53 protein-coding genes and 3 pseudogenes (2 of these 56 only partly in view) are annotated in these 57,671 nt (G+C 59.3%); 32 read left to right on the top strand and 24 right to left on the bottom strand.

Going from position 1 to position 57,671, the window contains the following annotated elements:
* The 7 genes from FFM81_RS28480 to glpK all read left to right on the top strand — a co-directional run.
* On the top strand, positions 1-1,043 hold the 3' portion of the coding sequence (locus FFM81_RS28480) for an ABC transporter ATP-binding protein (protein WP_003571818.1). Its footprint begins 37 nt before the window's first position; 1,043 of the gene's 1,080 nt are visible here — the last part of the coding sequence; the start codon falls outside the window, past its left edge; its stop codon occupies positions 1,041-1,043.
* 9 nt (positions 1,044-1,052) lie between these two features.
* Complete coding sequence (locus FFM81_RS28475) at positions 1,053-2,123, top strand: ABC transporter ATP-binding protein (RefSeq protein ID WP_003571816.1); 1,071 nt, start codon at positions 1,053-1,055, stop codon at positions 2,121-2,123.
* A 2-nt stretch (positions 2,124-2,125) separates the two neighbouring features.
* Positions 2,126-2,992, top strand: coding sequence for a carbohydrate ABC transporter permease (locus tag FFM81_RS28470; protein ID WP_003571814.1), 867 nt, complete (start codon positions 2,126-2,128; stop codon positions 2,990-2,992).
* Between the two features lies 1 nt (position 2,993).
* A complete protein-coding gene (locus FFM81_RS28465; RefSeq protein ID WP_003571813.1) occupies positions 2,994-3,905 on the top strand; it encodes a carbohydrate ABC transporter permease in 912 nt (303 codons plus the stop codon).
* Positions 3,905-4,201 carry a DUF2160 domain-containing protein gene (locus FFM81_RS28460; RefSeq protein ID WP_025418085.1) on the top strand — a complete coding sequence of 99 codons (297 nt, stop codon included), beginning with the start codon at positions 3,905-3,907 and terminating at the stop codon, positions 4,199-4,201. The genes FFM81_RS28465 and FFM81_RS28460 overlap by 1 nt, the downstream gene beginning before the upstream one ends.
* Positions 4,202-4,281: 80 nt before the next feature.
* Positions 4,282-6,006: an ABC transporter substrate-binding protein gene (locus tag FFM81_RS28455; RefSeq protein WP_003571810.1), complete on the top strand. Its 1,725-nt coding sequence runs from the start codon at positions 4,282-4,284 to the stop codon at positions 6,004-6,006.
* A gap of 152 nt (positions 6,007-6,158) precedes the next feature.
* Positions 6,159-7,661, top strand: a complete 1,503-nt coding sequence (gene glpK, locus FFM81_RS28450; RefSeq protein ID WP_138384665.1) for a glycerol kinase GlpK — start codon at positions 6,159-6,161, stop codon at positions 7,659-7,661.
* Positions 7,662-7,688: 27 nt separating this feature from the next.
* On the opposite strand, the gene FFM81_RS28445 is transcribed toward glpK, so the two are convergent.
* The 4 genes from FFM81_RS28445 to FFM81_RS28430 all read right to left on the bottom strand — a co-directional run bounded on the left by FFM81_RS28445 (position 7,689) and on the right by FFM81_RS28430 (position 12,327).
* Complete coding sequence (locus FFM81_RS28445; RefSeq protein ID WP_128397800.1) at positions 7,689-8,690, bottom strand: ABC transporter permease; 1,002 nt, start codon at positions 8,688-8,690, stop codon at positions 7,689-7,691.
* Positions 8,691-8,692: 2 nt separating this feature from the next.
* Positions 8,693-9,712, bottom strand: coding sequence for an ABC transporter permease (locus FFM81_RS28440; protein WP_138384666.1), 1,020 nt, complete (start codon positions 9,710-9,712; stop codon positions 8,693-8,695).
* Positions 9,702-11,252: a sugar ABC transporter ATP-binding protein gene (locus FFM81_RS28435; RefSeq protein WP_138384667.1), complete on the bottom strand. Its 1,551-nt coding sequence runs from the start codon at positions 11,250-11,252 to the stop codon at positions 9,702-9,704. The genes FFM81_RS28440 and FFM81_RS28435 overlap by 11 nt, the downstream gene beginning before the upstream one ends.
* Positions 11,253-11,313: 61 nt before the next feature.
* Positions 11,314-12,327, bottom strand: a complete 1,014-nt coding sequence (locus tag FFM81_RS28430) for a sugar ABC transporter substrate-binding protein (RefSeq protein ID WP_138384668.1) — start codon at positions 12,325-12,327, stop codon at positions 11,314-11,316.
* 411 nt (positions 12,328-12,738) lie between these two features.
* Here FFM81_RS28430 and FFM81_RS28425 point away from each other — a divergent pair, with 411 nt between their 5' ends.
* From FFM81_RS28425 to FFM81_RS28405, 5 genes are all read left to right on the top strand, one after another.
* On the top strand, positions 12,739-13,602 hold the full coding sequence (locus FFM81_RS28425) for a helix-turn-helix domain-containing protein (RefSeq protein ID WP_097537023.1): 864 nt from the start codon (positions 12,739-12,741) through the stop codon (positions 13,600-13,602).
* Positions 13,603-13,709: 107 nt separating this feature from the next.
* Entirely contained in the window at positions 13,710-14,156 is a 447-nt protein-coding gene (locus FFM81_RS28420; protein WP_097537024.1) for a VOC family protein, read from the top strand.
* A gap of 47 nt (positions 14,157-14,203) precedes the next feature.
* Positions 14,204-15,247, top strand: coding sequence for an ABC transporter substrate-binding protein (locus FFM81_RS28415; protein ID WP_138384669.1), 1,044 nt, complete (start codon positions 14,204-14,206; stop codon positions 15,245-15,247).
* A gap of 9 nt (positions 15,248-15,256) precedes the next feature.
* Positions 15,257-16,045: an ABC transporter ATP-binding protein gene (locus FFM81_RS28410; RefSeq protein ID WP_138384670.1), complete on the top strand. Its 789-nt coding sequence runs from the start codon at positions 15,257-15,259 to the stop codon at positions 16,043-16,045.
* Positions 16,042-16,812 carry an ABC transporter permease gene (locus FFM81_RS28405; protein ID WP_097537027.1) on the top strand — a complete coding sequence of 257 codons (771 nt, stop codon included), beginning with the start codon at positions 16,042-16,044 and terminating at the stop codon, positions 16,810-16,812. The genes FFM81_RS28410 and FFM81_RS28405 overlap by 4 nt, the downstream gene beginning before the upstream one ends.
* A gap of 128 nt (positions 16,813-16,940) precedes the next feature.
* Here the strand turns inward: FFM81_RS28405 and FFM81_RS28400 are convergent.
* Positions 16,941-17,783, bottom strand: a pseudogene (locus tag FFM81_RS28400) (alanine--tRNA ligase-related protein).
* A 74-nt stretch (positions 17,784-17,857) separates the two neighbouring features.
* Between FFM81_RS28400 and FFM81_RS28395 the strand changes: the two are divergent.
* From FFM81_RS28395 to FFM81_RS28375, 5 genes are all read left to right on the top strand, one after another.
* Entirely contained in the window at positions 17,858-18,289 is a 432-nt protein-coding gene (locus FFM81_RS28395) for an antitoxin Xre-like helix-turn-helix domain-containing protein (protein WP_003571789.1), read from the top strand.
* Positions 18,286-18,768 carry an RES family NAD+ phosphorylase gene (locus FFM81_RS28390; protein WP_138384671.1) on the top strand — a complete coding sequence of 161 codons (483 nt, stop codon included), beginning with the start codon at positions 18,286-18,288 and terminating at the stop codon, positions 18,766-18,768. Before FFM81_RS28395 ends, FFM81_RS28390 begins: the two co-directional genes overlap by 4 nt.
* Before the next feature lie 252 nt (positions 18,769-19,020).
* Positions 19,021-20,106 (top strand): polysaccharide pyruvyl transferase family protein, encoded by a 1,086-nt coding sequence (locus tag FFM81_RS28385; RefSeq protein WP_138384672.1) that lies wholly within the window; start codon positions 19,021-19,023, stop codon positions 20,104-20,106.
* Between the two features lie 20 nt (positions 20,107-20,126).
* Positions 20,127-21,653 carry a lipopolysaccharide biosynthesis protein gene (locus FFM81_RS28380; protein ID WP_128397810.1) on the top strand — a complete coding sequence of 509 codons (1,527 nt, stop codon included), beginning with the start codon at positions 20,127-20,129 and terminating at the stop codon, positions 21,651-21,653.
* A gap of 135 nt (positions 21,654-21,788) precedes the next feature.
* Entirely contained in the window at positions 21,789-22,880 is a 1,092-nt protein-coding gene (locus FFM81_RS28375) for an acyltransferase family protein (protein ID WP_138384673.1), read from the top strand.
* A 22-nt stretch (positions 22,881-22,902) separates the two neighbouring features.
* Here FFM81_RS28375 and FFM81_RS28370 read toward each other — a convergent pair whose 3' ends face one another.
* The 3 genes from FFM81_RS28370 to choX all read right to left on the bottom strand — a co-directional run bounded on the left by FFM81_RS28370 (position 22,903) and on the right by choX (position 24,908).
* Entirely contained in the window at positions 22,903-23,091 is a 189-nt protein-coding gene (locus FFM81_RS28370) for a hypothetical protein (RefSeq protein ID WP_138384674.1), read from the bottom strand.
* A 61-nt stretch (positions 23,092-23,152) separates the two neighbouring features.
* Positions 23,153-24,019, bottom strand: coding sequence for an alpha/beta fold hydrolase (locus FFM81_RS28365; protein ID WP_343073724.1), 867 nt, complete (start codon positions 24,017-24,019; stop codon positions 23,153-23,155).
* Positions 23,967-24,908: a choline ABC transporter substrate-binding protein gene (choX, locus tag FFM81_RS28360; protein ID WP_138384675.1), complete on the bottom strand. Its 942-nt coding sequence runs from the start codon at positions 24,906-24,908 to the stop codon at positions 23,967-23,969. Before choX ends, FFM81_RS28365 begins: the two co-directional genes overlap by 53 nt.
* A gap of 112 nt (positions 24,909-25,020) precedes the next feature.
* Here choX and betI point away from each other — a divergent pair, with 112 nt between their 5' ends.
* Positions 25,021-25,629 (top strand): choline-binding transcriptional repressor BetI, encoded by a 609-nt coding sequence (gene betI / locus FFM81_RS28355; RefSeq protein WP_138384676.1) that lies wholly within the window; start codon positions 25,021-25,023, stop codon positions 25,627-25,629.
* 265 nt (positions 25,630-25,894) lie between these two features.
* Here betI and pdxA read toward each other — a convergent pair whose 3' ends face one another.
* From pdxA to FFM81_RS28335, 4 genes are all read right to left on the bottom strand, one after another.
* Complete coding sequence (gene pdxA / locus FFM81_RS28350; RefSeq protein ID WP_138384710.1) at positions 25,895-26,881, bottom strand: 4-hydroxythreonine-4-phosphate dehydrogenase PdxA; 987 nt, start codon at positions 26,879-26,881, stop codon at positions 25,895-25,897.
* Positions 26,882-26,895: 14 nt separating this feature from the next.
* A complete protein-coding gene (locus FFM81_RS28345) occupies positions 26,896-28,029 on the bottom strand; it encodes an iron-containing alcohol dehydrogenase (protein ID WP_138384677.1) in 1,134 nt (377 codons plus the stop codon).
* A 358-nt stretch (positions 28,030-28,387) separates the two neighbouring features.
* Positions 28,388-29,572 (bottom strand): sialidase family protein, encoded by a 1,185-nt coding sequence (locus FFM81_RS28340; protein ID WP_138384678.1) that lies wholly within the window; start codon positions 29,570-29,572, stop codon positions 28,388-28,390.
* A 12-nt stretch (positions 29,573-29,584) separates the two neighbouring features.
* Entirely contained in the window at positions 29,585-30,490 is a 906-nt protein-coding gene (locus FFM81_RS28335) for a dihydrodipicolinate synthase family protein (protein WP_138384679.1), read from the bottom strand.
* A 328-nt stretch (positions 30,491-30,818) separates the two neighbouring features.
* On the opposite strand from FFM81_RS28335, the gene FFM81_RS28330 reads away from it, so the two are divergent.
* The 7 genes from FFM81_RS28330 (at position 30,819) to FFM81_RS28300 (ending at position 38,344) form a co-directional block, all read left to right on the top strand.
* On the top strand, positions 30,819-32,456 hold the full coding sequence (locus FFM81_RS28330; RefSeq protein WP_138384680.1) for an ABC transporter substrate-binding protein: 1,638 nt from the start codon (positions 30,819-30,821) through the stop codon (positions 32,454-32,456).
* Between the two features lie 129 nt (positions 32,457-32,585).
* The gene (locus FFM81_RS28325; RefSeq protein ID WP_128397816.1) at positions 32,586-33,542 is read left to right on the top strand and encodes an ABC transporter permease; all 957 of its coding nucleotides are present in this window, start codon (positions 32,586-32,588) and stop codon (positions 33,540-33,542) included.
* A gap of 2 nt (positions 33,543-33,544) precedes the next feature.
* Entirely contained in the window at positions 33,545-34,504 is a 960-nt protein-coding gene (locus FFM81_RS28320) for an ABC transporter permease (protein WP_138384681.1), read from the top strand.
* The gene (locus FFM81_RS28315) at positions 34,501-35,508 is read left to right on the top strand and encodes an ABC transporter ATP-binding protein (protein WP_097537039.1); all 1,008 of its coding nucleotides are present in this window, start codon (positions 34,501-34,503) and stop codon (positions 35,506-35,508) included. Before FFM81_RS28320 ends, FFM81_RS28315 begins: the two co-directional genes overlap by 4 nt.
* Complete coding sequence (locus FFM81_RS28310; protein ID WP_097537040.1) at positions 35,508-36,500, top strand: ABC transporter ATP-binding protein; 993 nt, start codon at positions 35,508-35,510, stop codon at positions 36,498-36,500. The genes FFM81_RS28315 and FFM81_RS28310 overlap by 1 nt, the downstream gene beginning before the upstream one ends.
* On the top strand, positions 36,497-37,558 hold the full coding sequence (locus FFM81_RS28305; RefSeq protein WP_138384682.1) for a four-carbon acid sugar kinase family protein: 1,062 nt from the start codon (positions 36,497-36,499) through the stop codon (positions 37,556-37,558). The genes FFM81_RS28310 and FFM81_RS28305 overlap by 4 nt, the downstream gene beginning before the upstream one ends.
* Positions 37,559-37,579: 21 nt before the next feature.
* Positions 37,580-38,344: a FadR/GntR family transcriptional regulator gene (locus FFM81_RS28300; protein ID WP_128397819.1), complete on the top strand. Its 765-nt coding sequence runs from the start codon at positions 37,580-37,582 to the stop codon at positions 38,342-38,344.
* A 64-nt stretch (positions 38,345-38,408) separates the two neighbouring features.
* On the opposite strand, the pseudogene FFM81_RS28295 reads toward FFM81_RS28300, so the two are convergent.
* The 3 genes and pseudogenes from FFM81_RS28295 to FFM81_RS28285 all read right to left on the bottom strand — a co-directional run bounded on the left by FFM81_RS28295 (position 38,409) and on the right by FFM81_RS28285 (position 40,604).
* Positions 38,409-38,873: pseudogene (locus FFM81_RS28295) on the bottom strand (DUF4142 domain-containing protein).
* Between the two features lie 38 nt (positions 38,874-38,911).
* Positions 38,912-39,364 (bottom strand): DUF421 domain-containing protein, encoded by a 453-nt coding sequence (locus FFM81_RS28290; RefSeq protein WP_003571761.1) that lies wholly within the window; start codon positions 39,362-39,364, stop codon positions 38,912-38,914.
* A gap of 10 nt (positions 39,365-39,374) precedes the next feature.
* Complete coding sequence (locus FFM81_RS28285) at positions 39,375-40,604, bottom strand: protein-L-isoaspartate(D-aspartate) O-methyltransferase (RefSeq protein ID WP_138384683.1); 1,230 nt, start codon at positions 40,602-40,604, stop codon at positions 39,375-39,377.
* 179 nt (positions 40,605-40,783) lie between these two features.
* Here FFM81_RS28285 and FFM81_RS28280 point away from each other — a divergent pair, with 179 nt between their 5' ends.
* Complete coding sequence (locus tag FFM81_RS28280; protein ID WP_138384684.1) at positions 40,784-41,029, top strand: hypothetical protein; 246 nt, start codon at positions 40,784-40,786, stop codon at positions 41,027-41,029.
* A gap of 53 nt (positions 41,030-41,082) precedes the next feature.
* The gene (locus FFM81_RS28275) at positions 41,083-41,349 is read left to right on the top strand and encodes a hypothetical protein (RefSeq protein ID WP_138384685.1); all 267 of its coding nucleotides are present in this window, start codon (positions 41,083-41,085) and stop codon (positions 41,347-41,349) included.
* Between the two features lie 220 nt (positions 41,350-41,569).
* Here FFM81_RS28275 and FFM81_RS28270 read toward each other — a convergent pair whose 3' ends face one another.
* Complete coding sequence (locus tag FFM81_RS28270) at positions 41,570-41,809, bottom strand: hypothetical protein (protein ID WP_138384686.1); 240 nt, start codon at positions 41,807-41,809, stop codon at positions 41,570-41,572.
* A gap of 242 nt (positions 41,810-42,051) precedes the next feature.
* Between FFM81_RS28270 and FFM81_RS28265 the strand changes: the two genes are divergently transcribed.
* On the top strand, positions 42,052-42,318 hold the full coding sequence (locus FFM81_RS28265) for a DUF2277 domain-containing protein (protein ID WP_097537046.1): 267 nt from the start codon (positions 42,052-42,054) through the stop codon (positions 42,316-42,318).
* A gap of 122 nt (positions 42,319-42,440) precedes the next feature.
* Here the strand turns inward: FFM81_RS28265 and FFM81_RS33000 are convergent.
* The 8 genes and pseudogenes from FFM81_RS33000 to FFM81_RS28230 form a co-directional block, all read right to left on the bottom strand.
* Positions 42,441-42,660, bottom strand: a pseudogene (locus tag FFM81_RS33000) (hypothetical protein); the annotation flags it as partial.
* Positions 42,661-42,773: 113 nt separating this feature from the next.
* On the bottom strand, positions 42,774-43,274 hold the full coding sequence (locus FFM81_RS28260; RefSeq protein WP_097537057.1) for a cupin: 501 nt from the start codon (positions 43,272-43,274) through the stop codon (positions 42,774-42,776).
* 329 nt (positions 43,275-43,603) lie between these two features.
* Entirely contained in the window at positions 43,604-44,695 is a 1,092-nt protein-coding gene (fcl, locus tag FFM81_RS28255) for a GDP-L-fucose synthase (RefSeq protein WP_138384687.1), read from the bottom strand.
* Positions 44,688-45,791, bottom strand: a complete 1,104-nt coding sequence (gmd, locus tag FFM81_RS28250) for a GDP-mannose 4,6-dehydratase (RefSeq protein WP_025418108.1) — start codon at positions 45,789-45,791, stop codon at positions 44,688-44,690. Before gmd ends, fcl begins: the two co-directional genes overlap by 8 nt.
* Before the next feature lie 9 nt (positions 45,792-45,800).
* Entirely contained in the window at positions 45,801-48,089 is a 2,289-nt protein-coding gene (locus FFM81_RS28245) for a GumC family protein (protein ID WP_138384688.1), read from the bottom strand.
* Positions 48,086-49,228 (bottom strand): glycosyltransferase family 4 protein, encoded by a 1,143-nt coding sequence (locus FFM81_RS28240; protein ID WP_138384689.1) that lies wholly within the window; start codon positions 49,226-49,228, stop codon positions 48,086-48,088. Before FFM81_RS28240 ends, FFM81_RS28245 begins: the two co-directional genes overlap by 4 nt.
* Complete coding sequence (locus tag FFM81_RS28235) at positions 49,222-50,322, bottom strand: glycosyltransferase family 4 protein (protein WP_138384690.1); 1,101 nt, start codon at positions 50,320-50,322, stop codon at positions 49,222-49,224. The genes FFM81_RS28240 and FFM81_RS28235 overlap by 7 nt, the downstream gene beginning before the upstream one ends.
* Positions 50,319-51,269, bottom strand: a complete 951-nt coding sequence (locus FFM81_RS28230; RefSeq protein ID WP_097537052.1) for a glycosyltransferase family 2 protein — start codon at positions 51,267-51,269, stop codon at positions 50,319-50,321. Before FFM81_RS28230 ends, FFM81_RS28235 begins: the two co-directional genes overlap by 4 nt.
* Before the next feature lie 621 nt (positions 51,270-51,890).
* Between FFM81_RS28230 and FFM81_RS28225 the strand changes: the two genes are divergently transcribed.
* The 4 genes from FFM81_RS28225 to FFM81_RS28210 all read left to right on the top strand — a co-directional run.
* Complete coding sequence (locus FFM81_RS28225) at positions 51,891-53,210, top strand: O-antigen ligase family protein (RefSeq protein ID WP_138384691.1); 1,320 nt, start codon at positions 51,891-51,893, stop codon at positions 53,208-53,210.
* Entirely contained in the window at positions 53,207-55,333 is a 2,127-nt protein-coding gene (locus tag FFM81_RS28220; protein WP_097537054.1) for a right-handed parallel beta-helix repeat-containing protein, read from the top strand. Before FFM81_RS28225 ends, FFM81_RS28220 begins: the two co-directional genes overlap by 4 nt.
* A gap of 692 nt (positions 55,334-56,025) precedes the next feature.
* Complete coding sequence (locus FFM81_RS28215; RefSeq protein WP_138384711.1) at positions 56,026-56,883, top strand: WecB/TagA/CpsF family glycosyltransferase; 858 nt, start codon at positions 56,026-56,028, stop codon at positions 56,881-56,883.
* A 14-nt stretch (positions 56,884-56,897) separates the two neighbouring features.
* Positions 56,898-57,671, top strand: the 5' portion of a protein-coding gene (locus FFM81_RS28210) for a sugar transferase (RefSeq protein WP_138384692.1). It continues 720 nt past the right edge of the window; 774 of the gene's 1,494 nt are visible here — the first part of the coding sequence; it begins with the start codon at positions 56,898-56,900; the stop codon falls past the right edge of the window.

Below are 57,671 nucleotides of genomic sequence, written 5' to 3'. Positions count from 1 at the left end.
CGGACTATCATATCTATCCGACCGATCTGGTTCTCGAGCGCGGCACGCTGAACGTCCTGCTCGGGCCGACGCTGTCGGGCAAGACGTCGCTGATGCGGCTGATGGCCGGGCTCGACCGTCCGACTGCCGGCTCCGTTCATTTCGACGGCGCCGATGTCACCGGCATGCCGGTGCAGAAGCGCAACGTCGCCATGGTCTACCAGCAGTTCATCAACTATCCGGCGCTGACCGTTTATGAGAACATCGCCTCGCCGATGCGCATCTCGGGCAAGGATGCCGCGACGATCGACCGCGATGTGCGCAAGGCGGCCGAGCTTTTGAAGCTCACGCCCTATCTCGACCGCACGCCGCTCAATCTGTCCGGCGGCCAGCAGCAGCGCACCGCGCTGGCGCGCGCCCTCGTCAAGAATGCCAGCCTGGTGCTAATGGACGAGCCGCTCGCCAATCTCGATTACAAGCTGCGTGAAGAATTGCGGCAGGAATTGCCGAAGATCTTTGCCCAGTCCGGCGCGATCTTCGTCTATGCCACGACGGAACCCTCCGAAGCTTTGCTGCTGGGCGGCAATACGGCTGCGCTCAACGAGGGTCGGATCACGCAGTTCGGCCCGACGATCGAGGTCTACCGCAATCCAATCGATCTGACGACGGCGAAAACCTTTGCCGATCCGCCGCTGAACTTTATTGATCTGGTCAAATCGGCAGGCAATTTCCTGCGCGACGGCGAGTTGATTTTTGCCGTGCCGCCGCATCTTCAGAGCGTGCCGGACGGGCCGGCAACGATCGCGTTTCATCCGCATCATCTTGCACCCACCGCTCAGACGGCTAGCTCGGCGCGGCTGACGGCACGGACACAGATTTCGGAGATCACGGGGTCGGAAAGTTTCGTTCATCTGCAATTTGCCGACACCCGCTGGGTGATGCTCGCCCACGGCATCCACAATATCGACCCGGACACGGACATCTCCGTTTTCATCGACACGCGCCACCTGATGGCGTTCGGCGCAGACGGCCTGGCGATCACCACTGCCAGGCAGAGGGGCTAGGAGAAGATCATGGCACGTATCACCCTCGATCATATTCGCCATGCCTATGGGCCGAACCCGAAGAGCGAGAAGGACTACGCTCTCAAGGAAGTGCACCACGAGTGGAACGATGGCGGCGCCTATGCGCTGCTCGGACCTTCAGGCTGCGGAAAGACCTCACTGCTCAATATCATTTCCGGCCTTATTCAGCCGTCCGAAGGGCGCATTCTCTTCGACGGGCAGGATGTTACGAACCTGCCGACGCAGCAGCGAAATATTGCCCAGGTATTCCAGTTTCCGGTCATCTACGACACGATGACCGTCTACGACAATCTGGCTTTCCCCTTGCGCAACCGGGGCGTCGCGGAGCCTGATGTTGATCGTCGCGTCCGCGAAATATTGGAGATGATTGATCTTGCAGACTGGGCCAAGCGTCGCGCCCGCGGTTTGACGGCGGACCAAAAGCAGAAGATTTCGCTCGGCCGCGGCCTGGTGCGCTCGGATGTGAACGCGATTCTCTTCGACGAGCCGCTCACTGTCATCGATCCGCATATGAAATGGGTGCTGCGATCGCAGCTGAAGCGGCTGCACAAGCAGTTCGGCTTTACGATGGTCTATGTCACACATGACCAGACGGAGGCGCTGACCTTCGCCGACAAGGTGGTGGTGATGTACGATGGCGAGATCGTGCAGATCGGCACGCCGGCCGAACTCTTCGAGCGTCCGAGCCATACCTTCGTCGGCTACTTCATCGGTTCGCCGGGCATGAACTTCATGCCGGCCAAGGTGGAGGGCAGTACGGTTCGGGTCGGTGAGCACGCGCTGACGCTCGACTATGCGCCAAAGACTTCGCAAGCGGCCAAGGTAGAGCTTGGAATCCGGCCCGAGTTTATCAGGGTCGGCCGCGAGGGCATGCCTGTGACGGTGAGCAAGGTGGAAGATATCGGCCGGCAGAGGATCGTCCGCGCCCAGTTTGCCGGCCAGCCGATCGCAATCGTCGTCCCTGAAGACGGGGAGATTCCGGCTGATCCCCGGGTGACCTTCGAGCCATCGGCGATCAGCATTTATGCCGACTCTTGGCGCGCCGGACGGGAGGCTTGATCATGGAAAAAACCTGGAACAACAAAGCCTGGTTTCTGGTTCTGCCGGTCCTCGTGCTGGTGGCGTTCTCGGCTGTCATTCCCTTGATGACGGTCGTGAATTATTCCGTTCAGGACACTTTCGGAAACAACCAGTTCTTCTGGAACGGAACGGATTGGTTTACCGAAATCCTGCATTCCGACCGGTTCTGGGCCGCCCTGCAGCGAAACCTGATTTTTTCGTTGATCATTCTCGCTCTTGAGATTCCGCTCGGTATTTTCATTGCGCTCAACATGCCGAAATCAGGCATCGGCGTGCCGGTGTGCCTGGTTCTGATGGCACTACCATTGCTGATCCCGTGGAACGTTGTCGGCACGATCTGGCAGGTGTTCGGCCGCAACGACATTGGTTTGTTCGGCTATTACATCAATGCCATCGGCTTCGATTACAACTACGTGCAGGATCCGCTCGACGCCTGGGTAACCATCATCATCATGGATGTCTGGCACTGGACGAGCCTGGTCGTCTTGCTCTGCTATGCCGGCCTCGTTTCCATTCCGGATGCTTTTTATCAGGCAGCCAAGATCGACGGTGCGTCCCGTTGGGCGGTGTTCCGCTATATCCAGCTGCCCAAGATGAAGCGTGTTCTTCTGATCGCCGTGCTGCTGCGTTTCATGGATAGTTTCATGATCTACACCGAACCGTTTGTCGTCACGGGTGGCGGTCCGGGCAACTCGACCACGTTCCTGTCAATCGATCTGGTCAAGACCGCGCTCGGACAGTTCGACCTCGGTCCGGCCGCTGCCATGTCGCTGATCTATTTCCTGATCATCCTGCTGCTTTCGTGGGTGTTCTACACCGTCATGACAAGCCACGACGCGGAGAATTGAAATGAGCGCCTCCAACGAAACGACAGCGAGCCGAAAGATCTCAGGCGTTACCAGTGTCGCAAGCGGTCTCTCCTCCGATGAAGTCAGCCGTATGATGCGCCGGCGCGGCGAGGAATCGCGCTGGTGGTGGCTGGTTCCGACGATCTATATCATCGTGCTCCTGCTGCCGATCTATTGGCTCGTCAACATGAGCTTCAAGACCAACGCGGAAATCGTCAATTCTCTGACGCTTTATCCTCATAACCCGACGATCGCCAATTACGTGACGATCTTCACGGAGAAGGCGTGGTATTCCGGCTACATCAATTCGATCACCTATGTGGTCATGAACATGGTGATCTCGGTGGCGGCCGCGTTGCCGGCGGCCTATGCCTTCTCCCGGTATCGCTTCCTCGGCGACAAGCATCTCTTCTTCTGGCTGCTGACGAACCGGATGGCGCCGCCGGCAGTTTTTGCCCTTCCGTTCTTCCAGCTCTATTCAGCCTTTGGGCTGATCGACACGCATATCGCAGTGGCACTTGCCCACTGCTTGTTCAACGTGCCGCTGGCGGTCTGGATCCTTGAAGGCTTCATGTCCGGCGTGCCGAAGGAAATCGACGAGACGGCCTATATCGATGGCTACTCGTTCCCGCGGTTTTTCCTGAAGATCTTCACGCCGCTGATTGCGAGCGGCATAGGTGTCGCCTGCTTCTTCTGCTTCATGTTCTCTTGGGTCGAGTTGCTGATCGCCCGAACGCTGACGACAACCGACGCGAAGCCGATTGCTGCCACCATGACCCGTACCGTCTCTGCATCCGGCATGGACTGGGGTCTGCTGGCTGCCGCAGGTGTTCTGACCTTGATCCCGGGGGCGCTGGTGATCTGGTTTGTACGCAATTACATTGCCAAGGGCTTCGCCCTGGGGAGGGTTTGATGAGCTTTTCGCTTCCCGATTTTTCATGGATGGCGTGGACCTGGCCGACGGCCGCTTTCTTCATCGTCATCGTATTGCTGCTGATTGGCATGGGAGCATGGGAATATGCCGTGCCGGGCGGCAATCCGCGGATCGGAATCCTGCGCTTCGAGACGACGCGCGGTGACCGGCTTTTCCTTTCGCTGCTCGGCAGCGCCTTTATCCATCTTGCCTGGCTTGGTCTCGTTGGATCAAGCCTCTGGTGGGCTCTCGCTCTCTCCGTTGCCTACGCCATCGGCGTATTCCGCTACGTGTGAGGCAAGTTGATGCAGATGGCCGGGGGTATTTCTGGCCGCCTGATACGTGAAGACTGCAATCGCAAACCTGGGAGGATCTCATGCGAAGGCATTTATTGACGACGACAGCAGCGGTACTGCTGGCCATGACCGGGTCGGCTTATGCCGGCATGGACGAGGCAAAGACTTTTCTGGATAAAGAGATCGGCGACGTGTCGACGCTCTCTCGCGCCGACCAGGAAAAGGAAATGCAGTGGTTCATCGATGCTGCGAAGCCCCTGCAGGGGATGGACATCAAGGTTGTTTCTGAAACCTTGACCACTCACCAGTACGAGTCCCAGGTGCTGGCTCCGGCCTTTACGGCGATCACCGGGATCAAGGTCACGCACGACGTCATCCAGGAAGGTGACGTAGTCGAGAAGATCCAGACCCAGATGCAGACCGGTCAGAACCTTTATGACGGCTGGGTCAATGACTCCGACTTGATCGGTACGCATTGGCGCTATCAGCAGGTGCGCAACCTGACCGACTGGATGGCCGGCGAAGGCAAGGACGTTACCAACCCCGGCCTCGATATCGACGACTTCATTGGCACCAAGTTTACCACTGCACCGGACAAGAAGCTCTACCAGCTTCCAGACCAGCAATTCGCCAACCTCTACTGGTTCCGCTACGACTGGTTCAACGACGAGAAGAACAAGGCCGATTTCAAGGCGAAATACGGCTACGATCTCGGCGTTCCGGTCAACTGGTCGGCCTACGAAGACATTGCCGAATTCTTTACCGGCCGTGACGTGAACGGCAAGAAGGTCTTCGGCCATATGGACTACGGCAAGAAGGACCCGTCGCTCGGCTGGCGCTTCACCGACGCCTGGCTGTCGATGGCCGGCAACGGCGATAAGGGCCTGCCGAACGGTCTTCCGGTCGATGAATGGGGCATCAAGGTCGACGAGAAGTCGCGCCCCGTCGGCTCATGCGTTGCCCGCGGCGGTGACACCAATGGCCCGGCGTCTGTCTACTCTATCCAGAAGTATCTCGATTGGTTGAAGGCCTATGCACCGCCGGAAGCTCAGGGCATGACCTTCTCGGAATCGGGTCCGGTTCCGGCACAGGGTAACGTCGCGCAGCAGATCTTCTGGTACACCGCATTTACCGCAGACATGGTCAAGCCTGGCCTGCCTGTCATGAATGAAGACGGGACGCCGAAATGGCGCATGGCACCGAGCCCGCATGGCGTTTACTGGAAAGACGGCATGAAGCTCGGGTACCAGGACGTCGGTTCCTGGACGCTGATGAAATCGACCCCGACGGATCGCGCAAAAGCTGCCTGGCTCTATGCACAGTTCGTGACCTCCAAGACGGTTGACGTGAAGAAGAGCCAGCTCGGTCTCACCTTCATCCGCGAATCCACCATTCGCGACAAGAGCTTTACGGAGCGCGCTCCGAAGCTCGGCGGTCTGATCGAGTTCTATCGCTCGCCGGCCCGTGTTCAGTGGTCGCCAACCGGCACCAACGTTCCCGATTATCCGAAGCTGGCTCAGCTTTGGTGGCAGGCCATCGGTGACGCCGCGGCCGGCGCCAAGACGCCGCAGGAAGCCATGGATTCTCTTTGCGGCGAGCAGGAGAAGGTCATGGGCCGTATCGAGAAATCGGGCGTCCAGGGCGATATCGGACCGAAACTGGCCGAAGAGCACGATCTCGACTACTGGAACAAGGATGCCGTCGCAAAGGGCAACCTTGCGCCGCAGCTGAAGATCGAGAACGAGAAGGAAAAGCCGGTCACGGTCAACTACGACGAACTCGTCAAGAGCTGGCAGTCGAAGTAAGGCGAACCTTGGCCGGGGGCGACGAGGCTTCCGGCCACCACTTCTTGCCACCGGCATCCAGCCGGTGGCACTCACAATCTTTCTCTCATGAAACGTCCGCGTCCTGCCGACCAACAGCAGGCTGAGCGTCTTCGTGCGAGCTGGAGACGGATATGAGCGGCTATATTCTTGCAATCGACCAGGGCACCACGTCTTCACGCACGATCATCTTCGATGGCGAAATGAAGATGGCCGGCTCGGCCCAGGCGGAGATCACCCAATATTATCCGCAGCCTGGATGGGTGGAGCATGATGCCGGCGAAATCTGGCAATCTGTCGTCGACACGGCGCGCAAGGCGATCACTGACGCCGGTCTTGATGCCGCCGCCATTGCCGCGATCGGCATCACCAATCAGCGCGAAACGGCTGTCGTCTGGGACCGCAGGTCGGGCGCGCCGCTTCACCGGGCGATCGTCTGGCAGGACAGGCGCACGGCCGAAATGTGCGAGAGCCTGAAGGCCGACGGATATGAGAAGCTGTTCAGCGCCAAGACCGGCCTGCTGCTCGACCCCTATTTCTCCGGAACCAAGCTGCGCTGGCTGCTCGACAATGTCGATGGCCTGCGGGAGAAGGCGGAGGCAGGCGAGGTCTGCTTCGGCACGATCGACAGCTGGCTGATCTACAAGCTGACGGACGGCCGCGTGCACGCCACCGACGCGACCAATGCATCGCGAACGTTGCTTTATAATATCGACGACGGTGTTTGGGACGAGGAGCTTCTGGGCATTCTGGGCATTCCCTCTGCCATGCTTCCCGAGGTCAAGGAATGCGCCGATGATTTCGGCCGCGCCGACAAGGCGCTGTTCGGTGCCGAGCTTCCGATCCTCGGCGTTGCCGGCGACCAGCAGGCAGCGGCCGTGGGCAATGCCTGCTTCGAGCCCGGCATGATGAAATCCACCTATGGCACCGGCTGCTTTGCCCTGCTGAACACCGGCCGGGATCGTGTTTCCTCCTCCAACCGGATGCTGACCACGATCGCCTGCCGCCTCGACGGCGAGACGACCTACGCGCTCGAAGGCTCGATCTTTATCGCCGGTGCCGCCGTGCAATGGCTGCGTGACGGTCTCGGCATCATCGATCAGGCGTCGGAGGCGGGCGTGCTTGCGGCCAAGGCCGATCCCGGGCAGCAGGTCTATATCGTTCCGGCATTCACCGGCCTTGGCGCGCCCTATTGGGATCCGAACGCGCGCGGCGCGATCTTCGGCCTGACGCGAAACAGCGGCCCGGCGGAATTTGCCCGCGCCGTGCTCGAATCCGTCGCCTACCAGACACTCGACTTGCTGGTGGCGATGAAGAAGGACTGGGGCGTCAACCAGCTGGAAACCGTGCTGCGCGTCGATGGCGGCATGGCGGCTTCGGATTGGACGATGCAGTGCCTGGCCGACATGACCGGAAATCCCGTCGACCGCTCGGCGATCCGCGAGACGACGGCGCTGGGAGCCGCCTGGCTTGCCGGCTCGAAAGCCGGCATCTGGCCGAGCAAGAAGGATTTCGCCAAGGCCTGGGCTTGCGACCGCCGCTTCAACCCCTCGATGGAGGAGACCGAGCGCCAGGCCAAAATTATCGGCTGGAAGAATGCGGTGTCGCGGATGATTTCGGACGCCTCGGCGGGCTGACACCTATCCCGGATACGGCTTCATCTCTTATGCGCTGCCGGCGGCTTTCCTGTTGACGAAGCTGAGCGCGAGTACTGCGAAGATCAGTGTTCCCGTGCCGACCTGCTGCCAATAGAAGTTCAGATCGGTCAGCAGCAGCCCGTTGGCGACGATGCTGAGCAGCAGTGCGCCGAGAACGGTGCCGCCGACATTCGGCCGCCCGAGGGGGCTGAGCGTCGTGCCAATGAAGGTCGCGCCGATGGCGTTCAACAGGAAGGCATTGCCCGAGGAGGGGATGTAGGTGGTGACCGTCGCGGTCAGGATTAAGCCGGCGATTGCCGCGATCGACCCGACCAGGAGAAAGGTCACCGCGACATGCGCCGGCGCGGCAATGCCGGAATAGCGCACGACACCCTGCTGGATGCCGATCGACAGGATGACGCGGCCGAAACGCGTGCGGGCAAAGACCACCGCAGCCGCAGCTATGACAGCGACGGCAACTGCTAGCGGCACCGGAAAGCCGGCGATCGTGCCGTGGCCGAGGAAACGGAAGGCTTCCGGCACGCCGTTCGGCGGCAGATAGACCGGATTGCCGCCATTGGTCAGCAGTTGCTGGATGCTGCGGCCGATGAACAGCGTGCCGAGCGTGGCGAGAAACGGCGACACGCCAATCCCGGAAATCAGCAGCGCATTGAAGGCGCCGACAAGCGCTCCGGCCGCAAGCCCGGCAAATGCGGCGATCGCCACCGGCTGCCCGGCGAGCACGAGCGAGACGAAGGCAAAGCTGGCGAAATCCATCGCCGTTCCCGCGGACAGATCGATGCCGCCCGACGCCACAGCGAAAGTCATGGCTATTGAGACGATGGCCAGCAGCGTGAAATTGTTGACCAGGATGCTCTGCAGGTTGGCAAGCGTCAGGAATGTCGGCGTTATCAAGGAAAAGGCAGCAAATACCGCAATCAGGGCGAGGATCAGCCCATAACGCACCAGGCCGCCGGCGATGAGGCGCGGCAAGCCGACGGCGGGGGAAGGGGAGGTTTGCAGCGACATGATCAATGCTCCTGCCGGCGCAGCAGCGTGGTGGCGGAAACGACGATGAGAATGAGCACGCCCTGAATGCCGCTGACCAGCGTGCTTGAAATGTTCAGCAGCTGGAAACCGTTAGTGAGGAAGCCGACCAGCAGGGCTGAGAGCAGCGTCCCGGTGGCCGTGGGAACCAGCCGGCGCGAAAAGACCGAGCCGAGCAGGGCTGTCACGACAATGGGCAACAGCATCTCGCCCGAGCCGGTCGTGCTGCCGCTCAGATAGGAAACCGACAGGATACCGGCGATGCCGCCGGTGAGGCCGCTGGCGACGAAGGCGCCGGCGAGCAGACGGCGAAGCGGGAGACCGACGGCACGTGCCGCATCCGGAAACTCACCGACCGCGTAGAGGCGCAGGCCGAGTGGGGTATATTGCACGATCGCCGCGGTGATCGCTGTGAAGCCGAGGAGCACATAGGCAAGAACAGGAATGCCGAAAACGTCCGAGGCCGAAAGCGCCGACAAGAAAGGCGTCGAAGCCGGAAGGACGGTATTGCCGGTCAGCACCAATTCCAGGCCGGCGACGACGTTCATCACGGCAAGCGTGGCCAGCAGCGGCACGATGCCGGCATAGACCACGGCGATGGCATTGACTGTGCCGATCAGTGCACCAGTCGAGATCGCTGCCGCAATCGCCGCCGTGTCGCCGTAGCCGAGTTGCGTCAGGCTCGCATAGACGGCGCCGCTGAGGCCCATATTGGCAGCGAGCGACAGGTCGATGCCGCCGGTGACGACATTGGAGCCGCCGGCGATCAGCACGACCGTCAGGCCGATGGCAAGCACCCCTGAGATCGCCGATTGGCCAAGCACATTGCCGATATTGCCGATGCTGAAGAAATAGGGAGCGGTGAGCGAAAAGACGATCAGGATGGCGGCGAATGCGATCAACGATCCGAAGCGCAATGCCGTAGCCGCAAAGTTGCCGGCCCGCCGGTGAGGGGGTTCCGAAACGGAAAAATCGGAAGGCGCGAATTCCACTTCAGCCGACATGGCGATGTCCCTCGGATGATCCGGTCGATTGAGCCAGTACGGCATCCGCAGTGGTCTCCGATGAAATGAATTCCCGCACCACGCGCCCGCGGAAGAGCACAAGAATGCGATCGGTTATGCCGACGAGTTCGGGCAGATCCGAAGACAGCACGATGACGCCGGCGCCGCGCGCCGCGAGTTCGCCGATCAGCGTGTAGATCTCGACCTTGGAGCCGATGTCGACGCCGACCGTCGGCTCATCGAGAAGATAGATCTCGGAATGGCGGCTCAGCCATTTGGCGATGGCGATCTTCTGCTGGTTGCCGCCCGAAAGCGTGCGCAGCAAAGCGTCGCGCCCATTGGTTTTCACCTGCAGCCGCGTGATCAGAGCATCGACCTCGCGCTGTTCGCGTTTGCGGTCGAGAAAGCCGAAACGCGTGAAGCGGCCAAGGCTGGAAAGGCTGGTATTTTCCGCAACGCTGAGATCGAGCGCGACGCCGTGGCGGCGCCGGTCCTCCGGCACCAATGCGATCTCGTGGTCGGCCGCCTGCGTGGGATTGGCGAAACGGGCGCTCTTGCCGCGAATCTCGATACGACCGTAGGCCGAGGTCTCGAGTCCGAAGAGGGTGCGGACCAGTTCCTTGGCGCCGGAGCCGAGCAGGCCGGTGAGGCCCAGCACCTCGCCGCGTTGAAGCGTGAAGCTGACGTCGCTGTATTTTCCCGGCGCTGACAACCGCGCGACCTTGAGGATCTCGTCGCCCGGCGTCACCTGAGGCTTCGGAAACATCTCCTTGATGTCGCGCTCGACCATTAGCCGTGCAATCGCTGAGGCCGAAGTCTCGCCGATCGGCACAGAGGCAACATCAAGCCCGTTGCGCAGCACGGTGACGTGGTCGCAGAGCTCTTCGATTTCGTGCAGGTAATGCGAGATATAGATGATGGTAACGCCTTCGTCACGCAGACGCCGGATCAGCCGGAAGAGGATATCGGCCTCACGGCGCACCAATGCGGCCGTCGGCTCGTCGAAGACGAGCACTTTCGGCTGATTGAGGAGGGCGCGGGTAATTTGCACGATCTGCTTTTCGGCGGTCGACAGCTCGCTGATCAGAGCCGCGTTCGGCAACCGGATGCCGAAATAGTCATTGAGAATATCGGTCGCGCGGCGCTGAATCAGACGCCGGTCGAGGAAAGGCGTGCCCGCAATGCGCGGTTCCCGGCCGAGAAACAGGGCTTCTCCGACGGTGAAGGTCGGGACCAGCAGCCGATCCTGGTGAATGAAATGGATACCGAGTTCTTCGGCAAGATGCGGCGTCAGCCTGTCGTAGGTTTGTCCCCCGATCTCGATCCGGCCGCCATCCGGCTGGTAAAGACCGGCCAGCAGCTTGATCAGCGTCGACTTGCCGGCGCCGTTCTGGCCGACGAGGCCGTGGATGGTGCCGCGCCTGACGAGCAGCGATGCGCCGGCCAGCGCTTGCGCGCCGCCAAAGTGTTTGACGATGCCTTCGAAGCGGATGATGTCGTCACCTGCTGTCACCGCCTGTTTTAATGAAATGGCCGTCATGTCGTGCTCTCCGGGCAAATTCCGAGCGATCCGGTCAGGGCCGGATCGCTCGGGAGCCTTGTCAGCCGATGCCGAGCTTCTTGGTGACTTCGCCGACATTGGCCTTGTTGGCGAGCAGGGCCGAAACATAGGTCTCGCGCGGCAGGGTCTGGCCGGCGAGCAGCTTGGCGACGTTGCGGATTGCGGTGCGGCCGATTTCCGCCGGCTGCTGCGCGACGTCGGCGCCGGCCGGTGAATTCGGATCGGCAACGAGCTGCAGTACCTCAGGGCTGCCATCGACGCCGTAGGTGCGGATTTCGGTCCGCCCGGCGGCAGCCAGAGCCTGGGTCGCGCCCAGTTGCGGAATATCCCAGGCCGACCAGATCGCCTTGATCGAATTCTTTTCCGGATACTTGTTAAGGATTGCGGTGATCTGCGTGAAGGCGTCCTGCACGGTATTCGGGATGACGTCGCGCAGCTCCGGCTGGAGGATTTTCACCTTCGGGAAATATTTGACGACATTGACCAGCTGATCGTAGCGAATCGCGCAAGGGGTGACGCCGTAAAAGCCGTTGAAGACGACGATATTGCCTTCGCCGCCGATATCGGAGACGAGCTGCAGCGCCAGGTCCTTGCCGATGCCCCAGTTGTCGGAGGTAGTGTTGTTGATCGAGTTGGTCGAGCCGACGTCGACGGTCAGAACCGGGATGCCGGCGTCACGCGCCTTCTTCAGCCAGGGATCGATGACGCTGAGCGTGCCGAGGATCTGGACGATCGCATCCGGCTTCTGGGCAATCAGCGTCTGCAACTGCGAAACCAGCTTGCCGTCGTTACGTCCGGCGTCGACGGCGATCGGCTCACCCCCGAGGCGCTTTACCTCGTCGATCTGGGCGTTATAGGCCTGCAGGTCGAAAAAGTGATCGGTGCCGGTTGCGCTGATGGCGATGCGTTTGCCCTTCAGCGACAGCTCGTCGCCGGCTGCAAAGACCGGCTTCTGCCCGACCAGTGATGCACCCGCGACGGCGACCCCGGCCGCTGCGGACAGTTTCAACAGATCTCGTCTTCCGAAGCGGCTTCCGGACTTGTCGTTGCTCATTACCACTCTCTCCAATTAATTATGTCTATAGATTAAATGGATTAATGCGGATGGATAGGAACGAATTTCCAAAAGAACGATCTCCTGGGAAAAGAGTGGACGGAACAAAAGAAAATCCCTGGCCGCGATTTGCCGCGACTGGGAATGACTTCGGATGCCCCGACGATCCGGCGACTGGGTCCGCGGCCACTGATCAAGAAGAAGATGCAGTGCATAATTCTTGCGCATGTGCCCAAATTTGCCGAGGAAAAATTCCTGCTAAGCGCGGTGCAGTGTGGCGCGACAGCGAGTGTGAAATCAGGATTTAGATGAGCACGATCTGGCTTTATGCCACAACGTTGATATCGAACGCGAAGCTTTGATTCCACTTGGCGCGCAACTTGCCTCTCCCCCGTCAGGGAGAGTGAAACAATGCCCGATATCGACCCGACGATTTTCTCAATAAGCCGGCCATCCCTTGGAGGCTACAGGGCCTTCGTTCAACGCGACATGATCGTCGAGACCTATCGCAGCGCCGCGGGGCAAATGGTTTCGAGGGGCTCCCTTCATAGAATATCGATCAATCGAACGGCCCATGGCAAATATGCCTATCGGCTTGGAACAGGGGCATTCCGCAAAGTCGAGCGACCGCCGTTCACCCTGGGATTTCAACCCGCCGCCACGGTTCTTGAAGTCGATGGGGATGCGGCGGATTATATCTCGATCTTCCAGTCACCTGCGCTCTACAGCAGCATTGGCGGCTCCCAATTTGATCCCGAGCATTGGGATAATGATGCACTCAGCGCCACGACGGATCCGACAACACTGCAGGTCGCGCTGTCCCTTGCATTTGTCGCCGGGAAGACCGAGCGCGACGACCCGCTTTTGATGCAGCACCTGGGGATGGCGCTTGCCTGTTGCGTTGTAAAGCTGCTGGGCGCCAAACCTGAAGCCGGCGATCGTCCGCTGACGTCGGACAATCTCCGACGTGTGATCGATTACATCGAGAACCTGCTTGGCAAATCCGATCTGAGTGTCGAGGAGCTGGCCGGGGTGGCCCATATGAGCCCCTTTCATTTCAGCCGGGAATTCAAACGGGCGGCAGGGATGGCGCCGCATCGCTTCGTTCTGGAACGCAGGATCGAGCGGGCGCGACTTTACCTCGCAGATGGCAAGGAAACGCTCGCAAACATCGCTTACGCCACAGGCTTTTCGAGCCAGGCGCATTTCTCCAGCGTCTTCCGTCGTCTGATCGGGGCGACACCGAAGGAGTACCGACGATCGGTCCGTCTTTGAGCCGGCAGCCGCCGATCGCAAATCAGCAATTTTTCGAAAGACAACCGCACGAATTTGAAATCTCTTGAGGCTGCGGTCTGCGAGGCTTTTCCCACCAGGAGGCCTATATGACCGCTTTTGCCCAAGCCAATCCGATTACCGATATCTGCTTTTTGGTCGAGGATATTGACCGGGCGTCGGACTTCTATGTCGAACGGCTTGGCTTCAAACCACGCCGCCGGGCTCCCGGCTTTGCCGATTTCAAAGGAGCGGGTGTGACACTGGCACTCTGGCAAATCGAGCATATTGCCGAGTTTACCGGCGTCTCGGGCCTTCGCGCGCCCCCAGGCGTGCACAAGGCTTGCGCGGCCATCGAGCTCGCCTCGCCGGAGCAGGTCGATGCTGCTTATCAGGAGCTGAAGGCCGCGGGCGTGCTCTTCCAGGCGCCGCCACAGGACTATGTCTGGAACGCGAGATGCTGCTATTTCGCCGATCCCGATGACAATCTCTGGGAAATCTATGCATGGTCCGCAGGCGGCCCGATCGGCGACATCGAACCGCAAGAGCGAGTGTAAGCGGCCCGGCCAGCCGTCCAACAATTCAACAAGGGGAAGGCAAGCAAATGAACCCGGATGACAGGAAAATCGTGGATAGGCGCACTGTCCTGAAGGGCGGAGCCTTTGCCCTTGCTGCTGCGTCGGCGGGGATCAGCGTGTTTGTGCCTCGTCATTCGAACGCCGCCGCATCCAAGGTCGTCGTCAAATACGATTGGCTGATGAGCAACGGACAGATCGGCGATATCGTCGCAGTCAAGCAAGGCCTGTTCGAGGCCGAGGGGCTCGACGTCGAGTTTTCCCCCGGCGGTCCCAATTCGGCAACGGTGCCACCCGTGATTACGGGTGATGCGCAGCTCGGCCAATTCTCCGATTCGGCACAGCTTCTTCTTGCCCGGTCATCCGGCGTGCCGATCAAGATCTTCGCCTGCGGTTTCCGCATGGCGCCTTTCGCCTTTTATTCGCTCCCCAAGGCGCCGATCCGCACCGTCGAGGATATGGTCGGCAAGCGCATCGGCATCCAGCCGACGGCCCGTTATGTGCTCGATGCTATCCTGCTGAAGAACAAGATCGATCCCTCGAGCCTGACCATCACGAATATCGGCTTCGACATGACGCCGCTGATGACCGGCCAGGTCGATGCGGTGACCGGATGGATCACCAACACCCAGGCCCTTTCCATCATCGGCCCCGACCGCATCGATCTGATGATGAAGGATACAGGCCTGCCCTCCTACGCGAACGTCTATTTTGCCACTGACGATGCCGTGAGCGGCCATGCGGAGACACTGGCAAAGGTGCTGCGTGCCCTCGCCAAGGGCTGGGCCTGGACGCATGAACATCCTGAAGAGGCGGTCAAATTGACGGTGGAGGCCTATCCGCAGCTCGATCTTGCCGTGGAGCTGAAGACAGTACCGCGCATATTGTCGCTGAGCTTCGACGCAGCGACCGGTAAGGATGGCTGGGGCAGCTTCGATCCGGCAGCTCTTGCTGAGCAGATTTCCGTTTACGACAAGATCGGCCAGTTCAAGAGCGGCGCGCCGAAGCTGGAGGACTGCTATACGACCAGGATCCTGGACATGACGGCGGATGACCGTCCGAAGATTGCGTGAGAGAGCGGATTGCCCGAAGCGGTGGCTATCGAAACCAAGGATTTGGCTATTGGCTATGCCGGCGTCGCCGAGACGACCCGCATTCTGTCTGGCGTCGACCTCAGCGTCGGCAGGGGCGAATTTCTGACCATTCTGGGTCCTTCCGGCTGCGGCAAGTCGACCTTCCTGCGTGCGGTGGCGGATCTTCTCCCGCCGCTTGACGGGCAGCTGTCGGTGCTCGGCAGGACAGCATCGGAGGCGCGCCGGCGGCGCGAAGTCGCCTTCGTCTTTCAGGACGCAACGCTGTTGCCCTGGCGGACCGTGCGGGAGAATGTCGAGCTGCCGCTGCAGGTAGGGAAGAAGAACGTCTCGCGATCGGTCGATCCGCGGCCCGACCATTGGATCGAGCTGGTCGGCCTGTCGCATCTGGCCGACCGATATCCGCATCAATTGTCCGGGGGCCAGCGCCAGCGCGTCGCCATAGCGCGGGCGCTTCAATGCGAGCCGGATATCCTGCTCATGGACGAGCCGTTCGGTGCGCTCGACGAGATCACCCGCGAGCGACTGAACGACGAGCTTCTGGAGGTCTGGCGCCGCACCGGCACGACCATTCTGTTCGTGACCCATAGTGTTGTCGAGGCGATCTATCTCGGCGGACGCGTGCTGGTCCTGGCGGCCAATCCGGGCCGCGTCCAGGCGCTCATCGATCTTACGCCGCTGAAAGACGAGCGCGGCCTCTGTCGGCGCGAGAGCCTCGATGTCCAGGAGACCGCAGCCCATCTGCGCCAATTGCTCAAGCAGGGGAGTTCGGCTACATGACGCATCGTCCGCTGTCCCTTGCCGAGGCCGTCGGCCTTCCTGTTATTGGCGCCCTTTCGCTGCTCCTCGCCTGGCAATGGCTGGTGCCGGCCCTCGGTATTCCCAGCTATATCGTCCCGACGCCGCTGGCGATCCTGCGTACGCTTGCAAGCGAATGGCGCTTCCTGCTGTCGAACGCCGTTCCGACATGGGGCGAGGCGGGCCTCGGTTTCCTCTTGGGCAATAGTCTCGCCGTGGTCCTGGCGGTTGCCTTCGCCTATAATCCGCGGTTCCAGGCCGCCTATTTCCCCGTTGTCCTGCTCTTCAATACGATTCCCGTGCTTGCGCTCGCGCCGATCATTATCCTCATCTTCGGCCTCGGCATGTTTCCGAAAGTCATCATCGCTGCTCTCATCTGCTTCTTCCCAACCCTGGTGAATACTGCCCGGGGCCTCAATCTGGCGACTGCGAGCGAGCTTGACCTGATGCATGTGCTTTCCGCGAGCGGCTGGGAGACGTTCTGGCGCCTGCGCGCTCCACGGTCGGCCCCCTTGCTCTTTGCGTCGTTGCGCATTTCCGCAACCACCTGTGTGATCGGCGCGATCGTCGGGGAGTGGATCGGCTCGAACCAGGGGCTGGGTGCTGTCATCATCCAGTCGACATTCAATTATCAGGCCGAAAGGCTCTTTGCCGCCGTCGTGCTTGCCTCCTTCTCCGGCATCGTCTTTTTTGCCGGTGTTGCCCAGATCGAACGGATTTTCCGACGGCTGCAGTTAGGGCGAAGCTGAAAGCGTTCAATGCGGTCAACACATCTCGATGGCTCTAGCTCGTCGCCAGGGTGGGCGTGGCCGAAACGCTAACGCTCTCCAGGATATGACAAGGCCTCCCGCTGTTGTCTCGGGAGGCCTTGTTCCGGCTATTCGTCCATCGTTTCCCGGATGTCGGAGAGATCGATGCCATGGGTGTCGAACCACCAGTCGGGACTCATTTCAGCATAGCGGTGACGCAGGCGCAGATATTGTACGCGCCCGCGTCTGGCGTTCGACCTCTTCCTGAAAAAGGGATGATCGAGCGTGCCGCCCATTTTGTAGATGCGGCGGAGCAGCTTTCGCAAGACGTAGCCCTGCTCCTTGTTGCCTGGTTGGAGGCGCTGTCTTCAACCATCATCACAGTCTCGCATAACGTCTCCAGCGCAAGGTCTTGCGGCGTGCCGTTAACGATCAAGTCGAGACGTTCTGCGCCGAAGCCGACGTCGATGCTGGTTCCGAGCGGATTGGCGATGTTTCCGATCTCGACACCATCCTTGTAGAACTCGGGTACAGTATCCGCTGATGCTGCCATCGCTTCACCTGCAATCCGGATCGGCAACAATGGCCATACGTCCGCCACAGAGCGGCGTCCATTGGCCAGGCGGTTGGGATGGATCGTCGCGTGATCCGGCACGATGCCCAGCGTTCGAAGAAAATTCAAGCCAGAAATCGATGGCGCTGCCGACGGTCATTTCCCGGAAGGAGAAAAGGCCAAGCATGGTGAAGTGGAGAAATCGCCGATCTCGTCAAGGTCGCTCATGCGCAGGCAGGCACCTGGCTGTTTGCAACAGTTCCGCTGTAGGAAGGATCGGAGAAGAGGGGTTTATATTGCTGCATGCCGGCGCTGCAGAAGAGGTGGTGTTATCATGCGGCCGTACGGATTCGATGCGTGCGCCTTCGGGGAAGACAGCGATCTTCGGCGCTAACAGCAATCCGCCGCCACAGGCCAGCCTGCAAATGATGCTCTTGATCATTGGCTCAGTTGAGACTAAATATAACCTCAAGTGAAGAGGAGCCGTTGCCCATGGTAGGATTTTCTATGGTCGCCGACGTTCTAGGATTGCCCGCCAGGGAGCCGGCGTCGCGCTCCGCCTTCGGCCTGCTCTCCAGCATCGAGGCTGGATTGCCGGTCAAGGCGCTCGACCGCATGGCGCTGCTTCTGGCGCCAGGCGACGCCCAGTTCAAATACCGGCTGGTTCCGAAGGCCACCTACGAGCGGCGCAAGTCCAAGCATCGGCTTTCCTCCGACGAGGGCGTGAAGCTCGCCCGGCTCGCGCGCGTCTGGGGACTGGCGCTCGATGTCTGGCAGGCCGAGGCCGAGGCGCGTGATTTCCTGTTTCGTCCGCATGCGATGCTGGAGGACAGGCGGCCGATCGATGTCGTCATCCAGAGCGAGATCGGCGGGGAGCTCGTGCTTGATATCCTTGGAAGCCTGAAATACGGCAGCGCTGCGTGAGCGCACAGCTTCTTGACCGAACGCTGACATCCGTTCGTATTGGTGATCCCAACGGAACCTACCCGATCTTCGATGCCACCGGCTCGACCATCGCGCCGGGGCGGTGGAACACCTCGGGCAGCCCGATCATCTATACGAGCCAACACTATTCGACCGCGCTGCTCGAAAAGCTCGTCCACGGCAGCGGCAGGCTGCCACCCAACCAGCATTACGTCACGATCACCATACCGCGCGAGCTCAGCTACGAGGTCTTCTCCGAACCCGCCTTGCCGGGCTGGGACAGCATGCCGGCGACCGCCAGCAAGACATTCGGCGAACGCTGGTGCCAGGAGAGGCGCAGCGCCATCCTGCTGGTCCCAAGCGCAGTCGCCCGCGTCGATAACAACATATTGATCAATCCGGCCCATCCGGAATTCCCATCGATCACGGTCAGCCTCCACCAGCCCGTCTTCTGGGATCGCCGTCTGTTCGGGGTGTGATGGGCAGGCTTTCAGCACGTAGCATCCTGTGAACTTGCCGGTTATCCTGGCATCCGCAGATGTTCTTAAGTAGCCGTCCATCGGCTTACGGCAATGCCCGGCGATGCGGGCGAGGTCCGAACCTCGTCTTCATCATTTACCTTAAAAAGTAAGGTCAATTTGGTGCGTAGCTATGACGCACGGCGGTTCAATTGACTCCCAACACTTGGCATGTAATGGCTGATCCGATTTTGAAGAACTCAAGTAGAATATATGTATCATCTCGGCGAAGTTGTAATACGACGACAGCAAGAAAAGTTGATTAAATCAGTAAGGAAATTTGTTAGTAAAGGACAGCCTTACGTTATAATGGATTTTCCATCTACCAAAGATCCTGGCCACCACGCGAGTTGGTTGGGGTTGGTTAGGGTATTGTATGAAGTAACGGGGCGACATCCGGTGTTTGCCGGTGGCTCGACTAAAAGTATTGATGAAGTAAAAAATACTCCTGGCGACGCGCCAATATTTATTTGTGGGTGGTCAGACTTCGGAGATGGGCGGATCGGCAGGGACGATATTCGCTTTCGTCTGGCATGCAGATATCCGGACCGAACCATCATTCAGATGCCTCAAACCATCGATTTCGCCAACGATGCACTTCTGGAATACGCCAAGCGTACGATTGGAAGGCATCGCAAATTTTTCTTTATGACCCGCGATGAGCAGAGTTTTGGGCTGGCAAAAGCGAATTTCGATTGCGATGTCGAGGCTGGCCCGGACACGGCATTCAGCATCGAGCTGCTTAAACCGTTCGAAGCTGATCCTATGAGGCTACTGTACGTGATGCAGCCTTTCGGAGATGACGACGTTGATATAGCCGAAGCGCGAGCGATTGCAGACGGCCCCCTTACCAATTGGATCAATGGTCCGGATAGTTTGTCGCGCCTGCGCAAGTCGAGTGTCGTCAAGGCGGCAATGCGGCGTGGCTTTAGCCGTGCCCAGATGGTGTCCCAACATCACGAGGATGTCGCTGCTCGGTATGTCGATTATGGCGTGAGGATGCTGTCCGGCGCGCAACGGGTCATCACCAACCGTTTACATGGTCATATTCTCTGTCTTTTGCTCAATAAGCCGCATGTCGCGGTTGCGAGAAACGGAAGTAGGCTGCACGACGCCATCAGTAGCTGGGCTAGCGACAGTCCTCTGGTGGAGAAAGCGACAAATGCCGGTGAACTTTTAGCGGCAATGTCTCGCCTTCCGTATGAGATGAACGGAACTTGGTACAAGTCAAGTAGACCCATGGATCTGAGCCCCAGCCTTCCTGCGCGAGATCTCGTCCCTCATCCCTCGATCGTTTGATTCCCAGTAGGAGCTCAGTTTTGTCGGTTGCACGAGACGATGATATTCTATTCAGCCATGTCAATAAGAACCGATCCTCGGCGGCTGTAACGGGTGCCTTTTGGTCGGCGATGAGCACGCTTATCCCGACAGTCCTTACCTTCGCAGTTTTCGTGGTGACGTCTCGAGTCCTCCAGCCTCAAGATTTCGGTCTTGTCGCGCTGGCATTCAGCATCGTGTCGTTTGCCGGCAGTTTTGGACCGACCGCATTTGGCGAAGCGATCATACAGCGAGCCGAAATAAGGCGAAGCCACCTCGATACGATATTCCTGCTTTCGCTTGCTTTTTCATTTTTGATCTACGGAGTTTTGTGTGCAGCCGCTTCGCCTATCGCGGCCTACGTGGGACATAAGGAAATCACGTCCCTTATCTACATCATGGGATTGAAGGTATTCTTCGACTTCACGGCCGTCGTTCCGAATGCGATCGTCAACAGGAAGATGTCATTCCATCTGGTCGCCGTCCGAACTGTTATCGCCACTATTACGTCTGGTTGCATTTGCCTTGTTTTGGTTCTCGCCGGTTTCGGGTTGTGGGCGCTTGCAATTGCGCAGATCGCGGCCACCGCGGCATCATGCGGCGCTGCTTTCTGGGGTGCAGGGTGGTCGCCGGGGCTTCACGTGAAGAGAGAAAGCCTGAACGACCTGCTGCACTACGGCTTTTTTGCATCCGGCACTCGATTTTTACAGACGATGAGCTTGGACAATTTGATCATCGGCGTGCTCTTGAGCCCGTCAGCGCTCGGTATTTACAACTTCTCGAAGCGCTTGTTCGATATGATCAACAATGTCATCGCTGGGGGCTTAACTTCTGTCACCCATGTCTTGCTATCCTCATTGCGGAGCGATCCGAAGAAGGTTCGAGAAGCATTTCTGATGGCGACGTTTGGCTGTGCCCTGGTTTCCTACCCGGTCTTCATTGGCCTTGCTGCCGTTGCCGATGATGCGATCACGACAATTTTCGGTGCGCATTGGATCGAGGCCGTTTGGCCGGTTCGGTTCTACTGTGTTATCGGGTTGATGGCCGGGATCGGCTACGTGCAGGCATCCTTGATCAAGAGCCAGGGGGAGATGGATTGGTGGTTCTACTACCAGCTGGCACGAAATCTCCTCACGCTGGTAACGATCGCAGCTCTTTATCCTTATGGCGTCACCACAGTTGTTTTCGCCATTATGATCGAAGTTCTGTTGTTTTGGCCGATCACCAGCTGGAAGGTTTCGCGCCATATAGAGCTGAGTGTCGGGGCCTATCTGATGCAATTCCTTCGGCCAAGCCTGGCTTGTGCGGGAATGGTCGCTGTGGTTTTGCTGCTGCATGAATCGCTCGTCCATTGGTCGCCTTATCCACGATTGGCCGTGGAAATCGTCGCCGGCGGAATTGCATATTGCTGCCTGATCTTTGTTCTGTGCAGATCTCATCTCAATGTCTTGATCGGCAGCATAAAGCAGGTACGACAGCGCAAAACCAACAGGGACGAGCTTGTCGACCCTGTGGCACATCAATCGTGATATCGGGACTCCTCCGTTGCGACCTGCCTTGCGGAGAAGCTACTGATACGTAAAGCAGCGGTCGGCACACACGTCACTTTCAGTCCACTGCATTGAACGCCGCTCAGGCACAAGCGAAATAGGGTAATCGATCAGATGACCAGTCTCGACCGCGGTTATTCGCCATCGACTATTGACGATGCAGGAGTGTCGATTCCCGAGCGCAGCCGTTACTATTCCCTGGATGCAATGCGCGGGTTTGCCGCTATTTGTGTTGTCGCTACACATTTCCAGGAACGATATGCCCCATCGGCCTATCTGGCTGTCGACTTTTTCTTCGTTCTCAGTGGATTTATTATCGCGGAGATTTATGGAAAACGGCTTGCGCGTGGCCTGCCATTCCCCGCGTTCATGGCTGCTCGAATCAAGCGCCTTTATCCGCTCTATCTGATCGGAATTTTGGTCGGTCTCGTCCAGATCATACTGTTAACAAGCTGGGGTCTGCGAGATCAAAGCGTGGTTGACCTGCTGGTGTCGACCGTTGCCAACGGGGTTTTTCTGCCCAGCCCGATGTATTTCCTTCAAACCAACCCGATGCAAGGGATGTTTCCAATCAACGGTCCAGCATGGTCGATGTTCTGGGAACTGTTGGTGAACATAGTCTTTGCGCTATGGCTTTTCCGGCTCTCTATCCCAGCCCTTTGTCAAGTCGCACTGGTTTCGGCTGCGCTTTTGGTTTTTGTGGGTCTTAATTACGGTATGCTGAATATCGGCTGGGAATGGCCTTCAGCGGTAGGTGGTCTCCCAAGGGTCATGTTTTCATTTACTGTAGGGGTCGTGATCAGCCGTCTATTCGGTGGAATGCCGGCCTGGAGCAAAGGTTGGACGGCGATCGTGCCGTGCCTTCTCCTGATGGTTTTCATGGCCGCGCCGGTTCCTTCCCTGCTGCGGCCCTACTACGATTTGACTTTCGCGATAGCCCTGGCGCCGCTCATCGTGATGCTTGGCCTCTTTCTGGAGATGCCGGCAAAAGCCGAGAGGTTGGCGACGTGGGTGGGCTATATCTCCTACCCCGTCTACATCCTGCACCGCGGTGTGATCGGTGTTTTCAAGCCAGTCGCCGGGTCGATCGGATTGAGCGGCCCTCTCGCCTTTCTCGTGCTTTTGAGTGCAGTCCTATGTTTCGCTTACGGAACTGCTCGTCTCGTAGACAAAACGATGGCCATGCGGGTCCGGCCAGCTCGATAAGCCGCAAACAGATGTCGTACGATCACGCCCTCTGCCGCAGCGAGCGGGCCATCAGCCGGGCATGGGCGATGGCCGACAGCATGTTGACGTGGTTGGCTTTGCCGGTGCCAGCAATTTCGGCGTGCGGTCTTGCCCAAGCTGACGTGCCTGTAGCCGGCTTCAGAGAATAAACGGCGCGACGTAGCAGTGTCCTGTCAGCGAAGCGCGTCAACGCCAACTCTCAGTGATAGTTTCCAGCAATCCCGGGCCAACTCGCAGTGCAAATCAACAGCCTAAATCCGTGCGGTTTCGGCAAGAAAAGCGGATATCAGTGCAGAAACTCTTTCTGGATATTCCCAATGCGGATTATGTCCGCACCCTTCGAGCCTGATCGACCGAACTGTCTGAAACGCGTGCCCAAGCGCCTCCTGATGTGAACCGCCAAAGAGCGGATCGGCGGAACCGGCGATGCAAAGCACGGGTGCTGTGACCCGTGCCGCGCTGCATCGCAAGTCAGTTTCGCCAAAGCCGTCCAGAATCCCATGCCAGGTCGCCGCTGGCATCGCGGCCGCATCCAGCTTCATCTTCGACAGAAAGCCGGAATCAACAGGGCGACTGCAGGCATACCAATCGCGAAGAAACTGCCCCGAAGGGTCGATGGGATCTCGAAGCGCACGAATATCGCGCGCAAGCGGGCTCTCAGCGCCAAAATCCGGCCGCAGGCTGCCAGACAGAAGGATGAGTGCAGACACGCCATCTCGACGGCGGGCCGCAAGCTCTATAGCCGTCATCGCGCCCATCGAATGCCCAACGACCGAAATGCGCGAAAGGCCGAGTGACTCGAGAAGCCGGTCTATGCTCGCAGCGAAGTCCTCGATGCGTACTCCTCCATCCAGAGCGGACGACCCGTGCCCGGGAAAATCCGGAACAATCACGCGAAAGTCAGGAAAGAAGCGTTCGAGCGCAGCAAAGCTGCGGCTGGTATCGGAGAAACCATGCAGCATCAAAAGCGCCGGTCCGTTTCCGCCACTATCGACGAAGGCGACGGACTTTCTTTCCGGTGTTTCAAAGTACTGCTTACGGCGATGCCAATCATCTGCGGGCATATCATTGAAGCCCGAGAGCGTTCTTGACCGCAGCAAGCCCAGACTGGCCATCATAGGTTGATACTCCCGCCAGCCAGGCATCGAGCCTCGAGGGCTCGGCCTTGATGGCTTTGAAGGCCGCATCGCCGGGCTCGAGACCATCAGTCATGATGTAGGCCATGCCGCGGTTCTCGTAATCGACATCGAATGTCAGGTTGTTCAGGAGTTTCGCAACGTTGCTGCACTCCTGCAAATATCCTTTGCGCACCTGCGTGGATACCGTTGCCGCGCCAAAGTTCGGTCCATAGAATTTGTCGCCTCCAGTGAGATACCTGAGGTCGAAAGCCGTGTTCATCGGATGTGGCGCCCACCCTTGAAATACGATGAATGACCTGTCGCGCGCCCGACGAGTGACTTCCGAAAGCATGCCCTGTTCGCTCGACTCGATCACTTTCCATCCCTCAAGACCGAGGGCTGGGTCTTCAGTCGCGTCCAGCATCAGTTGATTCGATCCCGGCTCTATGCCGTAGAGCTTGCGATCGAATTTGTCGGCAAACTTATGGAGATCCGAAAAATCCTTGACGCCGGCCTCCCAGACATAAGCGGGGACGGCAAACGTGTACTTTGCTCCCTCAAGATTGGTGCGAACCGTTTCCACCGAACCGTCTTCCTTGTACGGCTTATAATACGTAACCATGGCGGGATCCCAATAGCCGAGAAACACGTCCAGGTTCTTGCTCTTCAGGCTCGTATAGATGACGTCGATACCGAGCAATTGGCTCTTGGCCTCATAGCCTAACGCATTCAACAAAGTGATGCCGATTCCGGTCGTGAAGGCGAGATCGTTCCAACCTGGCTCTGCCATTCTCACAACCCTGCAGGTCTCCGGTTCGCCCGCAAAGGCGCGAGCAGCTGCAGCCAGGAGGAGGAGCGCCGTAGCTCCGGCTCTTGTTGATGATTTCATCGCAGTCCCCTTTTTTACCAACCCTGTCCTCATGGGCAATATATTGTCCCGTCGGTCAAGAATTGATCTTTTCGGAAATTTTGTCAATGTAGAGGCCAGCCCGGGGGTAGAAATGAGACTGGCCAAGATCAGCGATATCCGAAAGCGCGAACTCAGACGCGCCGCATTTGAGGTCTTGCAACGCGAAGGCATGGCGGGTGCAACGCTGGAAAAAGTCGCCGCGCAAGCGGGTGCCTCCAAGGGCATCGTCCTGCACTACTTCGCAAACAAGCAGGAATTGTTCGAACATGCGATGCGCGAGGCGAATGCGGCGTTGAGGGATGCGGTCGTTGCCCGGCTGAACCTCGCAAGGAGTCCCCTCGAAAGACTGGAGGCGATCATCGAGGGAAACTTCGAGGACCGTTTTTTCCAGCCTTCCGTTTGTCATGCGTGGTTGGCGCTTTGCGCGGAGGTTCCGCGCGAACCACAATTGGCGCGCATTCAGAAAGTCATTCACGCGAGGATGCGGTCAAATCTTATGTCGGCTCTGGTCCACATCGTGCCGCGGGACGAGTGCGAAGCCGTTGCACTGGGCATTACCGCCTTGATTGATGGGCTTTGGCTGAGATTGGGCCTTCAGACGGAGCGCTTGACATCCAAGGAGGCTATTTTCCAGATGCGCGACTATCTTTCCCATCGGGTGCCGTCCTGCTTCGCGCAACCATCAATCGCAGATCAATAAGGCCCTCGGTCGGGGTTATTAAGGTCAAAAACGGTTCCTTCCGGCCGTAAGTGCCCTTGGTGCGTGGATCGTTGATCGTATTGTCGCAGGGGTGCAGGCTTTACAACTGGTCTTTGGCAACGATGCCGCTCAAACACAATTCCGCCCTCCGCCATCGCATGGCATGCGGACGCCCGAAATCTATGCGTCTGATTGCAACCCGGGCATAAGTGACGACATCAAATATCAGAGCTCTGAAAGAGCTTCGATGCCCGCACCAAGCCGGTCACACCTTCTGTCGCGGTGAGCGGGCCATCAGCCGGGCATAGGCGATGGCCGACAGCATGTTGACATGGTTGGCTTTGCCGGTGCCGGCAATGTCGAAGGCTGTGCCGTGATCGACCGAGACGCGGTCGATCGGCAGCCCGAGCGAAACGTTGACCGCCGTCTCGAAGGCGACGAGCTTGATCGGGATATGGCCCTGGTCGTGATATTGGGCAATGACCAGATCGAAGGCGCCATTATAGGCGCGGGCGAACACCGTGTCGGCGGAGATCGGGCCGACGACGTCGATACCCCTAGCCTGTGCCTGCTCGACGGCGGGTGCCAGGAATTCCGTGTCCTCGGTGCCGAACAGGCCGTTTTCGCCGCAATGCGGATTGAGGCCGGCAACGGCGATGCGCGCCTTCTTGCCAAGGCGGAGGAAGTGCTTGTGACCAGCTTCGATGGTGGCCAGAACCCGCTCGGTCTTGGCGCGTTCGATCGCACCCTTCAGCGAGATATGGGTGGAGACATGGATGGTGTTCAGCCGCTCGGAGGCAAGCAGCATGAAGGAACTCTTCGAGCCGGTGAGATGCGCAAGAAGCCCGGTATGGCCGTCATGGTGATGGCCGGCAAGGTTCATCGCTTCCTTGTTGATCGGCGCGGTGACGATCACGTCGGCTTCACCAGCCATGGCAAGATCGACGGCGCGGGTGATATAACGCACCGAGGCGTCGCCGGCGACAGGGCTCACCTTGCCGATCTCCGGCAGGGCGGCGCCGAGCGCAACTTCGTCGACGGCGATCCTGTCATCGCCGCCGGCATCGGCAGGACCGAATTTCAGGCCGGTGCCGCAGACGCGATCGGCGCGCTCCAGCGCTTCGACATTGCCGACGATGACAAAATCGCGGCGCTCTTCGCTCGGAAGGGCCGCCAAGGCCTTGACGATCACTTCGGGGCCGACGCCGGAGGGATCGCCGAGCGTCACTGCGACTTTCGCATTCCTGTCCATCATCAATATCCCTTCTAGAACGCCGCTGTGTAGATCGAGCGAATGTCGGCGCGCGTGAGATCGCGCGGATTGTTGTCGAGCAGCCGGCGGATGGCAAAGGCATCGTCGGCCATGGCGTCGAGATCGCTTTCCGGCACGCCGAGGCCGGAGAGTTTCATCTCGATGCCGAGTTCGGCGCAGAAAGCGTAGGCCGCATCGAAGACGGATGCGATGTTGTCAGAGGTCTGGCGCCCAAGTGCTTCCATCACCGCTTTTGTCTTTTCCGGGGCCGACGGGGTGTTGAAGGCGAGTACATGTGGGAAGATCAGCGCATTCGCCGCACCATGCGCCACATGCCAGCGCGTGCCGAGGGGATAGGCGAGCGCATGGCCGCCGGCGGTGTTGACCGGGCCGAGGCAGAAGCCGCCATAAAGCGATGCGAGCGAAAGGCCGGCGCGCGCTTCGGCGTCGTTGCCGTCCTTGACGGCGCGGGCGAGATATTTGCCGACGAGCCGCGTTCCCTCGATCGCATAGATGTCGACCATCGGATGGGCTTTGCGGTTGGTGAAGGCCTCGACGCAATGAGCCATCGCGTCGATGCCGGTGGCAGCCGTAGTCCGCGCCGGCACGGTGAAGGTCAGGGCCGGATCGATGACGGCTATATCGGCCAGCATGTGCAGGCTTTCGACGGCAAGCTTCGCCATCGTGTTGGGATCGGTGACCAGTGCGCGGATGCCTGCCTCGCTGCCGGTGCCCGAGGTCGTCGGCACCTGGGCGAGCGCTGCCTTGCGCGGCCCGTGCACCTTGTTCGGGCCGACGACCTCATGCAGCGTCTGCGCGGAGCCGGCAAGGACGGCGGCAAGTTTTGCCAGATCCATGGCGCTGCCACCGCCGAAGCCGACAATGAGTTCGGCATCGGCGCCATTGGCCGCCGCCAGGACTTTTTCGAGGTTGGCGGTATCCGGCTCGGGCGTCACTTCGGAAAAGACGGTGACTTCGCCCGTGAGTTCCAGCACATCGATACGCGAAGCGTTGAAAGCGTCGGAGATGACAAGCGCACGCCTATAGCCTTTTTCGGCAGCCCATTTGCCGAGCTTGCCCGCCGTGCCGATGCCGAATTCGATCAGATGCGGCCGAACGATCGTGATCGGCGAATCCAAGCTGGCCATGAACCAGTCCTCCCTGCAGGATCTTGCGGCAACAATTTCGTCGCCCTCTTTTATTGTAAAGTTGTAAGATCAATGTCAAGCCGGCATTCCAAGGCGCGGAAGTTTTTATCGTCTAAATATGTGGTCGGTTAGGCTTTGAAGTTGCGTTGTCGCGTCACAATCTATCGCGATATCATAATGTTAACAAGTATATATCGACGGAGGGGTCTTCTGGGGACGAAAGACCGGGTGACCGTTTGCCGGCGCATGGCCCTTGTCAAATTCCTGTCGCTTAGTCGCTCCAGCGCCGGTGGCCCTGCATCCTTTCGGGCCCGATCGGATGCAGGTTTACAATCTTCCGGCCGCCGCGTCGATCAGATCAGGGCAGCGATCGCGGGGCCAGGCGCACATACTTGATGGCGCGCCGGTAATAGGTGTAGGCGATATGGAGTGTGCCGTCGCCGCCCTCAATGATCGAGGGATAGGAGAATTCGCGATTCAGCGAATCCTTCGAATTGTTGCTGAGGCAGAAGCCATCGCCGGTATCGAGATCGATGCGATGCGGAAAGCTCTTGCCGCCATCCCTAGAGATCGCCAGGCTGAGCGGCGCCCGGGGCACGCCCCAGACCGCCTTGCGGCCGATATGGGCGACAACAGTCGCCTCTCCCGCCTCGTCACCCTCGATTTCGTCATAGAGCGACTGGCGGCGTGCGTCCGACATCGTCGCATTCGAATGGTTATAAACCATTGCGATTGCTCCATCATTCAGGACGGTGGCCTGGATCGAGGAGTTGTTGTTCGGCAGTTCGGTCGGCGCGGGCGCGCTCCACGTTTCGCCGCCGTCGGACGATCGGCTGGAAAGGATGCTCTCGGCGAAACGATTGCGGTAGAAGGCGACCATTTCGTCGCCGCCGAGCGGCAGGATGTTCATGTGCACGGCGCCGATACTGTCTGGAATATCGCGCATCTGCCAGCTGGCGCCGCCGTCGCGCGAGATCAGCACCGCTGCCGTATCGGCGTCGCCGCTCCAGCGCTGGCCGTTGAGGCCGACGCAGCGGAAGACCGGAAGCAGCCAGTCGCCCCTGCCATTGACGACGATCGGCTGGCGAACGAAGGTGCCGGGGCTGTCACAGAGGACGCTGACCGGCCCGAAGCTTTTGCCGCCATCGTCCGATATGCGGCATTTGACAACGGAGCCGTCCTGATTGCCCGAGGTTTGCGAGGTATAGAGCAGCCAAGTCTTTCCGTCAGGAGCATTGAAAATCAACGGATTCTGCTCGGATTTCTGTGGGTCGTCGCTCATCTTCTCCGGCTCGGACCAGCGCTCGGCGTCCGGTGCTAACCGCGACATGTAAATCGAAATATCGCCCATGCCCTCCATCGTGCCGCCGAACCAGACGCAGGTCAGCGTTCCGTCGGGCAGAAAGGCGAGATTTGCCGCATGGTTCTGGATGCAGGGCGAGGGCAGGTAGGCGTCGGCCCGGCCCTCGATGGCGGGGCGAGGGGTGATAAGCCCGGTCATCATGGCGGGCACGACTTCCGAAGGCAGGCCGGTAAAGCTCATGGCGGGGTCTCCTCAAGGCAGCTTGGCATAGCTTTCGGCAAGTGCGGCGTAGTCCGCCTCGCCGAGCGGCATCAGCGGCGGGCGCGTTCGGCTCCAGGCGGGATTGCCCGTCTTCAGCCCCACCATTGCCTTGATGGTCGGGATCTGGACGTAGGAGTTGGAAAGCGTGCGATAGGCGTTGATACGCGCCTGCGCCGCCTCGACATCGGCGGCGCGCGCCTCGTCATGGACGTGGTCGTAGATGGTGCGCAGCGAATCCGCCACCAGATTGGAGGTGGCGGTGATGCAGCCGGCGCCGCCGGCCTTCAGCAGCGGCAGCAGCAGCGGATCGGCGCCCGCCAGCACCGAAAAACCGGGATGCGCGGCGATAATGGCCTGCATGTTATTGAAATCGCCGGCAGATTCCTTGATGCCGACGACCGTTTCCGGGAAGGCGGCAATCAGCCGGCCGATCAGCGGAATGGACAGCGGCACGCCCGAGACCTGCGGGATATGATAGAGGATGACCCGAAGGCGCGTGTCGGCGACCTTTTCCAGCACCTGCGAATAGGCGGCGAACAGGCCGTCGTCAGAAACGCCCTTGTAATAGAAGGGCGGCAGCATCACCACCTTGGTGACGCCGAGCGACAACGCGTGCCGGGTCAGTTCCACGGTCTCCGGAATGGCGACGACCCCAGTGCCCGGCAGAAGCCTGTCGGCGGGAATGCCGGCCTTCACGGCCGCTTCCAGAACGGCGCGGCGCTCGGCTCCGGAGAAGGAATTGGCCTCGCCCGTCGTGCCGAGCAGGGCCACGCCATGACATCCTTCAGCCAGCAGCTGCCGGCAATGATCGGTGAAAAGCGCCAAATCCGGCGTGTTGTCTGCCGTCAGCGGCGTCGCGGCCGCACTGAAGACGCCTGTGATCCTGTGATGGCTCATCCTGTCCCCCTTCGGCGCGTCCTGTCTTGCCGATCCGCGGTCGAACCGCCCGGCTGCGCATCCGATTGTCTTCGTCTGTTTGCGATGGAGTGCTAAGAACTTTTCCATTGCGGCGATTTTGTCAAGAAGACAAAGTGCCTTCATGGGAGAGTAAAAAATTATCTATTTGATATTGCTTCAATATTTTTCAATGTAAAATTTGTCCGAACGAAAACCGTGATTTTTTGTTGACATATTTACAATAACGAGAGAACCATAAGGAACGGATTGTGCTGCGCCTGGCAGGTGCAGGGAGAGCGCCGCCGAATTCACCGTGGGAGGGAATGCCATGTCTTTTGATCAATCTGATAAAACCAATCTATCGCGTCGCAACGCACTGAAGCTCGGTCTTGCGGCCGGCGTCGGGCTCACCGTGTTCGGGATGAATGCCCGCATCGTGATGGCTGACGAGGGCCAGGTCCTGAAAGTCGCACATCCGGCCTTCGACCAGGACTGGTCACCGCTGCGCGGCGGCGGCAGAACCTTCCGCTGGAATTCGATCTGGTGGGCAGCGCCGATGTATTTCGACAGTGAAGGCAATATCAAGCCTTACGTCTTCACCAGCTGGGAATCGGCCGACAACACGGTGTGGACCTTCAAGATCGACCCCAAGGCGGTTTTCTCCGATGGCAGCAAGATCACCGCGGCCGACGTCAAGGGATCGTGGGAAGTCGCCTCGATGCCGAACACCAAGAGCCAGCGCGCCGACCAGGTGCTGAGCAAGGTCAAGGGTTATGCCGAAATCGCCGCCGGCTCCGGCAACGAGCTGACCGGTGTCGCAACACCCGACGAGGGAACGGTCGTCGTGACGCTGGCTGCCGCCGATCCGATCTTCTTCATGCGCCTGGCAAATCACATCGCGCCGATCACCAAGGCGTCGCAGTCGCGCGGCAGCGACGGCGAGGAGATCATCGACTGGTACAAGCCCGACAGCAAGCCGGTGTTCTCCGGCCCCTTCAAGCTGACCAGCATCGATATCGACGCCGGCAAGCTCACCTTCGAGCCGAATGAGAACTTCTTCGGGCCGAAGCCGAAGCTCGCGCGCATCGAGGTCACCTCGATCGAGGATAATGTGACGGCGACATCGCTGATCAAATCCGGCGAGTTCAATGCCCATACCGAGCTGGTCACCTCGACGATCATCCAGGATCTCGGCCCGGAATTCTCGGCCGGCCCGCTGATCCCGACCAGCCAGCACTTCTGGTTCAACATCTCCCGCGCGCCGATGGATGACCCGAAGGTCCGCCAGGCGCTGATCATGGCGGTCGACCGCGACGGTCTGTTCAAGGCGTCTTATCCGGATGGGCCGCACAAGAAGGCCGACCAGATCCTCAACTCGGTTCCAGGCGCCGAGAATTCCGGCTTCGAGCCCTTTCCCTATGATCCGGCAGCCGCCAAGAAGCTGCTTGCCGAGTCGAGCTATGGCGGACCAGAGCGCCTGCCGAAAATCATGTTCGTCGGCATCTCGGCGCCGGCCATTCAGGCCGCCGCCCAGTTCATTGCCGAGCAATGGCGCCAGAACCTCGGCATCACTGCGGTCGACATGAAGCCGCAGCAGGACGCCTATGCCGGTCCGGACCAGAATTCGGTCCAGATCTTCCGCGACGACGTCGGCACCCGCGTTCCCGATGCCGTCTCCTATCTGGCGGGCTGCATCGCCTCGACCTCGTCGAACGCGCAGAACAAGCTCGGCGGGTATAAAAACGACAAGGTCGACAGCGCCCTTGCCGAAGCGACGACCAGGGCCGCGGACGATCCGCAGCGCATCGCCCTCGCCCAGCAAGCCCAGAAGGCGTTCCGCGACGATTGGGCCTTCATCCCGTGGTATTCTCAGGCGATGTCGCGCTGGGCCACCAAGGAAGTCAAGGGTCTGGACAAGAACCTCGACTGGCAGATCGTCGAGCCGTGGAACATTTCGATCGGTTGATCCGGAGCAATCGTTCCTGGCGATAAACGCGCGGAGGCTGCAAGGCCTTCGCGCAAGTTTCAAGAAGAGATGCGATCTGCCGCGCTTCTGCGAAAGACGGGCCGCATCGACAACAGGTGGGAGGTGGCCTTGCTGCGCTACGTGCTAACCCGGTTTGCCATCTGGATTCCATCCGTTCTGGTGGTGATGCTGGCCGTCTATGCGCTGGCCTTCTATGGCGCCGGCGACCCGATCAAGCTGATCTTCCTGCGCGCGCCGGGCGACGTCGCCTATAATCCGCAGCGCATCGAAGCCATCCGCGAAAGCGCCGGCCTCAACCGGCCCTTCATCGAGCAGTTCGGTCTTTACATCTGGAATCTGCTGCATGGCCAGTTCGGCAATTCGCTGACCTCGGGCCGCGCCGTGTGGGCAATGGTCTCGGCCGCTGCCCCCGTCTCCTTCCAGCTTGCCCTCTGTTCCGTCATCCTGACGACGGTCGTCGCGATCCCGCTCGGCATGATCGCCGCGCTGAACCAGAATTCGCGCCTCGATTATTCTATTCTGGGCTCGGCGCTTTTCCTCTGGGCGATCCCGGCCTATGTCGCGGGTCCCCTGCTGATGGTCGGCCTCATCGTGCTGCTGCCGGGGGCAAGCGTGCCCTATGGCTGGGGCGGCATCTTCGATGTCCGTATCCTGCTGCCGCTGCTCGTGCTGTCCTTCCAGCCGATCGCGCTGATCGTGCGCCAGACCCGGGCTGCCGTTATCGAGGTGCTGTCGGAGGATTTCGTCCGCACCGCCCGCGCCAAGGGCGTTCCGGAGATCATCGTGGCGCTGCGCCACATCCTTCGGCCGGTATTGACGCCTGTGGTGACGCAGCTCGGTCTGATCATGATCACCATCGTCAACGGTGCGATCTTCGTCGAACTGGTTTTTGGACTGCCGGGTCTCGGGCGCCTGACGGTGCAGGCGCTGATCAATTCCGACTATCCGGTCATTCTGGCGATCACGCTGATCGGGTCATTCCTGGTGATGGTGTCGAACCTTTTGGTCGATGTGCTCTATCCGCTGCTCGACCCGCGTGCCAATGATTCAAGACGGAGCCGCTGACCATGTCCGCAATCCCTCTTTCCACCCCTGAAACCGTCGAGGAACAGCCGGTCAGTCTGTGGCGTGATGCCTGGTATCGGCTGAAGCGCAACAAGCTCGCCATCTTCGGGCTCGTCGTCGTGCTGATCCTCGCCTTCACGGCAATCTTCGGGCCTTATCTGACGCCTTACGATTATCTGAGCCAGGATCTCAACGCCCGCAACGCGCTGCCGTCGATGAGCCATCTCTTCGGAACCGACGATCTCGGCCGCGACGTCTTCAGCCGCGTGGTCTTCGGCACGCGGACCGCTTTCCTCGTCGCCGTCATCGTCACCTTCTTCGCGGTGCTGATCGGCCTCACGCTCGGCGCCGTTGCCGGTTTCTTCGGCAATCCCTTCGACCGCGCCATCATGTGGCTGACCGACGTGACGATGTCGGTTCCCAACTTGCTGCTCGTCGTCGTCATCAACGCCTCGCTAAAATCGCCAATCACCCGATGGATGGAGGCGCGTTACCTCGAGACCCTCAATCCCTTCTATCGCCAGACCATATGGGTGGATTTCATCCTGGTCTTCGGGTCGATGGCGCTGATCTCCTGGCCGCCTTATGCTCGTCTGGTGCGCGCCCAGGTGCTGTCGATCCGCAGCCGGCCCTATATTACCGCGGCGCAGGCGCTCGGCCTGTCGAACTGGGTCATCATCAAGCGGTATGTCGTGCCGAATGCGCTGGGGCCGCTGATCGTCTCGGTGAGCGCCGGTCTCGGCACGGCGATGGTGCTGGAAAGCGCCTTCAGCTTCCTCGGCGTCGGCGTCAATCCGCCGACCCCGAGCTGGGGCAACATGATCTCGGACGGCCTTCGCGTCTGGCAGCATTATCCGCATCTTCTCGCCGCTCCGGCGGCCGTGCTCGGCCTTGCCTCGGTTGCCTTCAGCTTCCTCGGCGACGGTCTTAACGACGCGCTCAATCCGCGGGGCAGCAAATGATGGACACTCAAAACACCGAACGCCTGCTCGATGTCAGGGGCCTCACCGTCGAGATCGACGGCCGCAATGGTCCGGCCGTCGTCGTCGACGGCATCGATCTCCATGTCGACAAGGGCGAGACCCTCGGCGTCGTCGGCGAATCCGGCTGCGGCAAGAGCCTCACCATGCTGAGCCTGATGCGGCTGCTGCCGAACAAGATCAAGGTCGCCAAGGGTACGGCCACTTTCGACGGCCGCGACCTGCAGACGATGTCGAATGCCGAGCTGCGAAAGGTGCGCGGCGGCGATATCGGCTTCGTCTTTCAGGATCCGATGACCTCGCTCAATCCGGTCATGCGCGTCGGCGCCCAGATCTGCGAGCCGCTGATTTATCACCGCGGCATGAAGAAGGCTGAGGCCCGTGCCCGCGCCGTCGAGCTGCTGCGCCTCGTCGGCATTCCCGGTCCTGAAGAGCGGCTGCAGGCCTTTCCACACGAGCTTTCGGGCGGCATGCGCCAGCGGGTGATGATTGCGATCGGCCTTGCCTGCAATCCGAAACTGCTGATCGCCGATGAGCCGACGACGGCGCTCGATGTCACCATCCAGGCCCAGATCGTCGATCTGGTGAAGGATCTCAGAACCAAGCTCGGCATGTCCGTCGTCTGGATCACCCACGACCTGGCGCTGATCGCCGGCCTGGTCGACCGCGTCGCCGTGCTCTATGCCGGCACGGTCGTCGAAGACGCACCGGTCGACGAGCTCTATGCCCACCCGAGCCATCCCTATACGCGCGGCCTGCTTTCCTCGATCCCGAAACTATCCGATCCGCCGGCAAGCCGGCTGAGTTCGATCGGCGGCACGCCGCCGGAGCCCGGCCGCCGGCCCAAGGGCTGCCCGTTTGCGCCACGCTGCCCGTTGGTGGAGGCGATCTGTCACGAGAAGGTGCCACAGCTTGAACCTTTGAGCGGCAGCGGCAATCACCGGGCCGCCTGTTTCGTCGTCCAGAGAATGCAGGAGGCGGCATGATGGGTGCTCAACCGCTGCTCAAGATCGAAAACCTGGTCAAGCATTTCCACGTCAAGCTCGGCGCCTTCGGTGAGCGCTCGGCAACTGTCTATGCGCTCGACAATGTCAACCTCGACATCATGGAAGGCGAGACGCTCAGCCTCGTCGGCGAATCCGGCTGCGGCAAATCGACGACCGGCTTCACCATCCTCAATCTCTACAAGGCGACCAGCGGCAAGGTCGTCTACAAGGGTCAGGATCTCGCGACGCTCGACGAAAGGCAGATGCGGCCGTTCCGCCGTGACTTGCAGATCGTCTTCCAGGACCCTTATTCGACGCTCAATCCGCGCATGACGGTGGGCGAGGCAATCGGCGAGCCGATCCTCTTCCACAAGCTCTGCACAAAAGCCGAACTCAAGGAGCGGGTGGCGGCGCTGCTGACCGATGTCGGCCTGCCCACACGCTTTGCCCAGCGTTACCCGCACGAGCTTTCCGGCGGACAGCGCCAGCGCGTCGTCATTGCCCGGGCGCTCGCCTGCCAGCCGAAATTCATCGTCTGCGACGAGGCGATTTCGGCGCTTGACGTGTCGATCCAGGCGCAGATCATCAACCTCCTGCTCGATCTGCAGGAGAAATACGGGCTGACCTATCTCTTCATCGCCCATGATCTGGCGGTGGTGCGCCATATCAGCACCCGCGTCGGCGTCATGTATCTCGGGCGGCTTGCCGAACTTGCCAGCCGCGAGGAGCTGTTCGACAATCCGTTGCATCCCTATACCAGGGCGCTGCTGTCGGCCGTCCCGGAGACCGATCCGGAGCATGAGCGCAGCCGCCAGCGCCAGATCCTGCAGGGCGACGTCCCGAGCCCGCTGAACCCGCCGTCGGGCTGCCGTTTCCATACCCGCTGCCCGATCGCCATGGATGTCTGCAGCAAGGTCATTCCTGTCTGGAAGGAAGCAACGCCCGGCCACCTCGTCGCCTGTCATGCCGTCAGTACGGGTGAGATTCCATGACGCTGAAGGCCGCGATCATTGCCGACGATCTGACGGGCGCGCTCGATACCGGCACGCCCTTCGCCGCCGCCGGCCTTTCAGTCGCGGTCGCCGTCGATGTCGAGGCAGCCCGGGATGCGATCGCCACCGGCTGCGATGTCGTCGTCGTCAACACCGCTTCGCGCGCGCTGAACGAGCGCGGGGCTGCCGAAAGGATCCGACTGGCTGTGGAGATGCTGGGCGGCGCGAAGCCCGGTATCGTCATGAAGAAGATCGACTCCCGGCTGAAGGGCAATGTCGCGGCTGAAAGTCTGGCACTGGCCGGTGCGCTCGGCCTGAAGAACATTCTGGTGGCGCCTGCCATTCCCGATCAGGAGCGCCTGACCTACCGCGGCTGCGTCGTCGGCCGCGGTGTCGACCGGCCGCTACCGATTGCCGATCTGTTCGCGGGTGCGGACAATGTTGTCGTTGCCGATGCCGAAGACGATACCGATCTCGATCAGATCGTCGAGGGCCATGTCTGGCTGACGACGCTTGGGGTCGGTGCGCGCGGCCTCGGTGCGGCATTCGCTCGCCAGCTCAGTGAAACGGGGCGACGGCCGGTGACGGAATTTGCGGCAACCCCGCGCACACTGTTTGCCTTCGGCTCGCGCGATCCGATCACCTCAGCCCAGATGAACCGGCTCGAAGCCTCGGGCGCCCTGCGTATGGTGGTGGATGCTCCGATGGGGCAGATCGAATGCGGGGAGGGCTTGGCGCTGCCGGTTCTGCTGCGCTGCAGCGGCGACATGGCAGCCGATGCGATGCTCGTCGCCGGTGATTTTGCCGCAGGCGTCAAAAGGGTGATCGACGATACCAGGCCCGATATGCTGATGGTCGGCGGCGGCGACACCGCGCTTGCGGTTTTCCGTGCATTGGGAGTGAGGATGCTCATGCCGAAGGGCGAGATCGAGGCCGGCATTCCCTGGTTCGATGTCACGGCCGCCGACGGGCGGTCTTTTCGATGCGCAGTCAAGTCGGGGGGCTTCGGTAAGCCGGATAGTTTGTTAAAACTGGTTCTTCGGAATCAGGCGGCATAAGATACCGCCGGGGAGAATGACGTGGTTGAAGTGAATGGCGATTCTTTGAACGCGGATGCCGGCCCGCCGGGCAAGCCCGAACGCGGCAAAGCCGTCAAGCTGGTCGACCGCGTCTTCGACCAGTTGCTCGAGCGTATCCGCGGCGGGAACTATCCGCCGGATTCGCGCCTGCCCGGCGAACATGAACTTGCCTCGATGCTGGGTGTTTCCAGGCCGATCATCCGCGACGCGCTGGCCCGCCTGCGCGATCAGGGCATGGTCTATGCCCGCCAAGGCGCCGGCACCTTCGTCAGCGCCCATGGATCGCCGACGACGCAGCTTGCCTATTCGCCTGTTAAGACCATCGCCGACATTCAGCGCTGCTACGAATTCCGCCTGACCATCGAGCCGGCCGCCGCCTATTTTGCCGCCAAGCGGCGCAACGAGCAGGCGATCCAGAAGATTGCCAGCGCCCTTGCCGATCTGCGCGAGGCGACCAGCCATCAGCTTCACCGCACAGATGCCGATTTCATCTTCCACCGCGCGGTGACGGAGGCAGCCAACAACCATTATTACACCGCCTCGATCGATGCGCTGAAGGCCCATATCGCCGTCGGCATGCATCTCCACGGTCTTTCTCTGCTTGGCCCACGCCAAGGGCTGGAGCAGGTCTACGAAGAGCATAACGCCATCTACAAGGCGATCGCCGACGGGCGGGCTGACGACGCGCAAAGGCTGATGAAGGCGCATCTCGAAGGCTCCCGCGACCGTCTGTTTGAGGGCAGGGCACTCGACCTGTCCTTCTGAGGCAGATCGGCCGCCCGGATCGTCGGGATGCCAGAGAGGTCGTGGGTGCCCCCGCCTTCCCAGCTTATTTGTTGAGTTCTTTGGCCATCTCGAGGCTCTGTTCCAAAGCAAGTCGCCATAGCGCTTGAACAGATCGATCGCGTCTTCGTGGGCAGGTCCTGGTCTGAGTGATATTGCTTGTTGAAGTCGTCCCCCTGCAGGCCGTTCAGCTTGTCGAGCATGCTCTGCTGATCGGACGTCATAGCGCTCGGAAGCGTGGCTTTGACCTTGCCGCCGAAACCAGTGCCTTGAGTTCGTCGGTGGTCTTCTGGTGGTCGGGGACCATTTGCTGGGCGAACGCCTTGGTCGCATCGTCGCCGCGCTCGACGGCCAGCTTGCTGGAGGCAATTTCAAACATATCGCTGGTGGCTGCCTCCTTGACGAAATCCTCGGTTTTTGGCGGGACGCCGATCAGAGAATTGACACCGGTCTTTTCGGCCGCGGATTGTGCGAAGGCCGGGACGCCAAACGCGAGGGCGAGCGAGGCGATAACGAGGCGTGGACAGGCTGAGGGTTCTCCTTTTTGTTTCAGCCGGATGTCTGCTTCTTGATGATGCTGATGTTGCCGCTCACTTCGAGGATGGCAAATTTTATCTCCGTCACGCTCTCGATGCCCTCCTGGCTTCGAGCCGCTTGCATGACATCTTCCTTCTGCAGGCGGGCGCCCTTGAGCGCGCCTTCGTCGTAGACGCCATCCGTCACCAGGATGGTCGGAACCCCATCGATAATATGAGCAGCGCGAGGCCACCACCTCTTCACGTAGGAGAGGCCGATGTCGGTGGTAAACAGCGTCAGGATCAAGATAACGGCGTTGGTAATCGAGAAGTCGTCGCCCAGCATCGCCTGCTGCGTTGTCTCGGAGATAACCAGCACGATGACCAGGTCGAATGGCGTCATCTGGGCCAATGTCCGTCGCCCCGACAAGCGGATGATCACGAGCAGCGTGAAATAAATTGCCAGTCCGCGGAATACTGCATCCACCGTGCCGCCCTCATGGAAAGATGAAAGTGGATTGGCTACGGACCTCTCCACCCAGGCCGATGGAGGCGCGACGAGCGCCGGCGAGTTGCGTTTGCAGACGGAACACGATCTGCGTCGGCCCCGTCGGATCGGCCGGGAACACGTAGCCTATCCGGCCCTCGCGCGCGAAGGTCGCCTTCTGGGGCGGATCGATGCCCTGAACCGAGAAAGTTTGAAGAAAGGCGGCATCGACTGTGAAGACCCTGTCTTCGGATGACGCCGTGAAGTTCACCGTCATATCCTCGGGAGCATTCCACCGGGAGATGATGGGAAAGTCCACGGACCCATCCGATAACAGCAATGTTTGCCGTGAAAACGGGCCCCCTCTTCCAAGTAAACCCAGCAAGCAGGTCGCCAGAAGAAGGGTGAACATAATCCAGGAAAGACGTTGAACCGCCCAGAACCGTTGCTGGAACTCGGTATGATCGAGCACGCCTTCGGGCAGCGCAGGCAATTTGTCTGTTGTTTCCATGCCCTTTTCCTGTGCATTTGGCAGAGAAGCTGGGCCGGACGCAAAAGTTCCAGGCGATGGCACCGTCGCCGTGTACATCGGATGTGCGGCAGTCCAGGCGTCTTCACCGATCAGGGGAACGAAGACCACCCCGCCGAGATCGTCTTCCTCGAACGCGGCGGGGCCGGTGCGCATGACGCGTTTCAGGCGTTGCTCTTGACTGCGGCCGACCGGGATGATGAGCCGCCCTCCAATGTCCAACTGCTCCTTCAAGGCGGAGGGCACCTCGGGTGCTGCCGCAGAAACGACAATGGCGTCGAATGGGGCGGCTTCCGGCCAGCCCTTGCTGCCGTCGCCCACACGAACATCAATATTTCGATATCCGAGCGTCTCGAACCGTTCCCTGGCCTGAAGCGCCAGCCTTTCATGGCGCTCGATGGAATAGATCTGCCTTGCGATCCGGCTCATCAAGGCTGAAGCGTAGCCTGACCCCGTTCCGACCTCGAGCACTTTGTCGCCGGCTTTCAGATCGGCCTTTTCGAGCATCAGAGCCACAATGAACGGCTGCGAAATCGTCTGGCCCTCACCGATCGACAGCGGCGCGTCGTCATAAGCGTATTCCTCGAAGCCCGGCGCGACGAATTTTTCGCGAGGCACCGTGCGCATCGCCTCGATGACGCTTCGATCGCCAATGCCACGGCGCGTCAGCTGATGCTCCACCATGCGTTCTCGGATGCGTGTCATATCCATGGATCGGCTCCACTGTCGCCGGTTGCACCTGGGGCGAGCTTCTGGGCCGGGCAGAAGAATGCAAAGCAACGGAGGGTCCGTCATTCCATGCGTTGCTCGGTCCATGTGGGGAACTTAGTGTGAAGAGCGAAGTTCGACAGGCATATGCAAACGGGAAATACCATTCCCATGAGGTATCAGTGTCCACGAACCCCCTCATTACCGAACCGGTCGAAGACCTTGCCTCACGCCTTGAGGCGATGACTGACGACGAAGTGTTTGCGACCATGAGCGAGCTGGAAAGAGCAAGCGAAGCTGCTGGAGACGACGCGGCAGAAGAGATCCTTCCCCGGATTGCTTTGACCGAAAGTGAGATCGAGCGGCGCTATCCCGGCGAACTGCTCGCGCCCTATCGCAACTGGAAGCAACGACAAACGCTGCTGTGACGATGTCGCTGCAGACGACCTTCCGCCGACACAAAACAAAGATGGAGGTTTCAATGAGCAGTTCCGAGACGACGACGGATCACAAGGTGATCCAGAAATGGGCGGAAAAAAGGGACGGTAAGCCGGCGGTGATCCGCGCCGGCGGTAAAGGCGGCGGCGTGCTGCGCATCGATTTCGGTGAAAAGGAAGAGGAATTCGACGAGATCGGCTGGGACGAATTCTTCAGGATCTTCGACGAGAACAAGCTGGCTTTCCTTTACCAGGACAAGACCAAGGACGGGAAGACGAGCCGTTTCAGCAAATTCGTCGAGCGCGGTTAACCGCTGGACGCCGCTTTGGAAGTCCGATCGGGTCGCTGCCGCGGCGCCAAGCCAGCCGGATGGCTCTGGATGATGGCGTCGCGCCCGTCGGGGCTTTTCACGATGTTTCGCCCCGCCAGTCGTCCGTGGCGCGTCAATCTCGGTTATGAAGAAATGTTCCGTCGATCAGCGACATCGACATGTCGAAGGAGATCTCGCGCGGTGTAGGTGTCGGAGAGCTTTAAGCTTCCACCTCGCCGTAGAGCTGACCGCACATCGTCAGCGATCGGCGCATCGCAGCGACGCGGTCTTCTGCATCTTTGGGAGAATAGGCCCAGATCTCGGTCGCCCAACTCTTGCCGTCCATATCATATTGCAGGGCAAACCTGTAGAGCCGGCGGTCATCGGCGTCTGTGGTTACGAAACCGGCATCAGGACCGTCCCGACCGTTTCTGGCTCTGCTGAAACTGAGAACATTCACAACGTGCTCCTTCGCCACACATGGTACGGTTCCCGGAATGAGGCGCCGCTTTCCAAGTGCCTAACCAAGTCGTCTGGTTTTCGTTCCCTCTCGAAGTCGCAGGGGACCGAGTTTCCGACTGTACCGATACAGATGGCGCGGCCGAGCCGAACGGTGCATTTGTAAATCACGCTCACGCGACTACTTTATGTGAAGTCATTCACTCCTCTCGGTTGGAGAGAGGAGACGAACGGGAGCAAGTCATGTGCAGAAATATCAAACCCCTTTTCAATTTTGATCCGCCGGCGACGGGCGAGGAGATTCATGACGCCGCGCTTCAATTCGTGCGCAAGTTGAGCGGAACCACTAAGCCGTCGAAACGCAATGAGGCAGCGTTTGAGCAGGCGGTTATGTCAATCGCCAAATGCGCCCAAGAGCTGCTCGGTTCGCTTGAGACCTCCCAACCTCCTCGTGATCGAGAGGAAGTTGCCGCAAAGGCGCGCGCGAGAACAGCGATCCGCTTCGCGTAAAAGAGCTCCCGCTTGCCTTGCCTCATAACCCGAGCAGATGCCGGCTGCTTGCGCGCTTCGACATCCTTCGGATCCAAGGTTGGTAACGGTCCACCGTTTTGAGTATTGAACGAGAGCTCGATCTAAAGCTCGCTGCGCACAAAGCGCCCGCGCTTAGGTTCCCGAGTTCCCGTAGCGTTGACGGCTGACGATGATGGAGCCAAACGCGGTTGGTCCTCGCGCAATTGCTTGATCTCAACAGGCGTCTTCATGATGATTTCCGTGCGGGAACGGTATGGACACGCCTGCTTGCTTGAACGCGTCCCCAAGCGCCATCAGCACCTTGCCCCTGACATTCGTCAGTTGCTGGCACTCTATAGAGGTCGAAACGGGTAACCGACGTCCGAGGTCTCTGATACGCTGCACTGCGAGGTCAGTGGTCGGGTCTATCGAACGCAGCCGCGAAATCGGTCCGGTTACGCAAATGACGACCGCCATTTCTCGGTAAGTAATCCCGACGGACCCTGAACGGGATCGCTGTGGGGTAGCGGCACAGACGAGATTTTCGCCAGCATTTCGCTCGAAGCAGCCGAAGTCTGGATGTCGGCATGCTGCCCTTTAGGATAAGCACCAACCACCTGGAAGTCCGAGGTGCAACCGAGATTCTGGTGCCCCGTCCCGGCCGGAAGCACCAAACAGTCTCCCGCCGCCACCTTCAGTGCTTGACCGCTGGGACCGCCGATCAGCAGGGTGGCGCTACCAACAGCAATCCCAAGCACCTCATGGGCGCCGGAATGGTAGTGCTGATAATCGAAGACACCGTTTATCCAGATGCCTGTCCAACCATTGGCTGCGAAGCGACTCTTGAAATCAGCTGCTCCACCATCGGCAGAAAGCCCCCTGTAAAGCAACACAGGAAGACGCTGATTGTTCGGAACCCAGTCACTTGGCTCGAAAATTATCGCCTCGGCGTTCATGTTGAATCCTAAGGTCGCCATCGATTGCCGCGGTGCGACGGCCGCAGAGCGTTCAAGTCATTCATACAGGTTTCAACACACTCTTGCACGGAAGGCATCTGTGCTGGCGCTTCAAAAACCTGAACCCTAGTCCCCGGGCCATTCGACGTGGACTATCTGTGCAATAGAGCGACAAGCGATATCGGTATCTCGACTGCGGAAAAATCCATTGCCGCACCGATAATCACCGCCCACACCACGATCAGGAAAATGAGCGCCGCAATCCTGATTTCGACTGGCCCCACTATCTGCTCCATCCCAACATATGCGTCCCCCCGGACAAACTGTTTTTATCCCTCGCCCAAATTCGCCATGCGCGAGGGATGATGCGCGACTGTCGGGAGCGTCGGCGCGGACAGCGTCGATGTCTTGGCTCTCTCAAAGCTGATGTCGCTTTGACCGGTCAAGTCGCCGGATATCGCCCTGTTGCTGCGTTCGAGATAATGCCCATCAAGGAAGGATCGGTAGGCGCCTGCGATACCTTCCTTCAGGCCTATCCTGGGAGACCAACCGAGCGTGCGAAGCTTGTCGACACTCAAGAGCTTGCGCGGGGTGCCGTCTTGCTTGGTGGGGTCGTGCGTGATCTTGCCTTCGAAACCCACGACCTTGGAAACGAGGTGTGCCAATTCGAGGATGGCGATGTCTTCGCCGGAACCGATGTTCACATGACTTTCGGCGGAATAGGTCTTCATGAGATGGAGGCAGGCGTCGGCGCAATCGTCGACATGAAGGAATTCGCGCCGCGGCGTGCCGGTACCCCAGATACATATCTCTCGCTGCCGATTGATCTTCGCCTCATGCGCCTTGCGGATGAGCGCCGGCATGACGTGGCTCGAGTCGAGGTCGAAATTGTCGCCTGGACCATAGAGGTTGGTCGGCATGGCCGAGATGAAATCCTTGCCGTGCTGTTTGCGATAGGCAGCGCAGAGCTTTAAGCCGGCGATCTTGGCGATCGCATACCATTCATTCGTCGGCTCAAGCGAACCCGTCAGAAGTGCCTCCTCGACGATCGGCTGATCGGCGAATTTCGGATAGATGCAGGATGAGCCGAGAAACATCAGTTTTTCGACGTCAGCTCTATGGGCTGCGTGGATGACGTTGGCTTGAAGAACCAAATTGTCGTAGAGGAAGTCGGCCGGATAGGTAGCATTGGCGAGAATGCCGCCTACCCTCGCCGCAGCCAGGAAGACAGCATCGGGACGATACTTGCTCATCCAGGCTTCCACCTGCTCCTGACATCTGAGATCGACCTCGGCGCGGGGGGCGGTCAAAATCTCGCAGCCCTCCGAAGCGAGACGCCGCACGATCGCAGAACCCACCATGCCGCGGTGGCCCGCGACATAGACCCTTTTTCCGGCAAGGCTGTAGATCACCTCAGGCATAAGCAAAACCCTTGGTGACACCGACCGACGGGACATTTCGTGCCATGACTTTCAGATCCTCGCGAACCATCTCGGCCACCAGCTGATCAAGACTGGTCTCATGTTTCCAGCCAAGCTTCGTGTGCGCCTTCGTCGGATCGCCGATCAGAAGATCGACTTCAGTCGGACGGAAGTAGGCCGGATCGATCTCCACCACACATCGGCCGGATGTCTTGTCGTACCCCTTTTCCTCGACCCCCTGGCCACGCCAATCGATCGGCATGCCCACCTTGGCAAAGGCCTTGTCGACAAAGGAACGAACCGAATGCGTTTCGCCGGTCGCAAGCACATAATCCTCCGGTTCGTCTTGTTGCAGCATCAGCCACATGCCGCGGACATATTCGCGTGCATGTCCCCAGTCGCGCTTGGCATCCAGATTACCGAGATAGAGCCTTTCCTGCAGTCCAAGATGGATAGCCGCCGCCGCCCGGGTGATCTTGCGGGTCACGAACGTTTCGCCTCGGATCGGGCTTTCATGATTGAACAAGATGCCGTTCGAAGCGTGCATGCCATATGCCTCGCGATAATTGACCACGATCCAATAGGCATAGAGCTTGGCCGCCGCATAGGGTGACCGAGGGTAGAACGGCGTCGTTTCGCTCTGCGGAACTTCCTGGACTTTGCCATAGAGTTCCGAGGTGGACGCTTGGTAGAAGCGGGTCTTCTTCGTCAGCCCCAGGAGGCGAATGGCTTCAAGCAGCCGAAGGGTGCCGGTGCCATCGGCGTTCGCCGTATATTCCGGGGTCTCGAAAGAGACTTGAACGTGGCTTTGTGCGGCGAGATTATAGATCTCGTCCGGTTGCGTTTCCTGAACGACGCGGATGAGGTTAGTTGAATCCGTCATGTCCCCGAAATGCAGGATAAAGCGCGGATTCTCGATATGAGGATCCTCGTAGAGATGCTCGATGCGGCTGGTGTTGAAGGACGACGAACGCCGCTTGAGGCCGTGAACAATATAGCCTTTCTCCAAGAGCAATTCGGCCAGATACGCACCGTCCTGACCTGTTATGCCCGTAATCAGCGCAACTTTTCGGTTCTCTCTCATTCCCGTATCCATGATTGCCCTCTAACTCGAATACCAATGCAGAAAGTGATGCTTCATGGTTCGGACAATCTCAAGAATTGAGCGATTACCATTAAGCGTGTTGTATTCAGGCTTTTGATCGTAGTATTTCATCAGAGATTTCGAAAAAAGCTCCGAGTCGCTGAAGTTATACAATGCGTGAGTTTTTGGATTTACGTTGTTGATCGCGACAAGGATTTCCGAGTTTCGCGAGCTTTTCATTTGCTGGAGGCCGAATTCGAACGCGCGGAGGCTCGTCCTTCCCCATCTGACAACTGCCAGTGTCCTTTCCGTCAGGGCAGTCAAATGCACAGTATCTGTCGAGACGAGCACAGGCGCGCTATCGAAGATGACAATATGGCCGGCCGCGCCTGCCATCTCGATGATTTCTGCCATGCCGTTAGAACGGGTGCGCCGCTGGAGACGGGATTTGCCCGATGGAATGAAGTGGATACCGCTTGGATGGCGGTAGACGATGTCGCGGATATCCGCCTGCCCATTCAGGAAATCGCTCAATCCGTGCGTTAGTTCCGACCGGAAAAACGAATCGAGCTTACCCCGGCGAAAATCGGCGTCAACCAGGAGCACCGGAATTGCTGCTGCGGCAAGCTCAATAGCCAGCGATCTCGCGACAAGTGACTTTCCATCTCCGCTGTGAGCCGACGTAACGACGATACTGTTCGGCAACTTGCCGCCACTGGACTGTTTGAGTGAAAGTACCACGGTACGAATTGCTTCGTCGAACATCGGGACCGGCATATGTTCGAACATCGTTTTCGAATTTTCCCTCCGCGCCAGACGCGGGATGAGTCCAGCCGGTATCGTGCGTGGTATTCGAGCGATTTGGTCGAAACTCCGGACGGTCCGGTCCCACATTTCGATCACGAAAGCAGCCGTTATGGCGGCCGAGATTGCAGCCAGGAGAGAGCCCACCAGATAGAAAAGCCGTCCACGTCCCTGTGATACCAGCGGCACTGCAGCCGGTGAGAAAACCTCCAATTCCGCCCCCGGCAGCTTGGCCTTGGCGGCAAGGTCACGGCGCTGGTCCTCAAGCTTGTCGAGTTCCGCTTGCTCCTTTTCGGCAATACGCTGCAGGCGCGTCAGTTCCGTCTGCGCCAGGGCATCGCGTGTGCGTTTCTCCTGAGCGACAGCCAAGATGGATTGCACTGCGTTGGCTTCATGATCGAGCGCGACGAGCTTGGCGCGCATTGTTTGGAGATATTGCTTGTTCGCAAGGTCGAGATCGATACGGGATTGTTGGATCTTCTCGCGTAAATCCACCACGGCCTCGGCATTGCCGTCATATGTCTGAAGAAGACGGGCGAGATCTTGCTCCTGTGCGTGGAGATCGCGCTGCTTGGTGGCAATACTGTCTGGCAAGACTATATTCTGCACTGCGACCGAAGCGTTATCCGTCGCTGCCAGCATGGATATCGTCGCCTTTACCTCCATCCGGCTTTCCTCGATTTTCCCTTGGCGGCCAGTGACTTCCAGGAGCGTTTTTATACGTTCATCTTGAGCGTCCTCTTTCGAGACGATGTCCATCGATTCTTGGTAGTTGCGGGCAGCGTCGCGAGCAGTATCCGAGCGAACCTGCTGTTCGGTGATGCGCTGTCGGATCCATTCTGCCGCTGCATCGAGGCGGCCACGGACGCTGTCCTTCCGCTCATCGAGGTAAATGCTGACGACCCGGTTCGGAACTGCGGCTGCGAGTTCAGCATCAGTCGCAGTGAAGCTGATCTGGATAACCTCACTCTTATCTTCATGCCAGACGCCGAGCGCTTGATAAAATACCGGGATGGTAGCTTCGATGCCGTCTCCCCCCGGCAAAGCGGATTTTTTCGTGTCGAACAAGCCGCGCAACTTTGCCCTGATTCTCTCAATGAACGAGATTTTCCGCAGCGCCGGATTGAATTCCGGCAGCGCGTTAAGTCGCATTTCGCGGACGACTCGCTCTGCGATGCTTCTGGAAAGAAGCCGCTCAGTCTCCGACTTCACGTCAAGCAGATCACCACGGCTGGTATCGTCCGCACCAAGTGCGGTCGCGAGAGGCTGGTGGACAATCAATCGGGCCCAGGCCTGATAGGTGGGCTTCAACCCGGAGATCATATTTGCCGCGGGCACCATCAGCAGCACGGTTATCGCAATGATCATGATCATTCTTCGCCGGATGAGACCGATGGCAGATGCCAAATCGAAGCGGTCCGCCTTGGTCTCTACCTGAAAGCGAGGATCATAGCGCATCGGCGAGATCGGAAGGTTGCGGTCCGGCGGAAGAGTAGAAATCGTCATCGTGCGCCAACCATGGCTTGAGGTTTCGCGGAAACGGTTTCGTAAAGTTTCTCGAGCGACCGCATATAAGCCCTCATGCTGAAATGGTTGAGATAATGCGCGCGCCCCTGGACGGCGAGGCGGATGCAGATTTCTGGATCCGACACCAGCTTCGCCAGGGCTGCGGCCAGGACATTCGGATCTCCGACGGGCACGAATATCCCAGTCTCACCGTCGGTAATGACTTCGTCATGTGCCCCAACACGCGTGGTAACGACCGCGAGCCCGTGGGACAGCCCTTCGAGCACCGCCATTGCCAGACCTTCCGCGTGCGAAGGCAAGACCAGGATATCTGCACGCGCACACAGGGCTCGCGCCTCAGCGGCGTCGAGCCAGCCGGGCATCTCTACCAGATTGGAAAGCGCCATGGCGTCAGCCTGACGGCGATAATCCTCGACCGGTCCGTCGCCTGCCAATACAGCCCGCCACTGGTGGTCTTTCATGACGGGGTGGCTGAGGGCCAACAGAAGGTCCGTGACACCCTTGCGTTCGCTCAACCGGCCAAGGAATACGATCAATGGTGTCTGGCCGACGCGAATATCGTGCGCCCCAGGATCGGGAACGCAATTATGGGCCACGAGCGTGCGAGCCTCGTCAACGCCAAGAAGTGCCGTCAGCGTCATGCGGTCGCGCTGGCCCAGGGCCACAACGCAATCGGCGTTCTGAAACATCCGACGAATAAGTCGCTTTTGACGGGGCGAGCGTTGCGCAAAGTCGCCGGCGTAATCGTAGTCGTGTAAGTGCAATATGTGGCAGCACCCGAACAAGCGGGCAGCCTCCGTCAGGATCAGTTTTCGCGACGTGCTGCCGCGGCCGGCGATATGGATATGGTGAATGCGCTCGGGTGCAACAATCCGATCCTTCGCCATCGTCAGGATGGCGCCGAGCAGGCGGGCGGGCGACGTCAGCCTGGACCATCGAGCCCCTCTGGTATCGGTGACGAAATGTTTTGTGCCGGTCTCTTTCGCTGTCTCCGTTATATAGCCGACCAGCCTGCCAATGCCGCCGCCGTTCTCGCAGCCGCCAGGAACATAATGGCGGACGCTAGCCGCGGTCCGTGCACCCATTCGATTTCTGTCCGTGAGGGCCTCCGTCAGCATGATCCGACCACCTCCCGATAGACCGCCGCAGCCTGGGCGCCGACCCGTTCAGGCGAATTCGGTCCTATGGCCCATTTGAGCGCCCTGTCTCCGTAGCGATTTCTAAGCACGCCGTTGTCCGCTAACGTCCTGATCGCGGCCGCAAGCTCCGTGGCATCACCTGGAGGGACCACCAATCCCAACCCGTTGGGCTCAACGGTGCTCCGCAACTCGCCGACATCCGTAACGATGATTGGTTTGCCAAACGCGGCGGCAAGGTTGAGCACTCCGCTTTGCGATGCTTCCGTGTAGGGAAGCACGACGATGTCGGTGTCCAGGAAAAGCTGGGCGACCTCTGCATCTTCGATAAAGCGATTGCGAATATCGTAGCGGCCGGGATCGCCCATAAGCGGCTGGAATATCGCCGGATCGTCGCCACGGCCTGCGACCGTGATGCGCAGGTTGGGAAGAACATCCTTGAGCATCGCCTCGGCCCTGACCAGATGTTCCAGGCCCTTATAGGCAAAAATCCGTCCGAAGAGCAGGACGCGCGTAGTTCCATGGGCATCGCGAGGCGCCATCTTCTGTCGCCGGGCGAGTTCCGCATAACGAAGGATGGAAGGATGCGACAGGACATGGACGTGATCGGCGGGTTTCGCGTATCGATCGAGAACCAGCTGCTTCAGTCCCTCGCCGTGGACGACAAGATGTCCGGATTGCTTCACCATCAATTCGGGAGCCCAGACGGGCAGCGTACGCGTATCGGAATCGCCGGGATGGATTTCCACATCATGAACGGTTGTCACGAGCGGGATCGGGCGCCAGAAGGGCACGGCGAGGTTCAGCCAAAGTGTAGAATTGCTGAGGAGGTGAATGAGATTCGGCTGCTCCCGCCGGATCAGACGCGTAAGCTGGTACAGAAACCAGGGATTGGAGAGAGAACGGTGTCTCGGCCAGTCCAGAAGGTGCAGGTCGACAGCCGGATCGATGGAAGAGGCGAGATGCGCGTAGCGCCGGCGCGGCACGGCAAGCACAACGTCCAAGTGTTGTGCAACGCCGCTGGCGAAGGAGATGGTATAGTCTTCCAATTCGGAAACCAACAGCAGCGCCTTCATTTCGATGCCTCCGACAAGCGGGCGTCGAGGGCGAGCCGTGTCAGGCCGCGCGCCGCACGCAAACTATCGCGCGTCCGGCGGAGCAGGTTCGGTTCGCCGGCGAAGAACAGGCCTTCTACGGCGAGCTTGAGCCGGCTGCGTGCATCGGCTCCCTGCAGCTTTGCCGACGCAATGCGATAGGGATAGTGATCCGTCAGGCGGAGTCTTGCCGGCAGTTCATGGGCTGAGAGAAACTGGTTCGTTGCTTCAACGGTATGCTGCCAGTGCGTCATCCGCCTCCTGAGCGTGGCGGCATCCTCGGTCGGGCGATACCAGTTGTTGTTGTGGATGCGATAGAATCCAAGCGGATCCGGCATGGCAATGACGTCCCCCAGAAACGGATAAATCCCCACGAGCCAGGCGTCGGCCGATATGCGGAACTGTTCGGGAATGCGGCCCGCAGCATCCCATGCGCTCCGTCGCACCGCGACGGCCGATGTCATCGGAAAAGGCCACCAACCGGCCGATCTGGTCAGCAGCGGCGACAAAGCGCCCGAACACAGGCTTCGGGGGATCGGCTTGGACGTCGGCGTGCCATCGACAAGCGTCGGCTGCAGTCGGTGATAGACGAGCGATGCTTGAGGGTTTGCGCGGAATGCTGCAGAGGTCGCCGACAGCTTGCCCGGCGCCCACCAGTCGTCGGCATCCAGAAAACAGAGGATCTCGCCCTTGCTTGATCCCACAGCGGTATTGATCGCAGCGGCCTGTCCTGCATTCTCCTGAAAGATCACCTTCACGCGGCCGTCATACGCCTCCAGAACAGACCGCGATTGGTCGGTAGAGCCGTCATCGACGACGATGATCTCGACGTTGCGTGCGTCTTGGCTCAGAACGCTGTCTATCGCCCGCCCAACGAAGCGAGCGTAGTTGTAATTATTGATGAGGACACTGAGGGCTGGCCGCTGCATGACGCGCTCTTAGGCGGGTTGCCGCGATGCACTGTGCAGCGCAAAGTTGCTTAAGAGCTCGATCTTTACGCAGCCTTCGCGGTTTGCAGCGCCGGTGATGGCGATATCCAAAATACCTCGGCCGGACAGCATATCGCGCGGAGACGATGAGATCGCCGCTGACGATGCCACAGCGAGGTGAGCGCCCGTTGTGTTGCACAGAGAACTAGGATTATGACGCAGAAACATAGAAATCCTAACCTTCCAGGCTTCGACTGCAGAGATAGCCTCTGTCAGAATTGTTGCCCCATTCCAGTGGAACCGCGGTTTACCCACCACGCATCACAAGACATTCATCGGCACGGTAGCGGTGAACGGACACGCGCAACATCTGCTCTTAAGGGCAATTGGCGGAGATGAAGACCCGTCTTTTGGGTAAATACCGGCTTATAGTTTAGGCGCAACATCGTCTTTGGGTGGAGCCAGGGTGCATTGGGCTTAGCCCGCACCTCCCTAGGAGAGGTTGACTGAGGATGTGGCTGAATGATTGCTTGAGAGTATCGCAGCCGGAAAGGCCGACACTTGTTTTTGATGTGCCGCGATCAACGGTCGCTTGTCTGTTCAATTCAGTCGGGACGGATAATGAGAGTAGATAGCCTCACAAGTGCCAGCGGACCAACCATCAGTTGGCGGGCTATAGAATGCTGGGGTGCCGGGATATCCCTTTTTGTTCAGGCAGGCGCCGTTCTGCCTCTTTTCCTTGCAGATGCCGACGGGGCGCTCAGCGATTCTGCCAGATCCATACTGCGCGTTCCTTGCTTTCCGGTATATTTATTTACAATTGTTATTCTAGTACGAAATTTTCCACAGTTTATACTGGCAATAAAACGAAATTTTATTGTTCCCCTGATCATCGCCGCGCCATTTCTGTCTACGCTGTGGTCAATAGATCCGACAACGAGCTTGCGGCGCGCAATCGGCCTTTTGTTTTGCCTGCTTCTTTCCTATGTTCTGGCGATACGTTTCACGCCTAGGCAGCTGTTGTTCCTGTTATTTGCAACTCTGGGCACCTGTATTGTTTTCAGTGTAGTTATCTCCGTGGTGTCGCCAAGCCTCGCCACGATGCCGGATGGTGCTATGCGGGGCGTCTTCATTCACAAGAACGTCCTGGGCTGGTACGCGTCTCTGACGATCTTGGTGGCGACGGCCGTGCTGATCGACGGGACGCTCGGCCTGCGGCGCACCGCCTTCACCTTGTTGGCCGCGGCTCTCATCTGCCTTGCAAGCTCCGGATCGATGACCGCGATCATTGCAACGTCAGTGGCCTATTGCCTGATCGGCTTTTATACCCTCTTGCAAAGAAGCAGCAGCATCGGCCGCGTCGTCATCGTCCTGCTTTTCATTCAGCTGTCTCTCGGCATTTTGATATCGCTTCACGAATTCCTGGTCCCGGCTCTTGAAGCGCTCGGCAAGGACGCGACTTTGACGGGTCGGGTGCCATTGTGGGAGCTGGTTGACCGCAAAATATCCGATCGATGGATGCTTGGTTATGGCTACCAGGCTTTCTGGACAGTCACGAACCCCGAAGCGACGCACATCTGGTTGATGCTCGGATGGGCGGCGCCCCACGCGCATAATGGATACCGCGATATCTTGTTGAGCTTTGGGGTCATGGGAATGGTTCCGTTTAGTCTGATGCTTCCCCAGGCGATCCGCCAGGGCGCAAGCCTCCAATGTCATGATCCGCAGTACGGGTGGCTCTGGCTCAATGTCCTGACGATCATGATTCTGGTGATGAATCTGACCGAGAGTATTTTTTTCGTTCAGAATGACGCTATCTTCATCTTGTTTGCCGCAACCATCATCATGTTTTCGCTGTACGCGCCCGTCGTTTCGATGAACCGTTCGCCACCTTTGCAGGCGCCGTCGCATGACCTTACGAGCGGGTTGCAGATATCATGAGACGGCGTTTTGGACTGATCCTGAGCATTCTGCCTGTCATGCTCTTTCCGCAATTCAGCAATCCGGCTCCCGTTGAGACAGAGATAGAAGCGCCAGAGCGCCTGCAGACGCTCGTCAGGGAGGCGACTTGCGCGGAAGCTTCCGCGACCTTGCCAGCCCAGTTGAATGGGACTTCTTTAAGCGGGGTATTGAGCGGCAGCAGCGGGGGGCGGACGATATTTTACGTTTCTCCGGATGGCAAAGACACGTGGAGTGGCCTCCATCCCACAGCAAATCAGCAGGCCGGCGACGGCCCTTTCGCCAGCATTGAAAGAGCGCGTGATGCTGCCCGTGCGAAGGGCGGCACCAACACGATCGCGCTGAGTAAAGGTGATTACTACCTTACTCAGCCGATCGTCTTTGACGGCCGCGATACGGGCTTAATCCTCACGGCAAGATGCAATGACACGCCGATTTTGCATGGGGGGCCGCGCGTGGGCAACTGGGCGCAGCAGGCCGATGGCCGCTGGACGGCGCCGCTGAAATTGCCGCCAGCTGAAGGGCTCGGAGACCTTTTCGTCAATGGTATACGCCAAACCAGGGCTCGATTTCCCAACGCTCCCGCTGATGGCGATCCCCGCAAGGGATGGTTGTTTGCCGCCAAGTGCGAGCCTGCCATCGACATGTGGGAAGGTAACACGCGCTTTTGTTTCCATGCCGGCGATCTGCCGGCAGTGGGTGATACAAGCGGACTGATCGTGAACATTGTTGGAGGGTATCAACCCGGCAGCCAGTGGGGCAATGATACCCTCCCAGTTGTATCAATTGATGACGCCGGCCGGACGGTCCATACCAAAGGCACAGGCTATTTCTTTACCGCAGAAGGCAGCCGCTATTTCCTTGCCGGGGCCGAGGCCTTGCTAGATGCTCCGGGAGAGTGGTGGTACGACCTTGCCGCAGGCCAGCTTCACTATATCCCCGTCGATCCGTCGTTGCCTAATTCCGTTATCATTGCTGGCATTCTGCCGACATTCTTCAAGCTGGATGGGGCCAGTGGAATGGTCGTATCTGGGCTCGAGTTTAGAGATGGCGCTCCTCAAGGCAGCGGCAAGTTTTATACGGAAACCAGAGGATTTGGCGCCATACGGATCGAACACGCTGATGGCGTCAAGATTGTCGGCAACAGAATCGAAAATGTCGGCGTCGGGGTCCATGTGACGGAAAGCAAGGATGCGCTGATCGCCGGCAATGTGATTTCGGAAGTGGCTGGCAACGGGATTTACGTGGGCACGAATTATGGCACGTTCGGCAAGTCGAACGGCGCCAGGATTCTTGCAAACCATATCCACGACATCGGAAAAGTTTACATAGAAACCGCCGGAATATGGTTCCAAGCGGCCGACAATGTCAGGATTGCCGACAATCTGATCGAAAACACGGCGCAATTCGGAATCGCCGGCGGTTCGATATGGGGTTCCAATGACGCCGTCTATAACGCCGTCATCGAGCACAACGTGATCCATAACGCCAATCAGCAGACGGCGGATGGCGGCGCCATCAAGATGATGGGCGAGCAGGCCGACCCTCTGAACAGCACCATCCGCTCCAATTTGGTGACCGGGACCGGTCATCTGATGAACAGGACCGATGGGACGTTCTGGCCTCCCGGATATGAGAATACCAGCGAATGGCCGTCCCCTATCAGCTGGGCGATCTATACGGATGGGAAGGCGAGCGGGGTGCGTATCGAGGGAAATACGCTCTCGGGCAATGTCGCGGCGATCGGTATCAACGGCGGTTGGAGCAACCTGGTGACGGGAAACGTCATCACCCACGGGTCAGGTGCGGCTTTTCGTGTTGATGACGGCACCGGCAGGGGGTGGCGTCCGTCATGGGCACGCCCCAACCGCATCGAGGAGAATGTTGTGTCCGTTGACAGTGACAGCGGCGTTGTCGCCCATGTCAACGCTCCCGGCCACGGGCCCGGATACGTGCAGTTCGCGCGCAACCGCTACAGCGGTAACTTAAACGACAAGAGCTTCCGAATATATCCGGAGATCATGCATTCGGGAGGGTTTGGCAGTCTAGGGGATTTTCAGAAGGCTGGGGCGGACAACGGAAGCGTAGTCGTGCCGTCCGAGTGACAAAAGGCGCCGCACGAGCGGTGTTATGCGGCGATAAAGTCCGCAGCCATGGCGTTCGTAACACCCTTCAATCATGGCTGCACGCGCTGCTGGGGAGCCGAAGGCGGAAACGGTGATGGAGATGAGCCTGGCTCCCGCTTTCAAAGCGAAATTTCAATCCCTGCCCAGCTCGCATCCTGCGCCAGGGTAAAGCAGGCTTCCCGATAATGGCGGGCAACTTTACTGGTTGCGACTTATCTCAGCACCTCTGCACTGAGCGTTCAGGGAACTTCAGGATGGCGAGCGGCAGCCTCGCTCGGCATCGGATTGGGTCCTTTTTGTTGAACGACCAGCCGCACGCCTTCTGCCTGCTCAAGAGGGGACCTTAGATCTTTCCAGCGGGGGGTCTTCACCTCGCTCGGTTGATCATGTCACCCCCTTTGCTGCTCGCGCTGGAACTCCAGTGATGTTCGCTTGATTGCGAATATCTTCTGCGGCCCCGCGCCGGCGTTATTTCGGGACAACGGTCATCAAAAAAGAGCAGCATGGCAAGGCCGTGGGGTACGTAGACTTACTTCGAATATTGTACGTCATCCGCGCGTAAGACGTAAATATGAAGTCTCTTCTACGTCCAATAGCTGGAGCAGCAAGTATGGAGGCAATCGGCTTGCCGAGATATTCTGATGACAGTTTCAGTCGCGAAAGCGCAGGTCATGAGAAAACAAACAGCAGGCACCAGCCAAACTTCAATACTCCATCCAAAGGGCTCCCTAGGTTGGACGAATGTCCTTGGTGTTCGCGTTTCGGCAGTCAATCTTAAAAGCGCGACTGGATTTATTCAAAAAGCGATCGAAGACGGCAGGAAAGAATATGTCTGCGTTCGCGACGCTCACGGCATCGTCCGCTGCCAAGATGATCCCGAGCTCCGGTCGATCCATAACCGGGCATTCCTCGTGACCCCCGATGGCATGCCACTGGTATGGGCATTGAAACGTGCCGGTCATTCGGAGAGCGACAGGGTCTACGGACCGGATCTGATGTTATCCGTTTTCGATGCCGGCAGATCAACGGGCGTGCGCCACTTCCTTTATGGGGCAACAGCCGAGACACTGGAGCAATTGCAGGCACGCCTTCTGGCAAAATTTCCGCAGGCACGGATCGTCGGCTCCTACTCACCACCTTTTCATAAGTTGTCGCTGCAGGAGGAAACGGAAATTGCCGACCGGCTCAATCGGTCGGGCGCCGATATCATCTGGGTCGGGCTGAGCAGCCCCAAGCAGGAACTCTGGATGGCGCGCATGCGTGATCGTCTGAAAGCATCGATGCTCATCGGTGTTGGAGCTGCATTCGATTTCCACGCCGGCCTCAAGCGGCAGGCTCCAAGGTTCATTCAAAGAAGCGGCTTCGAATGGGCGTTTCGTCTTTTGTGCGAGCCGCGGCGGCTGTGGCGGCGCTATGCGCTTGTCGTGCCGACCTTCATCTCACTGACGGCTTTCCAGCGACTGGGACTTCGGAAGTTTCCGATCGAAGACGCCGTCTCCGGGTCGGGTGCGTCGGGACAAATGCAGTAGAGGGGTAAAGCGTCATGTCCTTATTTATGCCGTCATCGATGACACCGGGTCCGTCGAAGGCATCTACATCAAATGACATGACAGCGCGGTCGATTGCGGCAGGATCCGTGCCGCCCATAGCAGCCAAGGCCGCCGATGCCTTTGTATGGGCAGGGCTGAACACCTCCGTTGCACTAGGGCGCCGGTTTCCTCGGCTTGCTACGTCGTCCTTCCTGGTCGCCGGCGACATTGCAAGCTATTTGATTGTCTATTTTGTTCTCCTGTCCTTTCTCCCGAGTGGTTCGGAGGGCATGCTCGTGGAGCGTGCGTTGGCGATCGCAGCACTGGCTGCGATTGTTCTTTACGCATCGGCCGGCCTCTATCCTGGATATCGGCTGCATGACCACGAACATCTGCGGCGGCGCACGGTAGCTGCCGTCAAGGTAGCTGTCCTGACGGCATTCGGAGCAATTATCCTGCCGGAGGCGGAAAGACTGCCGCTTGCGATTATTGTGTTCATCGGTCTCGGGCTGGTTGTGCAGACACTTGTGCATTGGCTGGCACGAGGCCTGTGCGGAAGACTTGGAATCTGGGGGGAGCGCGCGGTCGTCATAGGCGGGCGCAACCTTACTCCCGCCCTCATGGCGCATTTCAAGGTCCACTGGCAGTATGGCATCAGGCCGGAGCCCATTTCCCCCGATAGTTTGGAGGCATTGCCTGATGGCGGGCCATCCATTGCCCTGATTGCGGGCGACGCAGGCTCGCTTCTGCCCGACTTGGCGGTGATGCGCCGGAGGTTCGCCGAAGTC

It is taken from the genome of Rhizobium hidalgonense, from assembly GCF_005862185.2.
GTDB classification, from domain to species: Bacteria; Pseudomonadota; Alphaproteobacteria; order Rhizobiales; family Rhizobiaceae; genus Rhizobium; species Rhizobium hidalgonense.
Note: the sequence above shows the minus strand (reverse complement) of the source record. Positions and strands in the feature narration are given on the sequence as shown.

Coding starts and splice junctions, on each gene's coding strand:
- FFM81_RS28275 (WP_138384685.1), top strand. CDS start 41,083: ATGAGCAGTTCCGAGACGACGACGGATCACAAGGTGATCCAGAAATGG.
- FFM81_RS28305 (WP_138384682.1), top strand. CDS start 36,497: ATGACGCTGAAGGCCGCGATCATTGCCGACGATCTGACGGGCGCGCTC.
- FFM81_RS28315 (WP_097537039.1), top strand. CDS start 34,501: ATGATGGACACTCAAAACACCGAACGCCTGCTCGATGTCAGGGGCCTC.
- FFM81_RS28335 (WP_138384679.1), bottom strand. CDS start 30,490: ATGAGCCATCACAGGATCACAGGCGTCTTCAGTGCGGCCGCGACGCCG.
- FFM81_RS28440 (WP_138384666.1), bottom strand. CDS start 9,712: ATGTCGGCTGAAGTGGAATTCGCGCCTTCCGATTTTTCCGTTTCGGAA.
- FFM81_RS28425 (WP_097537023.1), top strand. CDS start 12,739: ATGCCCGATATCGACCCGACGATTTTCTCAATAAGCCGGCCATCCCTT.
- FFM81_RS28455 (WP_003571810.1), top strand. CDS start 4,282: ATGCGAAGGCATTTATTGACGACGACAGCAGCGGTACTGCTGGCCATG.
- FFM81_RS28470 (WP_003571814.1), top strand. CDS start 2,126: ATGGAAAAAACCTGGAACAACAAAGCCTGGTTTCTGGTTCTGCCGGTC.
- FFM81_RS28245 (WP_138384688.1), bottom strand. CDS start 48,089: ATGACGATTTCTACTCTTCCGCCGGACCGCAACCTTCCGATCTCGCCG.
- FFM81_RS28220 (WP_097537054.1), top strand. CDS start 53,207: ATGAGACGGCGTTTTGGACTGATCCTGAGCATTCTGCCTGTCATGCTC.
- gmd (WP_025418108.1), bottom strand. CDS start 45,791: ATGGATACGGGAATGAGAGAGAACCGAAAAGTTGCGCTGATTACGGGC.
- FFM81_RS28265 (WP_097537046.1), top strand. CDS start 42,052: ATGTGCAGAAATATCAAACCCCTTTTCAATTTTGATCCGCCGGCGACG.
- FFM81_RS28285 (WP_138384683.1), bottom strand. CDS start 40,604: ATGGATATGACACGCATCCGAGAACGCATGGTGGAGCATCAGCTGACG.
- FFM81_RS28430 (WP_138384668.1), bottom strand. CDS start 12,327: ATGAGCAACGACAAGTCCGGAAGCCGCTTCGGAAGACGAGATCTGTTG.
- FFM81_RS28445 (WP_128397800.1), bottom strand. CDS start 8,690: ATGTCGCTGCAAACCTCCCCTTCCCCCGCCGTCGGCTTGCCGCGCCTC.
- FFM81_RS28235 (WP_138384690.1), bottom strand. CDS start 50,322: ATGAAGGCGCTGCTGTTGGTTTCCGAATTGGAAGACTATACCATCTCC.
- FFM81_RS28340 (WP_138384678.1), bottom strand. CDS start 29,572: ATGAGCTTTACCGGCCTGCCTTCGGAAGTCGTGCCCGCCATGATGACC.
- FFM81_RS28475 (WP_003571816.1), top strand. CDS start 1,053: ATGGCACGTATCACCCTCGATCATATTCGCCATGCCTATGGGCCGAAC.
- glpK (WP_138384665.1), top strand. CDS start 6,159: ATGAGCGGCTATATTCTTGCAATCGACCAGGGCACCACGTCTTCACGC.
- FFM81_RS28230 (WP_097537052.1), bottom strand. CDS start 51,269: ATGCAGCGGCCAGCCCTCAGTGTCCTCATCAATAATTACAACTACGCT.
- choX (WP_138384675.1), bottom strand. CDS start 24,908: ATGAAATCATCAACAAGAGCCGGAGCTACGGCGCTCCTCCTCCTGGCT.
- FFM81_RS28345 (WP_138384677.1), bottom strand. CDS start 28,029: ATGGCCAGCTTGGATTCGCCGATCACGATCGTTCGGCCGCATCTGATC.
- FFM81_RS28465 (WP_003571813.1), top strand. CDS start 2,994: ATGAGCGCCTCCAACGAAACGACAGCGAGCCGAAAGATCTCAGGCGTT.
- FFM81_RS28240 (WP_138384689.1), bottom strand. CDS start 49,228: ATGCTGACGGAGGCCCTCACGGACAGAAATCGAATGGGTGCACGGACC.
- FFM81_RS28420 (WP_097537024.1), top strand. CDS start 13,710: ATGACCGCTTTTGCCCAAGCCAATCCGATTACCGATATCTGCTTTTTG.
- betI (WP_138384676.1), top strand. CDS start 25,021: ATGAGACTGGCCAAGATCAGCGATATCCGAAAGCGCGAACTCAGACGC.
- FFM81_RS28320 (WP_138384681.1), top strand. CDS start 33,545: ATGTCCGCAATCCCTCTTTCCACCCCTGAAACCGTCGAGGAACAGCCG.
- FFM81_RS28375 (WP_138384673.1), top strand. CDS start 21,789: ATGACCAGTCTCGACCGCGGTTATTCGCCATCGACTATTGACGATGCA.
- fcl (WP_138384687.1), bottom strand. CDS start 44,695: ATGCCTGAGGTGATCTACAGCCTTGCCGGAAAAAGGGTCTATGTCGCG.
- FFM81_RS28395 (WP_003571789.1), top strand. CDS start 17,858: ATGGTAGGATTTTCTATGGTCGCCGACGTTCTAGGATTGCCCGCCAGG.
- FFM81_RS28225 (WP_138384691.1), top strand. CDS start 51,891: ATGAGAGTAGATAGCCTCACAAGTGCCAGCGGACCAACCATCAGTTGG.
- FFM81_RS28330 (WP_138384680.1), top strand. CDS start 30,819: ATGTCTTTTGATCAATCTGATAAAACCAATCTATCGCGTCGCAACGCA.
- FFM81_RS28460 (WP_025418085.1), top strand. CDS start 3,905: ATGAGCTTTTCGCTTCCCGATTTTTCATGGATGGCGTGGACCTGGCCG.
- FFM81_RS28405 (WP_097537027.1), top strand. CDS start 16,042: ATGACGCATCGTCCGCTGTCCCTTGCCGAGGCCGTCGGCCTTCCTGTT.
- FFM81_RS28310 (WP_097537040.1), top strand. CDS start 35,508: ATGGGTGCTCAACCGCTGCTCAAGATCGAAAACCTGGTCAAGCATTTC.
- FFM81_RS28260 (WP_097537057.1), bottom strand. CDS start 43,274: ATGAACGCCGAGGCGATAATTTTCGAGCCAAGTGACTGGGTTCCGAAC.
- FFM81_RS28415 (WP_138384669.1), top strand. CDS start 14,204: ATGAACCCGGATGACAGGAAAATCGTGGATAGGCGCACTGTCCTGAAG.
- FFM81_RS28435 (WP_138384667.1), bottom strand. CDS start 11,252: ATGACGGCCATTTCATTAAAACAGGCGGTGACAGCAGGTGACGACATC.
- FFM81_RS28365 (WP_343073724.1), bottom strand. CDS start 24,019: ATGATGGCCAGTCTGGGCTTGCTGCGGTCAAGAACGCTCTCGGGCTTC.
- FFM81_RS28215 (WP_138384711.1), top strand. CDS start 56,026: ATGAGAAAACAAACAGCAGGCACCAGCCAAACTTCAATACTCCATCCA.
- pdxA (WP_138384710.1), bottom strand. CDS start 26,881: ATGGACAGGAATGCGAAAGTCGCAGTGACGCTCGGCGATCCCTCCGGC.
- FFM81_RS28385 (WP_138384672.1), top strand. CDS start 19,021: ATGTATCATCTCGGCGAAGTTGTAATACGACGACAGCAAGAAAAGTTG.